Here is a 43993-nt window from a genome sequence, read left to right as displayed (position 1 = left end):
TTTAACCAAAAAATGGTCTATGCCTGTGAGATACTGGAGTGAAGCTATGCCTTATTTCGCTATCGAATTTGAAGATAGAATTCAGAGGTTTATGTAAATGAATTTACACAATTATTTGGAAAGGCTCATATTTTATTACATTAGTTAATAAATGGATTAAATTAAATATTACTAAATAAACTTAATGTCCTATTTTTACACGTATCCTGGCTTGACCCGAAAAGCCTTTAGTGTTTTAACATCACGAAACCCTATGCTCTTTAGCAATTCTAGTAATTTTCCCGTCTCATATATTTTAATCTTATATTCTTCAACTTCAGTCTGAATCACTTTATTTTTATCAATCAGCTCATACTTGGCTACAGAAGAGCAGATATCGCCATCAATCGAAACACAAGAAGATAGCAGGATCATTTTGCCATCTGGGCGCAGCCACTTAGAGCCATGCCATACACCTAATTCTGGTACTGCAAGTTTTGTCTCTACTTCAAAAACAAGAACACCACCATCATCTAAATGGTTATAAAATGATTTTAAAGTTTTTGATATTTCATCAGAATCAGTTATTAATCCAAAGGAGCCGCTTGGAATAAAGATAAGCGAATAAATTTTATTATCTGGTATTTCACTTGCTACAGATTTCCAAATGTTTACATTTAGAGACATTTTTTCTGCTTTACTCATAAGGACATCTAGCATGTGTTCACTTGCGTCTGAGCCTTCAATTTTATATCCATCTTTTGCTAGAGGCAGTAAGAAGCGACCAGTACCACACATTGGCTCTAAAATAGCTCCACTCGCTTCATCTGCATAACTTTTATAAAAAGCAAAAGCGTCTTCTGGCGCGGTCGGTTTGCTTATCTCGTAAACTTGAGTACATAAATCAAGGTAAGTTGCATTAATACTCATTACAGTTTTCCTCTCATATTATTAAAGCCTTTAGGATCTGGATTGTTTTTTATGAAAGCTATTATTTCTTTAGCAACATCAAATACCGAAGTATTGCTTGTATCGACTGTCAAATCATATTCTCGGGTACCAGTATGCACTCTATCAAATTGATCGTTGGATAAACCAAGCGCTCTTTCTCGCCGTAAATATTCACGCTCTTGCATAATAGCCAAATCGCATTTAACACCAATAAAGTACACAGTATGGTCAGCTAATTTATCTACATAGGACTTTAGCTGATTATCATTAAACAAAACTTCATCTATGATAATATTGTTGCCTCTAGAGCCAAGCATATGCGCAAAATCAGCCATTGCGCCAAACAATTTATCTCCAGTTGGTTTTGATTTAACTGACATGAGAGGCCCACGCTCATTCTCTCCAGGTACAAAATCAAAATATTCACTATCTTTACCAGGTGATGGATATGGCGTCATCTCGATAAATGTATCAACGCCAAAGGTGAGCCACTGTTCATTGCTTAAATACTGTATGCTTCTTGCGATCGAGGTCTTGCCGCTAGAACCAGCACCATTTAATAAAATTATTTTATTCATTTATTACCTCGACTCATAAATAACCTTGTGATATTCACCTTCACTCTTAAACATTAACGATAATTTTCCTGTATTTGCCGTGGATCAACTAGTCATCACCTAACGCTTCAATATCCAAACTGCAAATAGCCGGTAATTTAGCATTGATTTTTTCTATGTCCCAATCCCACCAAGCAATCTCCAAAAGGCGAGCAATTTTCTTTTCATCAAAACGCATTTTAACAATTTTGGCTGGATTGCCTGCAACTATAGCGTAATCAGGTACATCCTTTACAACAAAGCTGTTTGCGCCAATGATCGCACCATTCCCAATTGTCACGCCATTTCTCACCATACTATTGTACCCAAACCAGACATCATTTTTTACGATAATGTCACCCTTAATAGGTAATTGATTTACATCATATAAACTTTCCCAACCATTTTTAAAAATTGGAAAAGGATAGGTGCTAATAGCATCGAGTTTATGATCACCTGTCATAATAAATTTAGTTTCAGCAGCAATTGCACAAAACTTCCCAAAAACAAGTTTTACCCTGTCAGTTTGATAATTATACAATACATTATTTTCTTCAAAATTCTTAGCGCCATATCGCCTATCATCATAGTAAGTATAATCTCCTACATGTATATTAGGAGATGAAATAATGTTTTTTAAAAACACAAGATCTTCATAACCATCAAGTGGTGTTTTAGTATTAGGGTTGGGCCCTTTATTAGCCAAATTTTTTGAATTGTTTTTACTCATTTATTACCTCATCAATAATATTTTTCTGTAACAAAGCCTCTGGACTACTTTTATCTGTGATATTGCAAAGTTCAAATGTCGCTTTCCACAGCACCCAGGCACGTGCTCTAAGCCATGTGTCATCATCTAATCCCATTTCAGATACAAAAATATCGCGTGCTTTACCGCTTAAGTAAGTCCAAGCAATGACAAGATCGCAAGCGGGATCGCCCATGGCAGTGCCACCAAAATCAATCACACCTGATAATTTATTATCTTTGATGAGTATATTGCCAACAGCAAAATCACCAAATATATACTCAAGAGCAAAACCTACAAAGTCAGAAAATAAAAATCCACCTGTTACAAACGTAAATAATATCGCGGTGGCAAAACCTATTTTACCTTTAACTGATTCATATACAATAACATAAGCCCCAGGCAACTCCCCACCCAAAGCAATACCTTGCAAAATACGTAATAACACAAACACAAAGCTCGCATATAGTCCCCACTGAGCATATCCAGGCATCAATCCCATACACAATGAACAACTTCCCATTAATAATATTGTAAATAATAGTAGACGTCTTCGCCCTATCAAATCACCAACAATCCCTAATATCGTTCCTGCAAATGGTCTAACTAGGTATGCTATCGAAAATATTAATACTGTCAAAAATGCCTTGATAGTAGGATTTGTAATTTTAGCAAAAAAAGTTGCTGAGATTTCTTTAGAAAAAATCATATATAAAACAAAATCATAAAACTCAAGAATTGCACCAATTCCAGCTAATAAAATAACATTTCTACTGTCTTTATCGTACATTTACAATACTCACTTTAATAATCAAGTTTAGCAAATCATACATTTTTTTAGCTTTATTTAGAAGAATTTAAATCTATAAAAAATACAAATTACTGACATAGGTTACAATCAATGTCTTTGGACAAATCAAATTTATTTAGTTGCATTGATGTTGCGTTATATCTATATAAAGTAGAACTCTGATAGTCTTGTTTTTTTAATAAAAAATTGATTGCTAAGTTCGCCAGAGTTAAGCCTGCCTGACCAGCTACTATGCCAATAACTCCTAAAGTATTCTTGTGCTCTACTTTATCCAGATCAGGATATAAACAATTTAAACATGCCGAACTATGGCTAATATTAAATATTCCTGCTTGAAAGTCCAACCCTAAAACTCCTCCTGATAATAAGGGTATAGAATATTCTAATGAAATTTTATTACTTAGTATTTTAGTTAAATAATTATCACTTGTATCTATTATTAAATGATACTTTTCCATATCTAGTTTAGTATAGTTATGATTAGTTAACCTTTGTGTAATTGCAGTTATACTTATATACGGATTAAGCTTTTGCAACCTATTTTTAGCTATGACTGCTTTACTTTCCCTTAAGTGATCAATATCAAATAAAACCTGCCTGTGTAAATTTGATATTGAAACCGAGTCATCATCAACTATACTCAATTCCCCAATACCCAAACCAGTTAGGTAAGTGGCTACAGGTGAGCCCACTCCACCCACACCTATAAGCAACACTTTAAACTTTTTTAATTTTTTTTGAGCATCAATACCAAAACCATCAAGAATAATTTGTCGCTTATAATATTCAAGTTCAGATTCTGATATTTTATGATGATGAATCATCTACTTCTCCAATAACTTTATTATGTTTTGTATTTCATAATTAGATATCTCATCTATTAGTGTGACTACAGCTATACCATCGACTCCTATATTCGCTATAGACTGAATGTGCCTCTTCTTTATACCTCCAATTGTAACCAATCGCGTATTAGTGATATTTAACCACTCATGAATCTTATTGATACCTTGTGGTGCAAATTTCATTTTTTTAGTATTTGTCGTATATATAGGACCTAAAGCTATATAACTAGGATTAACTCCCAAAGCTATTGCTAACTCATAATAATCATGTGTACTTAGGCCTAATGCTATATCTGTATTTTTGATTTTTAATAAAGTTTGCCTATCTATACTTAATAAATCCTCATGCCCAAGATGTACACCAAAAGCTTTATGTTTAATTGCTAATTCATAGTAGTCATTTATAAATAATTGCAGACCATATTTGTTTTGATACTCTACAGCTTCTACAATATGCTTTTGTATATACTCACTATCATTTGATTTAATTCTAAGCTGTATAGTTTTAACCCCTAAGTTAGCTAAACTAGGTATCTTATCAGCACTGTCAACTATCGGGTAAAAGCCAGTTTTATTAATTGATCTAAATTTTATATTTAGATCTTTACCATGCACACTTACTTTAGGAAATAATCCTTGTTTATTTATATATTTAGAATCTACAATTAAGAATCCATGCGATGCTATTTTTTGGCTACTTTTAATAGCGTTAGAAATATATGACTTAGCTAGAATAATAGAATTATTGACATCAAACCCTAAAGTTAAAAAACTAGCAATAGCACTTGCAAAAGTGCAACCTGTTCCTCTTACTTTTTCATCTAACTTATATCTTTTTGATGTTAACGTATAGTTAACTTCAGGAGTATAATAGCAGTCCAAAGATATATTTTTATTAGAATCATGCCCCCCTTTCAAAAGTACACTTTTACAGTTGTATTTTTCTTGTATTGCTTTAGCTATTTCAGCAATTTCGACATTAGGAGAATCATACTCATCAAGAAGCATCTTAGCTTCATCAAGATTTGGTACTAAAATATTAGCTAATGGATAAAGCTTTTGCTTAGAATATTCTACAACCCTATAATCAACCAAGCTATAGCCTGTGGTACTCACCATCACTGGGTCACAAATGTAGAACACATCTTTTAAATCATTCAACAAGTCTACAACAATATCAATCTGCTCAGTAGATGATAGTACTGAAGTTTTGATGACTTTAATCTTAAACTCTTTACTTATTACTTGTATTTGTTCTTTGAAAATACCTTTAGAAACCTTTTCAATATTTAAGATATTGGTTGAGTTTTGTGCAGTAACACAGCTTATAATTGTACAAGCATGAACACCTATGTTATTAGCAGTTTTGATATCCGCTTGAATACCAGCTCCTGATGAACTATCTGAGCCACCTATGGTCAAAAATATATCACGCATAATACTATCTCTTAGTACTGGTGCCAAAATGGCGTATCTACTAAATTAGTTGATGGAACAGCAATTTCTCTTTCAATCATCCTTTTCGCTTTAAAAGCTTCTCTTCCTGCATATATTGCTAATTTAAAAGCATTAGCCATACTAGCGGGATTCCCAGCTAATGCTACAGCACTGTTCAGTAATACACCATCATAGCCCATCTGCATAATTTCACATGCTTGTGAAGGCACGCCAATACCTGCATCAACAATTAGTTTAATCTTATCAAATCGTTCTCTTAGAACTTTCAAAGCGTATGGATTTACCAATCCTTTACCACTACCAATTGGCGCTGCCCAAGGCATTAAGACCTCACAACCAACGTCAATTAATTTTTTAGCAATTACTAAGTCATCTGTAGTATAAGGTAAAACATTAAATCCTCTTTTTACTAACTTCTCACATGCGTCTATTAGCTCGACAGAATCAGGCTGTAAATTATAGTCATCTCCTATAACTTCAACTTTAATAAAATTAGTGGCAAATATTTCACGTGAAATTTCTGCTATTTCTATTGCCTCTTGAGAGTTTCTACAACCAGCAGTATTCGGTAAAAACTTACACCCTGTATTTTTTAACTCCTCCCAAAATTGATTTTTAACATTCACATTTTTTGCAGACCTTTTTAAGGATACGGTCAGAAGATCTGCTTCTGACTTATCTATAGCTTCAAGCATAATTTCAATACTAGGATACAAGGCTGTTCCTAATATAAATCTTGAGTTAAATTGCTCTCCATACAACTCAAGCATAACCTATCCTCCTTGCATTGGTTGAACAGTAACAACCACATCATTATTTTTAAGAAAAACTTCAGAATAACTTCTTTTTGCTATAAAGCTATTATTAAGCATTACAGCAAAACAAGGGTATTCAAATTTTTGGCTCTTTAATAAATCTGTAACTGTTATACTATTATCAAAATTTAGCTCTTTTTCATTAAACAAAATACGCATATTCAGCCTCCAAAATCATAATTATTCTTTATAACAGTTTGTGCAACCATTGGTGAAAACAAGTATCCATGTCGTGATAAACCATTTAGATATGTTATATTCCCTTTAGTACTTATAATTGGCTTATCATCGATACTCATCGGACGTACATTAGTTAAAGTTTTCAATATCCTTGCTTCTAAAAAACGCTTATCTAGCGTAACTAACATACTTAGCAACTCTAATGCACTCTGTACAGAAATCTTAGAATAATCACTACTATCAATACTTGTTGCACCAAGATAAAAAATACCATTCTCTCTAGGAATCAAATAAATAGCGTGTCTCGGGTGTAAAAGCCTAATAACAGAATCTAACTTAATACTTTTATTTTCTAAAATAATCGACTCCCCTCTTACACCATACAATTTGATATCATCAACACTTGAGATACCTGTACAATCAAATATATGCTCATACTCTTTATCAAAACACTCTCGATAGAATTGTTCTTTAGTAGTTTCAATAATTTTTATATTTTCGAGGTTAAGAAATAACTCTTGTGTTAATACAAAGAATTTTGGAACATCAATTAATGCTTCATCTGCTATTAGAGCTTTTTCACAAAGAGTGCTTGATAAAAACAGTCCTTTATTAAGGGTATGTACCTTTTCTGTAGAACATATATCTATAAGAGGCTTTGTATCTAAGTTTTTTAGTCTTAAATCTATATTTCTAATAGCTAAATCCAACTCATATTTATCTTGATTATGTGCAACAACACAGGTATTAATCTTTTTTACAAAGCTGTCATCCATACCTAGACTTTCATTAACAAACACATTTAATTCATACCAAAGATCGTAGCTATTAAATCCCAGATCATACACATGCTTTTGGCAACTTATTAGCTCAGTTACTGGAGCAAGCATACCTCCAGCACAATAGCCACAGCTTGTCTTATAATTCAGACTATCGGTATAGATATCGATTTTTAAATCAGGATATAGTTTAACTAGATAAAGTGCTAAAACTCTACCCATAAGCCCTGATCCAAGGATTGAGACTTTACTCATGTTTAGATTCTATTTTCTTAAGATCTTGAGAAAGCTTCATAGAACAAAAGCTAGGCCCACACATAGAACAAAAATGAGCAAATTTATGTCCCTCTTTGGGTAATGTTTGATCATGAAAATATCTTGCTTTATCAGGATCCAAACCTAAATTAAACTGATCTTCCCATCTAAATTCAAATCTTGCCTTTGATAGAGCGTTATCTCTTATTTGAGCGCCAGGAAAGCCTTTTGCTAAATCTGCAGCATGCGCTGCTAGCTTATAAGTAACAATTCCCTCTCTTACATCTTCTTTATTAGGAAGGCCAAGATGCTCTTTTGGAGTTACATAACATAACATAGCAGTACCATACCAAGCAATTTGGGCAGCCCCAATTGCTGATGTAATATGATCATATCCAGGAGCAATATCTGTAACTAATGGACCTAGTGTATAGAAAGGTGCTTCAAAACAGTCTTTTAACTCATAATCCATGTTTTCTTTAATTAATTGCATTGGAACATGGCCAGGTCCCTCTATCATAACCTGTACATCATGCTTCCACGCTATTTTAGTTAACTCCCCCAGAGTTCTTAATTCTGACAATTGTGCACTATCATTAGCATCGTTTATAGATCCTGGTCTTAACCCATCACCAAGTGAAAAACTAATATCATAAGCTTTCATAATTTCACAAACTTCCTCAAAATGAGTATAAAGAAAATTTTCCTGATTATGATGTAAACACCACTTAGCCATTATTGATCCACCGCGCGAAACAATCCCTGTAATTCTGTTTGCTGCTAATGTAACAAAGGCTTTTCTAACTCCAGCATGAATTGTAAAATAACTAACGCCTTGTTCAGCTTGTTCAATTAAGGTATCTTTATAGATCTCCCAAGTTAAATCCTCAGCTTTACCATTTACTTTTTCTAAAGCCTGATAAAGAGGAACTGTGCCTATAGGTACGGGACTATTTCTAATAATCCATTCTCTTGTCTGATGAATATGCTTACCTGTAGAAAGATCCATAACAGTATCTGCTCCCCACTTTACTGCTATAACCATTTTTTCAACTTCTTCTAGTGTAGAAGATGTAACTGCCGATGTCCCAATATTAGCATTAACTTTAACCAAGAAATTTCTACCGATTATCATCGGTTCCAATTCTGGATGATTAATATTAGCCGGAATAATAGCTCTACCCGCAGCAACTTCGTCTCTTACAAACTCAGGAGTAATTTCTCTTTGAATATTTGCTCCAAATGATACTCCCTGATGTTGATTTGTATACTCAGCACTTAAATGAAAATTAGCTCTTAGAATATTTTCTCTAATTGCAACATAATACATTTCTGGAGTTATAATACCTTTTCTTGCATAATGCATTTGCGAAACATTTTTACCATATTTTGCTTTGATAGGTACATGCCTATTTCTAAAATTCAATTTATCTTCTTTAAATTGAGCATTGGTATAGTCTGATGAGAAACATCCCAAACCTTGTATATCTTCATTTTTTTTGAGCCAACTTAATCTATGTCTAGACAAGCCCTTTTCTATATCAACCGCGTTACCTGAAGAATACTCTCCAGATGAATCATAGACAAAAACATCTGGATTTGTACTGATATTACCTTCGATATTTGTATTTGTTTGAGCAATTTTTCTAAAAGGAACTTTTAGTGCTGTACTAAGACATTCAACATAACATTTTTCCGAATTTGGATATTTAATCGTTATTGTTGAGTTTTCTGTATTAGTTTGAATATCTTGATTTCTAGAGTTAGTCATTTCATCTCCTATTTTCAATTCAAACTAGTATAGGCAGATGAAATTAAAGGTATAATTGATACAGTAATAGAATCACAACTATAGCAAATACAACCAAACTACACTTCCTACACTAGTGCTAACTAGATCAGGTTCAAAGGGTTGGAAAATCCTCTCAGCATGATTCGAAAAAAAATCATGCACCCCTGTGTTTTCGGTATAAAGTTAATAGTATATCTAAATCAAAGTCAAGTTAGTAACCAGCATTTTCTATTAGTAACTATCTAAACTAACTATTTCAAGATGTTGCATCTGTGTTTGTAAAAACATCTCGCCAACAGATCTAAACTTCAGAGGAATATCTGTAACATAAAATTTATACTCTGGATTAGAATTGTTTTTATTCAAAAGATTATTTTCAACAAGCAGTTGCTGAAGCATCTTACTAGCTTGTAATGATGGGTCTATAAGCTTTACATCAAGAGCTTTAGCGATACTATCTTTGATAATAGGATAATGTGTACAACCCAAAATTAGAGCTTGAATGTTTTTATCGTTAAAATACTCAAGATATTGTTTAGCTACTAATTCAACAACTTCTCCCTCTATAAATCCTTCTTCAATCATAGATACAAAAAGACCACATGAACTACTATAAACTTCTGTGCTAGGATTATTTTTGTGTATTTGTAGTGCGTATGCATTACTATTAATAGTAGCTGGTGTTGCTATGACACCAACTGTTTTAAGACTATCGACTAAGCTAACTCCAGCACTTATCACATCAATAACAGGAACTGTTTTAGCAATTTCTTGAACGATATCTTTTGCAATAGCTGATATAGTATTACAAGCAATAATTATTGCTTTAACTTCTTGATCAATCAAAAATTTAGCCGTTTGGGCCGCAAACTTTTGAATAGTCGCTCGTGATTTAGTCCCATAAGGTATTCTAGCAATATCACCAAAATATATAATATCCTCATTTGGCAATATATTCATCAAGTTTTTGACGACAGTTAAACCACCAATTCCTGAATCAAAAACACCTATAGGCCTATCGTCAAGCATTACTTTTTCTCTATTTTACGAATTATTTTTCTACGTGAACGCGTAGGCATCTTCTCTAAATATTCTTCTTTTGCTTTAATAAAAGGTATTAGATTTCCTAATGACAAAACTGCTTGATTAGCATCATCTGCAATGAAATTTTCACTTAACTGTGCATCATCGTTTGCAAAAATAACAACAGTCACAACAGGAATACCTTTTATATATATTTTTTGTTTATAAAGGTATGTTTGTAGTACTTTTTTCTGTGCAAATGTTTGCCTAATTGGATTTTTTATTGTTTTTGCATAGACTTTGTTGTTCTGAGAAGTCTTTGATACATTCCATCTCTCGGCCATGTTCTCTACTTCGATATAGCCACGATTATTCTTAACCTCAATTATGTATATACCTTTACGAGATACTGCAATAAAATCAATTTCTCTATTGCCAACTGTGGATTTCTCATCTGGTAAAACTACTCGATTAAATAGTACAAAATTATTGTCTAATTTTTTTAACTCATCTAAAACCGTAGTTTCGCCTTCTGCACCTGAAATGATTATATCTACAGGATTATCATCTTTTGTTATTAAAAAGAAAAATACAAATAGTATAAACGCTAATGTAAATCCAACCTCTAGCGATTGAGTAACAAACTCAACATCTCCTAAATATAGATCAACACCAACTATTAAACCACATAGAATAATAGATGCATATAGACTTTTTTTTGCTCTAATCAGGTAGTTCCTTAACCTAGCCCATGTAAAGCGCAAAAAGAGCCTGTCTTTTTTTAATTTACTTTCAATAGCCATAATACCAATATACTTTATTTAAAAAACGTAAAATTATAAATTAATAAACTTCTGCTTTATTTCCGTTATTTTATCTCTAACTGCCGTTGCCTGCTCGAATTCAAGCTCTTTTGCATAAGCTCTCATTCGTTTTTCTAGAGCTTTGATAACCTTCGAAGCTTCAGTCATACCTAGTATAGCCGAAACATCAACATCATCAACCTTTAAGCGCGAATTATTTTTATAAGCACGCTTTTGCATTTCTGGAGAACTATCTAACATATCATCTATGCTCTTGATGATTGTTTTAGGAGTTATATTATTTTTCTGATTATATTCGTTTTGAAGGTTGCGACGTCGTAAAGTTTCATCCATAGCTTTTTTCATGGATTTTGTGACAATATCTGCATACAAGATAGCTCTACCATTTTGATTCCTAGCTACACGTCCAATAGTTTGGATAAGAGATTTCTCAGAGCGCAAAAACCCTTCTTTATCAGCATCAAAAATTAATAAAACTCCAACCTCTGGCATATCAAGACCCTCTCTAAGAAGATTAATACCCACAAGCACATCAAATACACCATGACGTAAATCATGAATAATTTGGACTCTCTCAACAGTATCAATATCAGAGTGTAAATATCTGACATTAACACCATGCTCAGATAGATACTCTGTTAAATTTTCTGCCATTTTTTTTGTTAGAGTCGTTATTAAAATCCTTTCTTCTTTAGCTATAGCCTTATTTATCTCTGATAACGCATCTTCTACTTGTATAGCAACAGGTCTTACAGAAACTTCAGGATCTAATAAACCAGTTGGTCTGATCACTTGTTCTACAGTGTTTTGAGACTTTTCAAGTTCATAATTAGCTGGTGTCGCAGATACATAGATTGTCTGAGGCAACAAATTCTCAAACTCATTAAATTTCAAAGGTCTATTATCCAAAGCAGAAGGCAGTCTAAACCCATAATTAACAAGATTAGACTTACGAGACAAATCCCCTTTGTACATTCCACCAAACTGTGGTAGTGTGACGTGCGACTCATCAACTATGACTAAGGCATTTTCTGGTAAATAGTCAATCAATGTTGGTGGTGGATCGCCAGGAGCTCTACCTGATAACAATCTTGAATAGTTTTCAATACCCGTGCAATAGCCTAGCTCTTGAATCATTTCAATATCATACTTGGTGCGTTGTTCTATTCTTTGAGCTTCAAGTAATTTACCTTCTTCTTCAAAATATTTAACTCTTTCTTTAAGTTCTGCTTTGATCTCTTCTATAACTATATCTTTGCGCTCTTTTGATGCAACATAATGTGTACTTGGAAATATTGTTGCTCTATGTAATGTTTTAATTTTTTTGGAAGTTAATGAATCGATCATACTTATCGCTTCAATTTCATCATCAAAAAATTCTACTCGAATAGCATCTTTTTCAGAGTCTGCTGGGAATATATCCAATATTTCTCCCCTAACTCGAAAACTACCTCGACTGAAATCCATATCATTACGCGAATATTGCATCTCTACTAACTTAGTTTGAGCTTTTTTTAGCCCTAGCTCTTCTCCTACTTTTAGATGCAAAAGCATCTGCATATACTGCTCAGGATCACCTAGACCATAAATAGCCGATACGGTTGCAACTATAATTACATCATTACGCTCAAGTATTGCTTTGGTAGCTGAAAGACGCATTTGTTCAATATGCTCATTTACAGATGAATCTTTTTCTATATAGGTATCAGAAGCTGCAACATAAGCTTCAGGTTGATAATAATCGTAATATGATACAAAATACTCAACTGCATTATCTGGGAAATATTGCTTAAACTCTGAATATAATTGAGCTGCTAAAGTTTTGTTATGTGCAACAATTAAACACGGTTTTTGTGTTTGTTGAATCACATTTGCCATAGTATATGTTTTACCAGAGCCTGTAACTCCTAGCAAAACCTGATGCTGTAACCCACCATTAACACCGTCAACTAACGATTTGATTGCCTTGGGCTGATCGCCACCTGGGCTATATTTTGTTACTAATTTAAACTTATATTCTGACATTCTTCAAACTTAATTTTTTTATAAAAAAGCTGTGCTAAAGCCTTGAGAATTTATTATAACATAGCTTTATATCTGTATTAAAAACTATAGCTTAGTCCTGTTGTTATAAAGTTTGCTTCTCCCTTATCAAAAGACTTTACATATAGATATGTAATTAAGAAATCCATATTATCAATAAAACCTGTTGGAACTGATAAACTTACTGGAACTGCGAACAAACCCGAGGTTTTACTGGAACTTAGCCCTAAAAGCTTATTTTTTTGAAAGCTACTTCCAATACCAAGGCCCACACCAGCACCTGCTCTTATCCCATTAAACAACTCATAATTATACTTTACAAGCCCTAAGTATGAATTACCATCAAGCTCAGTGTCTTGTTTGCTCGCAAAATAACCAAGATATCTAAATTCGCCCGTAATATTTTTAGTGAAAAAATACCCTGCCGTGGTGGTAAAAACTCCTGTATTATGTGGAGACGAACTAAGATGTCCCCAACCTCCGGATGCTGTCACAAAAAATCTATTAAAGTCAGCACTGCCGGTTACAGTTTTTGGATCACTATAACTCTTAAAAAAAGTAGTGACTAAAACTAAAGTATAAAAAGTCTTTTTAAAAAAGATATTCTTCGAGCTCATATAGCAAAGCTTGCTGTTCTTCTGTTAGATCACGATTCATGCGTAAATCTTGCATTTCTTGATAGATATCTTCCAAAGTTTTGCGAGTTTTACCTTTATGATCAATCAAAAGCTCATCGTTATCTAGGCTAACAATCTTATTTAGATAATCTTGAAATTCCATCTGTGCTTTATCAGGTAGTTTTGAAAAGTCTAATCTACCAATTATCCTGACAGCTCTGTCATAATAAGGTTTTGGTAATTGATTAAGCATTTGTGCTTTTTGATAAATTTGTGAAGTATGAAATTTATCACAACCCCTTTCATCAGCGGCACCCATAAAGTCACTTTGATAAATCGCTGCATCTATATCAACATTTTCAATCTCTGGATACTTATATTCCAATACATAATTAACAAAATTAGCAAATATTTCTGGATTGCTTCTTATAAATTCTTTGTTCGTCTTTATCAAATCCAGTCTATCTTGAGGTAATTTCCCCACAAAACGAGTTTTAGCAGGTAATATTAGCGGAATATCACCCCATTTCTTATTTACAGTCAGTCGCCAATGTTCTGCTTCTAAACTGCCAAACTCTTCTATAAATTCACTAAATAAATAACTATCTAAGCGAAGAAATATCTCTTGATTTTTGTAATGCCTATGCTGACCAATATCTAATATGGCCGACATAAAATTATTTTTAAAGCCAAAAACTCCACTTACTGCAATTGCTTGTCTATACCCAATATCACCGACTTCTATACCGATATCTAGTTGAGCTAGAGTATTTTCATCATTTTGCTTATTAAACTTTGCCAATAAAAACTGCCACATTTTAGGATTAACTATTCTTAACTTTTTAGCTAACTCTACTGTGACAATTACATCTGTAATAGCATCATGAGCTCTACCACCACTATATAGATTATTTTCAGTATTCAAATTTTCTAACTTCAAAGATATTTTCTGCTGTCCTTCTTCATCGACAACTTTAGGCCACTTAAGAGCATCATTACAAAATAAATAATAGCAAGTAATTATTGGAAACAAATCAGCCCTTGAACAACCATTTTTAAATTGATGACTATATGGAGGTAGCATATTTTTATAAAAAGCAAATCTCAAAAACTCATCATCAAATCCAAGTGTATTGTAACCTATACTAATAGTCCCTGGTGTATTTATGATTTTATGAATTTTTCTAATTGCCTGATATTCTGACACACCAGTATTTGCTTGAGCAATAGAAATATGATGCGTTATCGTTGCAATTGGAGATGGAGTTGTATCAGGATTTAGCTTCACAAAAAAATTAAACCTTTCAATTTCATTAAAGTCTAAATCTGTGCGAATCGCAGCAAATTGTAATACTTGGTCAAAAGAATTGTTAATACCAGTAGTTTCTAAGTCATAAAATAAAAAAGTTTGATTTTGAAACATTAAAGAATAAGCTCATATTTAATTAAATTATTAGCTTAGAATTTTAACATACCTTTATAGTGATTAATAATTTTGAATATTAGAAATAAGCTTGATTTAAAGACTCAATAGAAACTCTAAAGAATAATTTTTGTGTTTATAAAGTAAGATTATGCAGGCTGTCTAGTTGCAGCAATTACAACTTCTCGTATATTTATATTTTGTGGTTGGCTAAACATAAACATAGCTGTACGAGCAATATCATCTGCTACTAAAACCCCACCCATAGACTCTTTCCAACTTTCATAATCTGATTTAATTTGATCAGATGTAGTATGACTTAAAAGCTCAGTTTCTACAGCACCTGGACAAATTGTCATTATTCTAACATTATCATCAGCAACTTCTTCACGTATATTTTCACTCATTGAAGATACTGCAAATTTTGTACCAACATATGCAGCGTGATTAGGGAAAGACTTCTTACCTGCAATTGAACTGATATTTATAATCGTTCCGCTTTTTCTTGCCTTCATATCACCCAATACAGATTGAATACCATTTAATAATGCCAATACATTCACTTCGTACATCTTTTGCCATTCAATAGGATCTTGTGTATCAATTTGACCAAGCAACATTAGACCTGCATTATTAACCAACAACTCAACTGGACCGTATTCAGCTTCAGCTTCTTTTATAGCATTTTTTAGAGCTTGAGCATCTGTTACATCTACCTTACGAATCATTGTGTTAGGTAAATTTAATTCCTCTATTTTTTCTATTCTTCTACCTATTAGCAAAAGTGAATGGCCTGCTTCAGAAAATCTTTTTGCAATTGCCGCACCAATTCCAGAACTTGCCCCAGTGATTACAACTAATGATTTAGACATACTATTTCTCCTTTATTTTTTGTTTTAGTATTTACACCATTTCATTGGTTGTAAATTTTATACAAACTTATTAAACTGATAAATACCAATAATCATAAAACATTGTTATTAAATAATGAACAATATTTATTGGCGAGGTATCCAATGTTTCATCCACGTCGCAGAACAGCAAAGCTTTACAAAGGCAGCAGATATATTAGGTATGGCCAAATCAAACCTAAGCCAAAATATTAAAGACCTAGAAAGCCACCTTAAAGCTCAACTACTATATAGAAGCACTAGACATGTTCGTCTTACCGAAATAGGACAAGATTATTATAAGAAATGTAAGCAAGCTCTCCAAGACCTTGATATAGCAACGCAACTAACTAGCCAAGAACACAACGAAATAAGTGGTAATATAAAAATCAACTGTGTTGGAGGAATAATTGGTGAAGATGTTATCGCCCCTGTAATTTTGAAGTTCCAGCGACTACATCCAAAAGTCAATCTTCATCTTGATTTCTCTAGCAATAGAATCAATCTCATAGATAGCGATTATGATCTAGTTATCCGTATGGGTAACTTACCTGACTCAAACTTGATAGTTTCACCGCTTAGAACTGTTACTACCAAGTATGTAACGAGTAAAGACTTTTTTGAGAGATATAGTGAGATATCCGACCCAAGACAGCTTGAAGATGTTCCTCTAATCTACGGTAGTATCAAACAATGGAATTTTAACTCTACAAATGATAAATACACCCTCCATATTCATAACAATGGTTTTCATGCAACTAATGGCAGAGTTATGAAACAAGCAGCTCTTCTAGGATTAGGAGTCACCAGATTGGTAGATATTTATGTTGATGCGGATATCAAAAATGGTAGATTAGTCGAAATACTACCTCAATATAGAGAAGAAACAAAGCTTTCTATCATTTCACTACCCGTAAAATATCAACTTAAAAGAATCAGCTCTTTAATAAATTATCTCAAAACTAACTTTAATACAGAATACGAAAACAAAAGTGAGATAAACTAAACTACTTTTGAGCTAATAATCTATCATACCTAATTGTTATTTTCTTAAAATTACTTTGTATTTGCTCTTTAGTAAAATACACAAATTCTTTGTATAGACCATCATCATGTTTTTTTTGTTGCATAAATAAAGTTCTATATGTCCTTAGATTAATCAACAATTCATCTATAAGTATCAATACTTTCTTATATTCATAATATTTTTTTGTATCAGAAAACTCATATTTAGCATTTACTAAAGTTTCATTAAGCTTAATACTTTTTTCTATCAATGAAATAATCTTCCTATTCTCAACACTACAGTCAACTTTATTAACAAGATCCTTAAGCTCAGAATAGATCCTATACATATCTCTGTTAAAAAGCACTCTATTCTTTCGCCCCCTAGTAAGGAAAGTTATCAAAACTATACTTAATGTTCCTATTGCTACACATGTAACCCTAACAAAAAATAATTCTTTGTCCCAACCAATAAATAATCCAAAGTACATTACTAAATATACATGTATAAAAAAAACACTAGTTGCATAGTTTAAAAACATCGTATATACATACAATGCTAAAGCAAAACAGCACAGTGCAGCAACCAATGTAAAATTATGAGGTATATTTTTTTGGATTAGTAATAATACTATAGATCCTATTGAAGTACCCAGTAATGAGAAAATAACAATCGCTTTAGCTCTAGTGTAAACAACACTTGTACTGGTACTAGCTGCAACACTAACTACTGCTATGACCACCCAATATATCCTATCTCTAAAGTCATCATCACCACTTAAACTAAATATCAAATAGCAAATTATTAATCCAACTATCGATGCTATAAAAACCCTTATGGCTAATAATGTAGTATCAGAAAGCTTATCTACATATCTATCCTTAAATAAGATCATAATACGCCTCTCTGATATTTTCTAAACCAATAAACATATCATCCAAAAATAATAAACTACTAAATAAAAGTTTTCTTTTTTGCTTATCTCTTTGATATTTATGAATATAGTTCATTTCAAACTTATATTTCAAATGAGATATATCCTCAGATTTTTTTTCAAAAACTTCAGCAGATTTTTGTATATATAACATCAAAAACATTGTGTTTTTATAAATTTTTTCTAAATCTTGTGATAATTTTTTTGCTTCACTTTCTTCAAAACCTAAACGAACATAATCAATAGTAAGTTTTTTATAAACCAGTAAAAATTTTGATGTTAAGCGATTAAAAACCACTAAGTTATGACTTAAATATCGCCATTGCTCTTGATGGCTTTTACGTAAGAACATTAAGCCATGATTTTTAAACGAGTTTATATTTTGGTACTTTAAATTACTTACTTCAACAACATCTGATTGTGTAAACCTTCTATATTTTGCCTTTTCAAATGTATCAATATAGTTACGCACAAAATTTTTTAAAAACTCATTAAATACTTTACTAACATCATTAGCCTTCATTAGTTTGTAGTTTCTAATAATCACCAGATAAACAATCAAACCAATCAAAATAGCTGTAAGAGTAAAATGTAAATGATTGTCCTTCTCCAATGGATAGCGCACAAAACAAATACAAGTAATGACTACAATCATCATCGGAAATATAGTAAAAGCCTCTCCAAACCTTCTAAACCAAAATGCTATAAAAGCGACAAACACTATTAGCATAAAATTAGTTTCAAACAAAGGGTGAACATATGGAGATATATTAACGATAATTATGGCTATAATCATATATAATGCAAAAGCCAAACGTTTAGCCTGTATACTCCCCAGCAGAATACTTCCAGCCAAATTAGCCATAAATAATATAATTATAATAGTAAGATTTTTATCAATATTTAAAAATGCTGCGAGACCTAAAAATGAAAAAAGTATAATTGCAGATTTGATAGCTCCATCTTGAAATACTTTCATAGGGTCTTGATCAACATATTTATGATATATCTCACTAATACTAAGCATTTACAAATCTACTTTTAGTAGTAAAAACATTTTAGGAATTATATTGCAAAAGTTACTTAATTAATATCACTAGAATAGTTATTTTTGTTTTAAAATATAGTAAAATTTAATAGCATTAAAATAAAATACACATTTATCTTTATGATTTATAACAATACTTATGATGTTATTGTTGTTGGGGGCGGTCATGCAGGCGTTGAAGCTGCTGCTGCTTCAGCACGTATAGGCGCAAAAACTCTACTACTTACTCACAATATTGACACCATCGGACAAATGTCCTGTAACCCAGCCATTGGTGGAATTGGCAAGGGTCACTTGGTTAAAGAAATAGATGCCATGGGCGGTATTATGGCAAAAGCCATTGATATGGCAGGTATTCAATTTAGAATCCTTAATTCTCGAAAAGGCCCAGCTGTTAGAGCAACAAGAGCTCAAGCAGATAGAGTTTTATATAAAAAAGCAATTAATTCTTTACTTAATGGTCAAGAAAATTTAGATATTTTCCAAGATTCTGTAGATGATTTAGTAGTCGAAAATGGAATTGTATATGGAGCTATCACAAAAACAGGAATAACTTTCAAGTCAAAAAAAGTTGTTCTTACAGTTGGGACATTTTTAGGAGGTAAAATACATATAGGCAAAGTTTCTAAAGCTGGAGGTCGAGCGGGAGATCAGCCATCAAATGCATTAGCTGCTCGCTTAAGAGCATTACCATTTAGAGTAGATAGACTCAAAACAGGCACTCCTCCACGTATAGATTGTCGAAGTGTCGATTTTAGTGTTATGGATGTACAACACGGTGACACTCCAACACCACACTTTTCATTTTTCTCAAAAGGAAAAATTGAACATCCAAGACAAATACCTTGCCATATAACTTACACTAACACAAAAACTCATGAGATTATCACAAACAATCTTGACAAATCAGCAATGTACAGTGGACTTATAGAAGGTATAGGACCACGTTACTGCCCTTCTATTGAAGATAAGATTGTAAGATTTGCAGAGAAAGACAGACATCAAATCTTTGTTGAACCTGAGGGTTTAAACAGTATTGAGCTGTACCCTAATGGTCTATCAACTAGCTTACCATTTGAAGTACAGTGTGAGTATATACGCTCAATTAAGGGTTTTGAAAATGCTTTTATTATGCGTCCAGGCTATGCAATTGAATACGACTTCTTTGATCCTAGAGACCTTAAACCAACCCTTGAAACTAAGCATATTAAAAATTTATTCTTTGCTGGACAAATTAATGGAACCACAGGGTATGAAGAAGCTGGAGCTCAAGGTTTAGTTGCTGGTATAAATGCTGCCATTAGTCTAGACAGTGATAAATCATGGTATCCAACTCGTTCTAATAGCTATATGGGTGTATTGATAGATGACTTGATAACCAAAGGTACTAAAGAGCCTTACCGCATGTTTACATCCCGTGCAGAGTATAGACTAATTTTACGTGAAGATAATGCAGATTTAAGACTATCCGATAAAGCCTGTGAATTAGGATTGCTAAACAAACAAGATCAAGAGTTTTTTATCAATAAAAAAACTGCTATAGATGAAAATATAGCTATGATGAAAAATACTTGGATTGGTCCTCAAACCCAAAAAGCTCGTGACTTAGAAAAGTATTTAGATAAAAAAATGACTCGTGAAAGCACTCTTTTTGACTTACTAAAACGTCCAGAGTTAGACTATAAAAAATTACAACAAATTCCAGATGTTAACTTAAAAGTGAATGATGAGGCTGTGATTGAACAGATAGAGATCTCTGCTAAATATTCTGGTTACATAGAGCGTCAAAATAAAGATATCGAAAAAATATCGACTCTTGAACTAAAAGCAATACCTGAGAACTTTGACTATTCTCAAGTCAAAGGCCTTTCAAATGAAGTTCTTCAGAAACTAACTGAACAAAAGCCCACAACATTAGGAGAAGCATCTCGTATACCTGGCATAACCCCTGCTGCAGTATCATTACTTGCTATATACATGAAAAAAACTGGCTTTATAAAATAGGAAGAAAATATATGAAAAAAAACTCTTTTAGAATAATAGCTTTAATAGTACTAGTATTAGCACTTTTTTCATGTGCTACTAAACAAAAGTATATAGAACAACAAAAAGCATGGATTGGCAAAAACATCTATTCTTATACTAAAGAGTTCGGTATGCCCAACGATGTTATACAAGTATCTCCAGATCCTAATATTGAAACTTATGTATATGTCAGAAAAGCAGTAAATCCAAATACTCCTGCTTTTGCTGGTAATCCAATGAATAGCTTAATTATGGCAAATAGAAATCCTCACTTTGTACAATTTGGTGCTTTAATGTGTACAACTTGGGTTTCATACAACAAAAGCACTAAGCTAATTGTAAACATAACATTCCGCGGTAATTACTGCGCTATTAATTAGTACATGACAGGGAAATTTAATGAATATTAAACAAACTTCGACACCTTTGATTACAGGGCTAGTGTCTGCATCTATATGCTTTAGCTTCGGATTTTTTTCAAATGTTTTCAAATATAACGGACTAGAATTTTTCTACGCTTATATCGCTTTTCTGGTTTTATTATGCTATCCAATGAACCTCATAGCAATATATTTCCAAAAAGCTTTCCCTGACTTAAATTCTCATAATAAATTAGTCTATAAAATCACAGGCAGCAATAAATTTAAACCTGCTAGTATATTATTAACTGGAATGATGATTATCTTTGTTGCTCTTATTATGTTTAACATGTCAACTTATGTTTTAGATTTTTTTGATAATATTCCAGCTATTGATAGACTGAGTAATCAAAGCTTAAAATTTAGTAACAACTTCCCAATATACACATCTCTATTGGCAATATTCATTGCTATCCTTTTAATGTTTATACTTGCGGATAAGAAAAAAATAAACTTAAATGAGACGCTTAAGACTACTGCTCACATATCTCTATATTTAGTGACTGTATTAATGTTAATAGTCATATATACCCCACAGGGGATAATTGGAATAAAAGATTTCCTTTTTGGCATAAACTATCAAAAGGTTGAACAACTTCGTTGTATGTTTGGATTGGCTTTAGTTTACGCAATATTAAGCAATTTTATATCAATAGCATTTTATAAAAACATTATAAATATTGGTGATAATAACTTTAATAAGCTTAAGACGAGTGCATTTAAAAGTATATTTTATAATATAATTTTTTCGTTTATGATTTGTATAACTATATATGCTATATTAGGTGACTACAGAAGCTACCTACAACCAACAGAAAGTATACAAATTACAACTATTTTTAAAATAGTAAAAACAAATTATCCAATGTATTACTTATTACTTGAGGTGATATTCACAACACTTAACCTAGTAGTTTTTGTTACATCATTGAAGTATATTTTTCAAATTGGAACGAAATTATATACTAAACTGCTAGTTCTATTAATTCCCTTTATTATAACTATATTTTTTATCAAATCTGGTATCGCTTACGTTGATTTCTCTAATATGAGTGCTCTTCATATAGTCATCATATTTATCTTCTTATTTGACGTATTCATTATAGGTTGGATTTATGATGCTCAAAAGCTTAGTTATGAAATACTTAAAAGCACAAATACTAAACTATCACCAATATTCAATATAGCCCTAAGAATAATTATACCGTTTATATGCATTATTATTACTATTGGCTATATATTCATACATATGTCTATTATGTGGCAATTTATAGCAACAATAGTATTGATTACCATATATATAATCAAAGGAAGTATTTTCAGTAAAATATTTAACAAGAGAAAGTTTTAAAATGTTTTTTAATAAAAAAAGTAAACAAGATGAGCTAAAAAAATTAGCCGCTAGCGAGGCTGCTAAACATATTACATCAGAAATAACCTTAGGTGTTGGCACTGGTAGCACAGTAGCCTTTTTAATCGAAGAGCTAGCTAACTATAGAGATAAAATAAAAGCTGTAGTGTCAAGCTCAGAAGACTCCACAAAAAAACTTAAAGCACTAGGGTTTGAAGTAGTAGATTTAAATTATGCTGGAAATATAGACTTGTATATTGATGGTGCTGATGAGTGTAATAGCCATAAAGAACTTATCAAAGGTGGTGGTGCAGCACTTACACGTGAGAAAATATGTGTCGCAGCAGCAAAAAAATTTATTTGTATTATTGATGAATCTAAAAAAGTGAATACTCTAGGAGAGTTTCCTCTTCCTGTAGAAGTTATCCCAATGGCAAGAAGTTACGTAGCTAGAGAAATAATTAAATTAGGTGGTCAACCTGTATATAGAGAGCAGACTACAACTGATAATGGCAATGTCATTCTAGATATCTATAACCTAAAAATAGATAATCCACTAAAGCTTGAAACAGAGCTAAACCAAATCACTGGAGTTGTAACAAATGGAATTTTTGCATTAAAACCTGCTGATCAAGTAATTATGGCAAAGAATGATGGGAGTATTGTAACTTTATAATAATTTTTGACAATTTCATCTTTTACAAAATAAGGACTCGCTCCTAATGATCTTTCTAGAAAAACAAAATGATAATTCTGAAACTCTATCATATATAGGCCATGTTGATAATGTCATCCAAGGCATAGTTCCTGAAGAGTTAAAATATAAACGTTTCCTTGCAAGTAATTTTGATTATGGTTTTGAATTAGGCTCACCTCAAAGTATTTATAACCTTGGTGAATGCATTTTGCTTAATGATATGATTTATTCTTCAAGAACAGATGTTAGCAGAACAGAAAGAGATCCCCTGATGTGGGGACCAGAATTCGTAACAACTGGGATATTTCTTATTCCTAAAAACACTCCTGTAAACTATATAGCTAAATATTTTTCTTTTGATAAAGAAAGTACATTAGCTGATATATATCGACAGATTTACAATCAAATCAAATCTCCTTTTGCCATTGTTGGATGTGTACAGTTTTCAGCAGTAAATGCTGAAGCTATAACTAAAGCCCCCATAAATAGAGAAAATATTTTCACAAATAGTCAAAACTACTATGATGAAAAAAAATATGAAGATACCGATGTAAACTTTGCTATTATGGGTGTTGTAAGTAATCCAAACGATAAAAAGTTAGAGAAAATCAATCAAGAACTATCATCCGTGTTATATCACAATCCTTTTGCAAATAAAAATAAACTTTTAACCCATACACACGGACTAATGCTCAATAAGTCAATTATTGATATCGAAAAGGTTCATCCACGTAATGCTAAAGAGGTTCTGCATATACAGGACCGATCACTTGTTCGCTATATTAAGCTTAAAGTCTATAAAATAAAAGGCCTAAAGAAACATGCTTAAATCTATAGAAATATAATCTTATCTAAGCACTCTTCTTCCATCGCAAAATCAATTTGAAAATAAAAGGAAGTAGTGTCAACAATAGCAGAATTACAACAGCTAATAGAAACTTATAATCGAACAATTTAGTATAATCTAATTGAGAGTTTTTAAAATGAACACCAAACCATACATATATAAATGTTATAGGAATAATACCAATCAAAGTAGTCAAAAAGAAGATACTGTTTTTAACTTTTAAAATTCCTGCCAAAATATTTGGAACAAAAAAAGGAATTGGTAAAATTCTAGAAATCAACAATATAGACACAGGATAATTTTCTACCAACAATTTAAATCTTGAAATGATCTTAAATCTTGGATTTGCTTGCACCTCTCCCCAATTATATTTAATAATCAAAAAAGCTAACATCGCTCCCAACGTGGCTGAGAATAAACAAATAAAAAAACCCAACATGAGCCCAAATAAAAGTCCGGCAAGTATTTTTAAGAATGGTTTGATTGGAACAGAAAAGAATACTGTCAAAATGTATATGCAAGCATAACTAAAAGAGGCTAGTATTGTATGATTATCTATGTAAGAATTAGCTCTCTCGTAAGCAAAGTTGATCTTATCTAAATCTAAATATTTATAGCCATTGAGAATTAAAAACACAAAAATACCTATACTTAAAAAAAAGACTAAAATAAGCCTTTTAACAAGTAAGGGATTTATGAATTTCACAAGATTTTATAAAGAAAAAATTTGATTAGAATACTCAATTAAGCTAAAGCAGCTTTTGCTTTTTCAACAACAGCAGCGAAAGCATCTTTGTTGTATACAGCTAATTCAGCTAATGCTTTTCTATCTAGCTCAACACCAGCTTTGTTTAAGCCGTTGATCAATTGGCTATAGCTAATATCATGTTGTCTAGCAGCAGCATTAATACGAACAATCCAAAGAGATCTGAATGTTCTTTTTTTAACTTTGCGATCTCTATAAGCGTATTGACCAGCTTTAATTACAGCTTGCTTAGCTACTCTATATACTCTTGAACGAGCACCATAGTAACCTTTAGCTTGATTTAAAATCTTCTTATGACGTGCGCGTGCTGTTACGCCTCTTTTTACTCTTGACATTATTTAGTCTCCACTTTAAAAATTGATAAACAAACTTATGCGTATGGCATCTGTTGAACTAGGCTAGCTTGATCAACTTTAGCTACTTGATTCATACCTCTTAAATGACGCTTTCTTTTAGTAGTCATCTTAGTATTGATATGAGCACGATTTGCACAACGGTGTTTGAAACCACCCTTACCAGTCTTTTTAAAGCGCTTAGCAGCACCACTCTTAGTTTTTAACTTAGGCATTTTAAATACTCCGCATTGTATTAATTGTTATTATTATTGATTTACTACTTTTTCTTAGGTCCTAAAACCATAATCATTTGGCGACCTTCCATTTTAGGTTGGTGTTCCACCGCACCATATTCAGCAGCATCGTTTGCCATACGCTTAAGCATTTCCATGCCTAGCTCTTTATGTGACATTTCTCTACCTCTGAATCTAAGTGTGACTTTTACTTTATCGCCCTTTTCTAGAAACTTTATCAGGTTGCGTAGTTTTACCTGATAGTCCCCTACATCAGTCACAGGTCTAAGCTTTACTTCTTTTACCTGTGTCTGCTTTTGGTTCTTTTTAGCTTGTGCTTTTTTCTTACCCTGTTCGAATAAGTACTTACCATAGTCCATCAAACGACAAACTGGTGGATTAGCATTAGCTACCATTTCAACCAAATCAACATTAGCTTCTTCAGCTAATGCTAAAGCCTCATTGATAGATACAATTCCTATTTGCTCTCCATCAACACCAACTAAACGCACCTCTTTTGCTCTGATTTGCTCATTTATAGGTGCTTTTTTATCCGTTTTAATAACTTTTTTCCTCCACAGAAATTATTATTTTTTTGCTTTAATTTGCTCACTTAAGAAAGTGCAAAAATCTCCTGTAGACATCTGCCCAAGATCTTCACCGTTATGCTTTCTTATAGTAACAATCTTTTGCTCTTGCTCGTTTTTACCCAATATAACAAGGTATGGAACACGCAAAAGAGTATGCTCACGTATTTTAAACCCTATTTTTTCATTTCTCAAGTCTAATTTCGCTCGAACACCATTTTTTTCTAAGGTTTCAAAGACTTCTTGACAATATTCATCTTGATGATTACTGATACCCATGACAGCTACTTGCACAGGTGTTAACCATAAAGGCATATTCCCTGCATAATGCTCTATCAACATCCCAATAAATCTTTCTAAAGATCCCACAATAGCTCTATGTAACATTACAGGAACTTGCTTATTACCATTTTTGTCAATATATGTAGCTCCAAGCCTATCAGGCATAGAGAAATCCAACTGTATTGTTCCGCACTGCCAACTTCTACCAATAGCATCTTTTAAATGAAACTCAATCTTAGGGCCATAAAATGCACCTTCACCTGGCAATAGCTCATAATTCACATTATGAGCATCAAGAGCATTTTTTAGCATTTGCTCAGACTTATCCCAGATCTCATCATCACCTATTCTCTTATCTGGTCTAAGTGCGATCTTGACTGTAAAATCATTGAACCCAAAATCTTGATAAACCTCAAAACATTGTTTAACCATTAAGATCACTTCTTCTTCAACTTGTTCTGGAGCACAAAAGACATGGCCATCATCTTGAGTAAAACTGCGTACCCTTAATAATCCATGCAAAGACCCCGATGGTTCATTCCTATGCACTATTCCGAACTCAGCCATTCTAATAGGCAGATCCCTATAACTGTGAAGCTTTGTATTATAAACTTGTACACAAGTTGGACAGTTCATCGGTCTAATTGCAAAATCTCTATTTTCAGATTTTGTTGCAAACATATTCTCAGCATATTTTGAAGCATGTCCTGACTTTTCCCACAGACTAAAATCTGCTATCAAAGGAGTCCTTATTTCACTACACCCATATTTTTTATTTGAAGCACGCATGTAATCCTCTACTTCACGCCAAATTCTAACACCATTATCATGCCAAAAAGCAATGCCTGGTGAATCTTCTTGAAAGTGAAATAAATCCAAAGCTTTACCAATTTTTCTATGATCGCGCTTTTCTGCTTCTTCTAACATATTTAAGTACTGATCTAAATCTTCTTTAGTCGCCCAACACGTTCCATAGATACGAGTCAACATTTCATTATTAGAATCACCTCTCCAATATGCTCCTGCTAACTTAGTAAGCTTAAAAGCTTTGATAACAGATGTGCTTGGTATATGTGGACCACGACAAAGATCACTAAACTCCCCTTGAGTGTAAATCTTAATTTGTTGATCTGCTGGAATACTATCTATTATATCAACTTTATAATTCTCACCTTGAGCTTTAAAAAACTCTATAGCCGCGTCTTTAGAAACAACTTTATAACTTACAGGGGTCCCTTTCTTAGCAAGCTCTTTCATTTTCTTTTCGATCTTCGGCAAATCTGCCTCACCAATAGCTTCTTTGAAAGAAAAATCATAATAAAATCCATTGTCAACAACAGGTCCAATCGTAACTTCTGTATTTGGATACAACTCTTTGACTGCATGAGCTAAAAGATGCGCACATGAATGGCGTAAAATTTCTAAGCCTTCAGAATCTTTTGTTGTGATAAGCCTTAATTCACAATCATTCTCAATAATATCTTTAGCATCTGTTAACTGACCATTTATGTATACTCCCACAGTTACTTTAGCCAAACCTGGAGAAATAGATTTTGCAACTTGTAATGAATTAACGCCTTTTTCAAACTCTCTTATCGAGCCATCAGGAAATTTAATATTTATCATATCTACTAAGTCTTATCTGTTTAATAAAGTTATCGAAAATTTTATAGCGTTTATTATATGTTATAGGCTTTGCTATGTAAATTAATAATCAATTCATGGAATATAATTTGACACAAGTCTACTCTAACAATTTCAACATATAATAATATTATCAACATACCTAAAACCATAATATAAATTTATGCAAAGTTTAAATTTATAACCTCAAGTCAATTGATACTTTATAAAATCCCTCTTTATTAAATAAAAATTAAAGGTATAAGTTAACTAATCACAATATTCATTAATTTTTAATTTAAAAGCCCTTTTTATTAATTTTCTGTAACCCAAAAGTACCAATACACAGGCATTTCAATTTACTTTTAGTAATTGATAATATAGAAATACAGGTATTTTATTGATATCTGTGTTATTAGATAATGTAGATAAGGAGTCTTATTATGAAACTTAACAAAATCACTTTGACTACCGGGCTAATTTTATTAGCAAGCACACAAGCTTACTCACACGGATATGTTGAAAGTCCGGCTTCTCGTGCGCTGTTATGCAAAGAAGGGAAAAATAAAAATTGTGGAGCTCGTGCTCAGTACGAACCTCAGTCAATTGAACAAGCAGATGGATTATTCAACTTAGGTGCTTTAGATAATAATATAGGTAGTGCTGATGTGGCAGGTTTTGAACCATTAGATGAGCAAGAGCAAAGTCGCTGGGCAAAAACTGTAGTGCGTCCAGGACAACCACTACAAATAAAATGGTTCTTTACAGCTAATCACAAATCTAAGCATTTCAAATTCTATATAACTAAGCCTAATTGGGATCCAGACAAATTACTTACACGTGACAGTTTTGAAGAGCAACCTCTAAATTGCTACAACCCACAACCAACATGGATAGCTCCTAACCAGCCACCTCAGGAGGGTCTAACATTTACTTGTACACTACCTAGTAGATCAGGTTATCAAATTATAATGGCTGAATGGGATGTAGATGACACGAGAATGAGTTTTTACAATTTATTAGACTTAGACTTTACAAACGACAAGCCTGCTGGATCTGTTATCTTACCAAATGGTGATACTACCAACCCTGATGATAATTCAGGTGAATCTAGTATTCCTATATACGATCCTGCTAAATCTTATCCAACACCAGGAACAGAGGTCATCTTTGAAAATAAAATATATCAAAACAAATGGTATGTAAATCCTGGGCAAAAGCCTGGTGCTGGACAGTGGGGACCATGGGAATACGTTAGAGAGCATGAACAACAAAATGATCCTACAGATAAGTTTCCAATAGAGGCAACTAAATTCACCATCAACCCTTTAAATATTAAAGAAGGCGATAAGATCACTTTACAACTGTTCAAAGATGGTACTATGTATGAATATCCTTTGCTAACGGTACCAAAAGCTATGAGCACAAGTGATTTATTTACACAGCTAACAAATAAGATAAATACTCTTAGCGCTACTGACTTAGATAATCATGTTATCGCAGGTGTTAAAAATGAAAACAATGATGTTGTTCCAAACAATAACGCTGTTTATGTTTATCAAACTGCTAACAAGCCATATAGTCAAATTAGTTTCTACTATCAGCGAGCAGATCAAAATGTTAAAAATGAACTGCATTTGATGGACTTCAATAGTGAATATAGCGTTGGATCTGACAATAAACTATATATAAATGCCAAAATAATGTCTCACAGTTCAACTAATGCAAATGTATCTGTTGTATTGCAAGATCAAAATGGTAATCAAGTTTATAGGAAATCAGATATTGAAATATCTCCAATGGATACATATAACTTAGCACTACAAATAGACAATATCAAAGCTGGAAATTATAAAATTGTTATTTCTAGTGAAATTCCTGGGGCCGAAGCTTGGCAGAAAGATCTCGATATTAAAGTAACAAATTCAGAAGACTCAGGAGATACACCTCCTGTAGTCGACAAAGAAATAAATGTCACTATCAACGCGAATACTCCTTTCTATCAAGTTAATTCAGATGATACTGTAACTGCACGAGCATGGTCTAGCAGCCTAGGAAATATAAATCTAGCTAATAATCAGATAACCATTACCCCTTGGAATAAAACTACTGCATCTAAAGGTAATGACAGCTCTGCATACATAAAATGTCCATTACCTACAAACAACCAAACAAGTGTTACATATCTGGTCAGTGGTGACTTAAACAACATATCTTGTGTAATAAAATAATTCTTAGATCTATTTGTAACCACATATAAAATTATTCATATTTACATAGCTCTTATTAGCTATTATGATTATCTAGATTATCACGATATATAAGATGCATTGTTGCCAGTGCATTATTCGTATTATATAGACCCTGATAACCATTCATTTTTGCATTGCACTTATTATTATATTTCTTGTTACACTTATCTAAATAGTAAAGACAAAAGTCTAAAGATATTTTGGTATGAGTTTCATACTCTATACCTTTTTTAGGATTATATATTTTGCAATAATTAAGGTATTCATCACTAGCTTGACCAGATGATATAAGTAAAAATATAGAAATAAATAAAAAGAGTTTATTCAACATGACTCCTGTAATCTTCAGGGAGTAATAATTCTTCAGCTTCTCCAGGTTGAGACATCTCAATTTCAAACAACCATCCCTTTATATAGCACGATTGGTTAATCAACTTTGGATTATCTATCAACTCTTTATTTATACTTATAATCTTCCCTGATATAGGTGTATAAATATCTGATGCCGTTTTAACAGATTCTATTACACAAATTTCATCATCTTTTGAATATTGATTACCTAATTTAGGCAAATCAACATAAACGATTTCTCCAAACTCATTTTGAGAATAATCATCTATTCCTACTCTTGCAGTATTACCCCTGATTTCAACCCATAAGTTAGAGTCTGTGTATAAGTAGTTTTGATTTATTTCAGCCATAATTCCTCTTTAACAAAACATCTTTATATTTTAGCTAATAGATGATAATAACATAAAAATCCTTTAAAATTAATTTGAAAATCAAAAGTTAATTTGTAGGTATTTATGAGCTTGAAAAACAAAAACATAATTATTACCGCTGGCGGTACCGGTGGACATATATATCCAGCTCTTGCAGTAGCTGAACTATTAAGAAAATACGAAGCTAATGTGATATGGGTTGGAACTCCTAATAGTATGGAGGCAGAAATTGTACCTACACACTTTAACATGCAACATATTAAATCTTCTGGAGTGAGAGGCAAAGGGATTATAAGAAAAATAACTTTTCCATTTAAACTTATATCAAGCACTCTAAAAGCACGTAAGATACTCAAAAAACTAAAAATAGACTTAGTTATAGGTTTTGGAGGTTATGTATCTGGGCCTATATGCCTAGCTGCTGCACAAAAAAATATTCCTATAATAATACATGAACAAAATGCAAAAATTGGCTTAACCAACAGAATACTAGCTAAACTTGCAACAAAAATATGCTTAGCCTTCGAGATACAGGATATACATCAACGACTTAATTCTAAACAGATGGCAAAAACAAAGATTGTTGGTAACCCTGTTAGAGACGATATTGTTAAGCTTAATAGTAAAGTAAAAAATATAACTAAAAACAGTGAATTAAATCTTCTTATTTTAGGAGGCAGTCAAGGAGCTAAAAGTATAAATGAGATTATACCAGAGCTAATTATCAATGCTGCTAAACAAAAGATAAACATAAATGTATGGCACCAAACAGGTAAGCTATCTTTTGAAGCCACTAAAAAGAGCTATGACAAAGTACCTCAAGGTCATATTAAGGATATATCTGCATATATAACAAATATGACCGAAGCTTATGAGTGGGCTGACATACTAATTTGTCGAGCAGGAGCTCTAACTGTTTCAGAATCTGCTATAGCTGGCGTCCCCGCAATATTTATACCATTACCATCAGCTGTAGATGATCACCAGTTTTTTAATGCTCAAACTATGGTAAAGAATCACGCAGGATTCTGTCTCAGACAAGATCAAATGACTTTAGAGAATTTAATAGATATAATAAAGCCACTTTATGATGATAAAAATAAACTCCAAGAATTATCAGAAAAAGCAAAAAAAACATTGATAAAAGACTCTAGTGAACAGATATTAAGATCTGTAGAAGAAATTTTGAATAAAAAATAAGGATTAAAAATGAACTTTGATATGTCAAAGCTAATGCAGCAAGCTCAAAAAATGCAAGAACAAATGAAAAAAGCTCAAGAAGAGCGTGAAAATATGGAAGTAACTGGTGAATCTGGAGCTGGACTTGTTAGCATAATAATGACTGGTAAGTATGATGTTAAAAAAGTCACTATAGATGACTCGCTACTGTCGGAAGATAAAGAAATGCTAGAAGACCTAATCGCAGCAGCGATAAATAGTGCAGTGAAAAAAGTAGAAAGTGATTCATCTTCTGCAGATATTGGTAAAATGGCAAAGGATGCCGGTATAGATTTACCTAATGGATTTAACTTCCCTTTTAAATAATGGACAGTAAGATATTCTCTCCTAAAATCACTGCTGTAATGGAGTCTTTACGTAAATTACCAACTATTGGTAAAAAATCATCACAAAGACTCACTTTACACCTGCTTGATAAGTCTCCAGAAACGGCTGTTGCAATTGCTAACTCACTCTTAGATGCGGCTGAAAACATCAAAAAATGTAAATATTGCCAATCTCTTACAGAAGAAGACATTTGTCAGATTTGTAGTAGCCAAAGTAGAGATGAATCTAAATTATGTATTATTGAGAGTATGCTAGATCTGATTGCTATCGAAGAAGCTGGTTTTTTCAAAGGGAAGTACTTTGTACTAAATGGTAGAATATCTCCTCTTGATGGTATCGGACCAAACGAGCTCAAACTTGATATCTTAGAGCAAATTATTACCGATAGAGATATCAGTGAAATCATCTTGGCAATTAGTCCTACCATAGAGGGAGAGACAACAGCTCACTTTATTTCCCAAATGATTGATAAAAGTATAAAAATCTCTAGAATTGGGTTTGGTGTCCCTTTTGGTGGTGAGTTAGAATACTTAGACCAACAAACATTAATCCATGCTTTTAATGCTAGGACTAACATTTAAATAAAATTTATTTATTTAAGATTCTCTCAATATCCGCACAAACATCTATTTTTCTTACTAAACGGATTAGTAAATATAACTCTCTTCTATTCCTGACAACTACTACACAAGCAAGTTTCGCATGCTTTTTGTCAACAAACATCATATCAAAGCTTCTAATATTCACTCCTTCTCTTGCAAAAGTAGCCGTTATCTTAGCTATAGCTCCTGGAATGTTTTTGAGAGTAATAGAAAGTCTAGCTCTAAAACTAGGATCATCATCAGCATTTGTAAACCAGTCAGCATTGATTTGTTTTACTTGCCCATCTTTAGTTTTAGAGTAAAGTTCATTACAACTTTTTCTATGCACCTCAACATTGCCGTCATCGTTAACAATACCGATTATTTCATCATTTGGTAATGGTAAGCAACAATCTGCTATACGTGAATCATCTCCATAGCGAATTTGTATTTTAGACATAGATGATTTCTTATAAGCACTACGCATATCATTGAAATTTTTAACAATAAAATCGATAAAATTATTAGGATCAATTAAACCAAGCCCAGTATCTAAATAAAAACGATTTATAGTATCTATTCCTTCATAATTAAATAAAGCTCCATCTACAATTTCATTAGGAACCTCTCTCAAGTCTACACCAAGTAATCTAAGCTCCCCTTCTACAATATCTTTTCCTCGAATATAATCTATATTTTTATATTGTTGCTTCAAGAAATCTTTTATAGCTGATTTCGCCCTACTAGTTTCTGCAAACTCCAACCAAGCAGGGTTAGGATCAGCAACAGCTGAGGTTACAATTTCAATATTGTCACCCTGTTTTAAGCGATAATTTAGAGGTACTGGCTTTCTATTTACTCTAGCAGATATAGATTTATTACCAATATCCGTATGAATAAAGTAAGCGAAATCTATACATGTAGAATTAATAGGTAACTCAACGATATCTCCTTGAGGAGTAAATACAAACACATCATTACTAAATATATCTGATTTGACATTTTCTAAGAATTCAACTGAGCTAGCTGTATAAACATTTATATCTGATATCTTTTTAAGCCATCTTTGCAGTGCTTTGTCAGTTTTCTCGCCTATTTTATAGCTCCAATGAGCTGCGATACCGTACTCCGCTTGACGATCCATATTATTTGTTTTTATCTGTATCTCTAAAGGTATGTTATATGGTCCTAAAACAACTGTATGTATCGAACGATAACCATTAGCTTTTGGTGTAGCAATATAATCTTTAAACCTTTGAGGAATAGGCTTATAAAGCTCATGAACTTTACCAAGAGCAACATAACAATCAATTCTATTAGGAACAATAACTTTATAAGCATACATATCCATAATCTCATCAAATGAGATACCTTTTTTACGCATTTTATTATAAATACTATATAAGGTTTTTTTACGTGCTTTGATACCATCATCGATAACAATACCACTTAGCTTATCAACCAATGCATCCTTAACTTGCTGAAAAACTTTTTCCTTATTTTTTTCTACTTTTTTTACTTTTTCTTCTAATATATGGTAACGGTATGGATTCATCCCTTCGAATGCAAGAGTTTCTAACTGCTCTTTAAGAGTGTTGATACCTAGCCTATGAGCTAGAGGAGCGAATACATCTAAAGTCTCTTTAGATATCCTACGCTTTTTCTCTGGCTTTAGTGGAGCCAGTGTTCTCATATTATGCAATCTATCAGCAAGTTTAATAAAAATGACTCTTACATCTTTAGTGACCGAAAGCAGCATTTTACGAAAATTTTCTGCTTGCTGCTCTATTTTGTTTTTATGCCTAATTTGTGTAAGCTTAGTTACTCCTTCAACCAGTTCTGCTACTTTATCTCCAAATAAGTTAGCAATATCCTCTGCTGTATGATCAGTATCTTCAACTACATCGTGTAGCAATGCGGCTATAATAGTGTCAACATCCATATGAAGTTCAGCAAGTATACAAGCTACAGCTACAGGGTGAGTAAAATAAGGCTCTCCTGAACTTCTTACTTGAGTTTCATGAGCATCAGCACCGAATATATATGCTCTAGCTATCTTAACTCTTTCTTCAATAGGAAGATATTTAGAAATTAAATGGTTTAGGCTATAAAAACAAAACATATTTAACCAATATTTTTTAATAATATCTAATTAAATGATAAATTGAATTAAAGGCCAAAGCAATTTATAACTACTTTGATTTGAAAGAAATTAAATATTTTCTTGAAATAAATGCCATAAAGGCTATCAATGCAATATCAATAATAAGTAATGCTGCTGCTAATGTAGTATTATATTTTTTCTGCGAGAACACAGCCCCCTGTCCAGGTGGAACTACAGTAGTTGGATTATAAGTCATACCATATGTTTTAATGATACTAGAGTTTATATCTCTAACATTTACTACAGGTATATCATCTTTCAAGAAATTAACAGCTACAGAGTTCACTGTACTATATTCAGGAGGGAGCTTAGTAGTTACTCCTGTAGGGAAACTATGTAGTTTAAGAATTTGCTCATCAGAACTTTTAGCAGTTGCTTTTTTATCTTTCTTTGACTTCTTATCAGAGTCTTCAACTTTTACTTTTGGCTGCTTCAAACCAATAGAAGCCATATTACCACCTACATTTACGTAAGCTTTTATACTATCCTCGCCCGCAGCTTCTTTGTACATTTCAAGACGCTTTGCAACAGAAGTGTTTGTAGAATCTTTATATGGAATATTAATTACCTTAAAGTCATTTCTTTTTATCGCATCATTTAATTTAAGTATAGCGCCAGGAGTCATTCCATAACCATTATCATGAGAACCTCCCAAAGTAATACCTATAACATCATAATCAAAAACTCCTTTTTCAACTAAGTTCTTGTATATGTCAGGCCATGTAAATCCTGGTCTATTTGCACCAAACTGCGATGCTCCAGCTGAAAATATAATTAAAGGCTTAAGCTTCAATGTCTTAATAGCTGATAACATAGCTATATCTAATGCAGGGTACGACCCTGTTTCTTGTAATGCAACTGTATCGCCTTCTTTTAGATTGAGCTGGCTTAACCAACTAACAAATATAGCAGCCATATTAGGGTTGACAGAAGATCTTTTTGCATACAAATCACCAGAATCTGTAGTAATCTCGGTCATAGATAAACCTATAAGCCCTGTACAAGAGACATCACCCATCTTTCTACATAGATACCCTTTTGACATAAAGTATCTTTGAGTCAAATTGAATGCTTTTTCTGTCAATTCTGCTGCTTGCAATTTTTGAGTGTAACCCTTAGTTTCAACAACTAGGTTTTTCTCAACTATGTATAAAGATATAATCATAAAAATACTTAAAAATAAGATGATATACCTAGATAAAAATTTACGGTGCCAATACATCGTTTTCATATTATATTCCTACTATTTGAGGTCCAATTAAAACTATTAATAACAAACGTATAATAATAGAAGCGATCAATAAAGATCCTACTGTTTCGATAAGACCCTGTCTATCTATTGATAAAGTTATAAGTCCTGGAATAATATATCCTATAACCTGAATCTGATTTGAATAAAAACTCGTTGTCAGATATTGTGAGAACAATATATTAAAAATTGTGCCCAGTATAAATGATAAAAGGACTGTTATAGCAATTCTTCTTCTACCATAAATAATCATGAATTTTGACATAAATCTAACTATACCAAAGATTATGATTGATATAATAATAGTTACTATAACTCTGTCAGGAGCACCCATCTCTAGTGCAAAGTAACCTGGTACAACCATACCACCTGTAGATAAACCTAAAAGCGATACAAAAACTAAACCAACAATAAGACCAATACCTATCGAGAGCGTTAATGGATCCATATTTTCTCCTGTTTATTTTAAAAAATTATAAATTATGCTTTTGCTTATGACTCTGATCACAATAATCAACTAAGCTCATACCAATATCTTTAATATTACCAACTCCCACAAGCATATATGAGCCCGCTGGTTGTGTGGCATTAATCTTTTCCAAAATCTCTAGAGGCTGCATATCTTCACACACAGTAACTTGAGCAGGCTTAATACCCAAAGATTTAGAGTATTTTTTATAAAAGGAAACAAATACATCTGTACCAGTACCTATAAGAGTAACTAAGTCTGGTTTTTCCCAATTTAGTATAGCTTCTGCAATTTGCTTAGATCTATCTTCTCTATCAGCTCTACAGTTTACAACTAAAACTTTTTTATCACAGTCTCTATACTTTTCATAAAGTTTATCCCAAAGCATTTTAGTTGAGACAGGATCATTCGCAGCAAAAGCATTAGCAAAATTCATTTCAGAATCTTTAATATCAAAATTATACTCCGTCATAGCACCAGGATCTGGAGTAGCTTCCCACATACCTTTAAGTGCGACATCTCTAGGAATCCCTAGATCATCAGTTATTTTTAAAGCCAAAGCAACATTAATTTTAAATTCAGAATAAACAAACTTATTGATTTCTTCTTCTGAAATTAACTCAGCATCATCTGCTGTAGCTACAACAAGCTCTGTATCTCTATCTTTACAAGCATACTCAAAAAAATCAATATGCACGTCTTCTGCTGTAAAGTACTTAGACTTTACCGGAACTGTTCCAGCTAAAGCTTTCGCTACATCTCTTTCAGTTGGACCCATAACATCTAAATGATCTGGGCGAGCATTAGTCAAAACACCATGAGTTGCTTTAATCAATTTCAATTCACACAACGATTGAAGTAATGGTTGAAGAGCCATACATTCAATTATTATAGCATCTGCTTTCGCACGTCTTGCTTTAAACATAATTTTAACCTGTTCAGCAATATTACTGAAACCAATCCTAAAAACTGGCGTCTCAGATCCATCAACATCTATATATCTAGCCAATGTACCGGTAGTTTTTGCTACAGTTCTATATCCTCCAGCCCTAACTCCAGCAGCAATTAACCTTGCAACACTTGATTTACCTCTGGTTCCATTCACATGAATTCTAATTGGAATGCTTTTGATACTAGCATTATGTACAATATTCTCTATTATCAGATACAAACATAAAATTATGAATACTATTATAATTAACCAAAAATCCAAAGCATTTACTCCGTATATAACAAAATTCAAAAATAATTATAACACTATGATTAATAAATATACAGCACGAGAAAACTAAATTTATTTTTCACTAAACTTCCACATGTCTTGTTTCAGGCATGAGATATACTACAGGTATCATACATATTGAAGCCACAATCAAAAGCCATGCCGGAGCTAATAAACTTCCTGTAGACACAACTAGCGACGTTGCAATAAATGGGATTGTACCTCCAAAAAATGAATTACCAATATTGTAACTTAGACCATTACCACTATAACGATACTTCGTACTAAATAACTCTGGCGCCGCTGCACCATAAGCTCCCCATACAGCCATTAACGGTACACTCAAAACAATCATTGAAAGTACAAGTGCTGCAGTTCCTGTACCCATAATCATGAAACTAGGATATGAAAAAAATAAATAAACTATAATAGAAAATTTGACCAATGGCTTCCTGCCTAAACGATCACTCAAGTATCCCCATAAAGGTGCAGAAAAAGAGAATATCAAACTAAATATAGTTACTATAGCTAGAGAGAAGAATTCAGAATAATTTAATTCAACAAAGTAATTACTTAAATAAGATAGAACCAAGTAATACATTATGTTCGCATACGCAGACAAAGCAATTGCAAAAAAGAGAGGTTTCTTTTGAATACTAAACATTTCCCTAACAGGCTTTACTGAAATATCACCTTGAGCCTCTAACTCTTCAAAAGAATTACTCTCGGGTATAAGCAATCTCATTACTAAAGCAAGTAATGCTAGAACAAGCCCAATAACATAACCCACTCTCCAGCCCCACAGTTCAAGAACCTCATGACTAAATACCCCAAATAAAATCATTGCGACTAATGATGCTAAAAACACTCCAGTACCTGATGACATCGTAGCAAAACTTGCAATAAACCCTCTTCGATCTGGTTTCGTAGACTCAATCATAAAAACCATAACACCACCATAAGATCCTCCAATAGAAAACCCTTGTAGTAGCCTCATCACAACCAAAATAATTGGAGCCAATACTCCAATACTTTGATATGTAGGAAATATAGCGATTACAAATATTGGTAATATCATCATAACCACAGAAATAATTAAGGCTTTTTTGCGACCAAAGCGGTCACCAAAACTCCCCATAACCATACTGCCAATAGGACCCATAAAGAAGCCCGCAGCAAAAACACCAAAAGTCATCAATATAGCAGTATATTTGCTAAAATCTGGAAAAAACACGCTTGCAATGATAGGTGTTAAGTAAGCAAAAAGCATAAAATCATACCATTCAACAATAGTACTTGCTGAAGCAAAAAAAACGTGTCTTTTTGAAAAACGATTCATTTATTATAAAAAAATTTATATATTTGAGAATTATACTTTATATTTAAATATATGACTTTTCAATCACAAAATAAATATGATAAAAACTTTTTAAATATTGAAAAATGAATAAAATTTCTTTGTGGTGCGGACGGGGAGACTCGAACTCCCACGGTTGCCCGCTGGAACCTAAATCCAGTGCGTCTACCAATTTCGCCACGTCCGCAATATTCTGGGGTGATTGATGGGACTTGAACCCACGACAACCGGAATCACAATCCGGGGCTCTACCAACTGAGCTACAACCACCATTACAAATTGCTAATTTACATTGTAATGGCACGTCTGGCAGGATTCGAACCTGCTACCCTCGGCTTAGAAGGCCGATGCTCTATCCAGATGAGCTACAGACGCATCAAAAAATGGTCGGAGCAGAGGGATTTGAACCCCCGACCCTCTGGTCCCAAACCAGATGCGCTACCAAGCTGCGCTATGCTCCGACAATCTTAACTTAATGGTGGCCTGAGGCGGAATCGAACCACCGACACGAGGATTTTCAATCCTCTGCTCTACCGACTGAGCTATCAGGCCAATGACGAGTATTATACATACACCTACATGTTTAAGTCAACACTTTTATAAGTATTTTATTACATTTTTTCTTCATAAAAAGTTTTTAGATCATTTCCATCTGCATAAGCATATAAGGTCTGTGCTACAGATGTCGATCCTGAACAGATATTTCCTTTTTTATCAATAGCTATAAGACCAACATAATCTCCATAAACATCACTCTCAGCAATAGATTTATCTACCGCTTGCGATAATGACATCCCATCTTTGACTCTTGTCGCTATTTTTGCAGCTACTGCTTGATTGATAATATGCTCGCCAATACCAGTACATGATATGCCCATACATTCGTTCGCAAAATTACCTGCTACAGTTGGACTATCTCCTACTCTTCCAGGATATTCAAAGCCTGCTCCTCCAGTTGAAGTAACTGCACAGATTTTGCCTTTAGAATCTAAAGCTACAACTCCTATTGTACCTGTGTAACCTTTTTTAAGTTCTAAATATTCTTGATATCTTTTTTTAGTCATTGGATCATATTCTACTAAACCCATGACATCATGCGCAAATGTAGTAGCTTGATTCCCACCCAAAACACTATGATGTTGTTGCATTAATCTATTTGCAACATCTATGGGATTCTTTATATTTTGAATATTTATTACACCCGCAAACTTTTGTTTTTCGCTATCGATTATAGATGCAGACATTCTAATTTGTCCGTCTTGCTGAACTCTTGAACCTGTACCAGCATTAAATATCTCATCGTCTTCGAGAAGTTTAGCTGCAAACACTGCAGCCTCGTTTGCATCGTCGATATCTCTTAGGTAATTATATGCTTTTTGAACAATTGGTAATAAATGTTGGTGATAGTCACCAAATGATGTGTTTTTATCTTCTCTAGCTCCACACCCACCATGAATTATAATTTTTTGCATAATAGCTCCAGTTTCAAATTATCACTCCATATTAAATAACGATTATATCTAAGATACTTAAAATGTCATACAACAAATATAAATGAAACTGGCTAAAAGATTAGAAGATAAATAAATTAGGCATAAATAAAGTATTAGAACTCTACAAGACAAGTATTAAGATCAAACTTTTGACCTTCTAAAAGCATATGCATACGAATATCAACTAAACTAATAGGAGCATTGTTGCGAGCATTATGTAGTGATGAATGCTTAAGGTGAGAGAAGTCTATAATAGTTACCATACCAGAACCAACAACCTCAATCACATTTTCAGAATTTAGTAATGCTGATGTATCTTCATCAATACCAACACCAACCATGTAAGGATTGTATGATAATGCAGCTAGAAGCCTCCCTAATCTATCTCTTTGAGAAAAGTGCTGATCTACTAATAACTTATTAGTTAAACCTAATCCAGGAGCAAGGTTAACCATATTGCACCTAGGCATAAGACCTGCCTGACCACCAGCAATCATAAAGCCAGATATAAAGGCCGCACCAGCAGAAGTACCTGCAACATTTACACCTTTTGCATTTAATCTACGAATAAGCTGTGCTATTGGGGTACCACCAAGAGTAGTAGAAAGTAAAAGTTGATTCCCACCTGTCATAAAGATACCTGTGCTTTGAGCAAGCTGATCTTGATAATCTTTATTAGTAGTCGCATCTAAACGAGTTTCAATCTTTAGGTTATAAACATCTTTGACTCCCATCTTAGAGAAAATATCAACATATATATCTCCTGTATCTGGCAGTTTTGATGCTGTAGGAATAACAGCTATCTTTGCGTCGCTTCCACCTGAAAGCTCAACAAATTTCTCTAGTACCGTTGGGCTTGCAAACTTATCTTCTCCACCACCAATTGGCATAATATACCCACGGTGATCCTTTTTTACTGGCTTAGACGGCATCTTGGAAATCTCCTTTTATAAAATTTATAAAAACTATGCATAATAATATTTTGTTAAAATAATACTAACTTATTAGACATTTTTCTATAAAAAAGGTTTATTTTTAGCATATAAATTGATACGCAGTTAATATTATTTACCCTTATTGTAATTGATGGTATGCTATGCGGTAAATATTACTATTAATTTTCAAGTATCTGTGAAATGAAAAAGATCAAAGCTCTAACAATCGGTGGCGCAACTCTTGACACCATTATAGAATATGAAGAAATGTTCACTATGAATATGCAAAAGAAGGATACAACTCAATCTTTTATGCTTCTCGAAGAAGGAGCTAAAATTGAAGTTACTGAGCAAAAATCTTTTTCAGGTGGTGGAGCAACTAATGCGGCAGTCTCTTTTAAGAAACAAAATATAGACGTTAGTTTCTTTGGAAAGATTGGCAAAGATATTGCAGGTGAACAAATAACTAACGAACTTAAAGAACACGGTATAGACATTTCTAACATTCGTTATTCAAACAGTTATGGTACAGCAACATCTTACGTTGTACCCACTCTAAGTGGAGATAGAACAATTTTTGCCTATAGGGGTGCTAACAAAGATATTTTGCAAGATGACCTACCATCCAAAGCAATTATAGAGAGCGACTTTATCTATATCACATCGCTGAGCAAATCATCTGCTGCTAGACTACCAGAGATAGTCAAATTAGCAGCGGATAACAATACAAAAGTAGCCATCAACCCAGGTTCTAGTCAGCTGAGTGTTGGTGAAAGTTTTATCAAAGATTCAATGTTTGGTATAGATATTCTCGTTTTAAATTTCCAAGAAGCTCAAAAACTGATGTTGTCACTTTTATCATCTGATGACAAAGATATTATAGAATCAAAAGATAGGCTGGAAACTCCTCTTGACAGTAATAAGAGTGACTTTTTGAACTCTACCTTTAGACTTAAAGATTTCTTTAGAATCTGTTTAGATTTAGGTGTAAGAATAATTGTAGTTACAGATGGTGCTAATGGTGTATATGCTGCTTCTAAAGACAAGATATACCATAGTGAATCTTTGAGAATTAATAACGTTGTTAACACTCTTGGTGCAGGTGACTCATTTAGCTCAACATTCTGTGCAAATATTTATAAAGATAAGCCTATAAAAGAAGCTATCAAATATGCTCTAATTAATTCTAGTCATGTAATACAGCACTCTGATGCAAAATCAGGTTTACAAACATCCGAGAATCTTGAAAAGATAAAATCAAAAATGAACAATGGTTTAGATAAAAAAATTACAATTACCTCTTGGTAATTTAATTTTAGGACTATTCACCTCGTCTCTCCCTCTATTTCACTCCATCATTCTCTTGTAGATGAGAATCTCATAAATCATAAGTACTAGCCTACGCGGGTATGACAAATTATTTTTATTTACAAATATATTCATATAATCCTACCCAATTGGGATTTAACTCTTTAATGATCCGTTCTTTCCAAGACCTGTTCCATTTCTTTAATTGTTTTCCCTCAATATAGCTTCTTTTATACCTTCGTGTATTTTCGTAATAAACTAATTTTTATACTCAAAAACTCTTCTTATAAGATTTGATGTAATACCTATAGTTAATCCGAAAGAAATATGTCATTCTACAACTTGATCGTAGAATCCAAGTTTAACGCTCATAATAAGTGGATCCTATGGTCAAGCCATAGGATTGTAAGTTAAATCCCTAGTATAATTTTACCTAAGGAGTCAAATTAAAGTGAAAAGCTTTAGTTATAAGCTAAGCGACCGTCGTAGGATA

The 43993-nt window shown here is 32.8% G+C and carries 43 protein-coding genes, 5 tRNA genes and 1 riboswitch; of the genes, 11 read left to right on the top strand and 37 right to left on the bottom strand.

Going from position 1 to position 43993, the window contains the following annotated elements; all coding sequences use genetic code 11:
- Positions 1-195: 195 nt before the first annotated feature.
- The 16 genes from F3D57_RS06325 to F3D57_RS06250 all read right to left on the bottom strand — a co-directional run bounded on the left by F3D57_RS06325 (position 196) and on the right by F3D57_RS06250 (position 16011).
- Positions 196-909, bottom strand: a complete 714-nt coding sequence (locus tag F3D57_RS06325) for a class I SAM-dependent methyltransferase (protein ID WP_150465606.1) — start codon at positions 907-909, stop codon at positions 196-198.
- On the bottom strand, positions 909-1508 hold the full coding sequence (locus tag F3D57_RS06320; RefSeq protein ID WP_150465605.1) for a chloramphenicol phosphotransferase CPT family protein: 600 nt from the start codon (positions 1506-1508) through the stop codon (positions 909-911). The genes F3D57_RS06325 and F3D57_RS06320 overlap by 1 nt, the downstream gene beginning before the upstream one ends.
- A gap of 88 nt (positions 1509-1596) precedes the next feature.
- Positions 1597-2256: a CatB-related O-acetyltransferase gene (locus F3D57_RS06315; RefSeq protein ID WP_150464735.1), complete on the bottom strand. Its 660-nt coding sequence runs from the start codon at positions 2254-2256 to the stop codon at positions 1597-1599.
- Positions 2249-3064, bottom strand: coding sequence for an MFS transporter (locus F3D57_RS06310; RefSeq protein WP_150465604.1), 816 nt, complete (start codon positions 3062-3064; stop codon positions 2249-2251). Before F3D57_RS06310 ends, F3D57_RS06315 begins: the two co-directional genes overlap by 8 nt.
- Positions 3065-3153: 89 nt before the next feature.
- Positions 3154-3909, bottom strand: coding sequence for a HesA/MoeB/ThiF family protein (locus F3D57_RS06305; protein ID WP_150465603.1), 756 nt, complete (start codon positions 3907-3909; stop codon positions 3154-3156).
- A complete protein-coding gene (gene thiD, locus F3D57_RS06300) occupies positions 3910-5367 on the bottom strand; it encodes a bifunctional hydroxymethylpyrimidine kinase/phosphomethylpyrimidine kinase (protein ID WP_150465602.1) in 1458 nt (485 codons plus the stop codon).
- A gap of 11 nt (positions 5368-5378) precedes the next feature.
- On the bottom strand, positions 5379-6158 hold the full coding sequence (locus F3D57_RS06295) for a thiazole synthase (RefSeq protein ID WP_149368442.1): 780 nt from the start codon (positions 6156-6158) through the stop codon (positions 5379-5381).
- Positions 6159-6161: 3 nt separating this feature from the next.
- Entirely contained in the window at positions 6162-6362 is a 201-nt protein-coding gene (gene thiS, locus F3D57_RS06290) for a sulfur carrier protein ThiS (RefSeq protein ID WP_013922918.1), read from the bottom strand.
- A gap of 2 nt (positions 6363-6364) precedes the next feature.
- A complete protein-coding gene (locus F3D57_RS06285) occupies positions 6365-7417 on the bottom strand; it encodes an FAD-dependent oxidoreductase (protein WP_150465601.1) in 1053 nt (350 codons plus the stop codon).
- Positions 7410-9188 (bottom strand): phosphomethylpyrimidine synthase ThiC, encoded by a 1779-nt coding sequence (gene thiC / locus F3D57_RS06280; protein ID WP_150465600.1) that lies wholly within the window; start codon positions 9186-9188, stop codon positions 7410-7412. Before thiC ends, F3D57_RS06285 begins: the two co-directional genes overlap by 8 nt.
- Positions 9189-9275: 87 nt before the next feature.
- Positions 9276-9385, bottom strand: a riboswitch (TPP riboswitch).
- Positions 9386-9440: 55 nt separating this feature from the next.
- Positions 9441-10238, bottom strand: a complete 798-nt coding sequence (gene murI, locus F3D57_RS06275) for a glutamate racemase (RefSeq protein WP_013922915.1) — start codon at positions 10236-10238, stop codon at positions 9441-9443.
- On the bottom strand, positions 10238-11035 hold the full coding sequence (locus tag F3D57_RS06270) for a nuclease-related domain-containing protein (protein WP_013922914.1): 798 nt from the start codon (positions 11033-11035) through the stop codon (positions 10238-10240). Before F3D57_RS06270 ends, murI begins: the two co-directional genes overlap by 1 nt.
- Positions 11036-11068: 33 nt before the next feature.
- Positions 11069-13081 carry an excinuclease ABC subunit UvrB gene (gene uvrB / locus F3D57_RS06265; RefSeq protein WP_013922913.1) on the bottom strand — a complete coding sequence of 671 codons (2013 nt, stop codon included), beginning with the start codon at positions 13079-13081 and terminating at the stop codon, positions 11069-11071.
- 77 nt (positions 13082-13158) lie between these two features.
- Positions 13159-13716, bottom strand: coding sequence for a porin family protein (locus F3D57_RS06260; RefSeq protein ID WP_150465599.1), 558 nt, complete (start codon positions 13714-13716; stop codon positions 13159-13161).
- A complete protein-coding gene (locus F3D57_RS06255; protein WP_150465598.1) occupies positions 13691-15139 on the bottom strand; it encodes an exodeoxyribonuclease I in 1449 nt (482 codons plus the stop codon). The genes F3D57_RS06260 and F3D57_RS06255 overlap by 26 nt, the downstream gene beginning before the upstream one ends.
- 149 nt (positions 15140-15288) lie before the next feature.
- Positions 15289-16011: an SDR family oxidoreductase gene (locus F3D57_RS06250; protein WP_150465597.1), complete on the bottom strand. Its 723-nt coding sequence runs from the start codon at positions 16009-16011 to the stop codon at positions 15289-15291.
- A gap of 115 nt (positions 16012-16126) precedes the next feature.
- On the opposite strand from F3D57_RS06250, the gene F3D57_RS06245 reads away from it, so the two are divergent.
- Positions 16127-17035, top strand: a complete 909-nt coding sequence (locus tag F3D57_RS06245) for a LysR family transcriptional regulator (protein ID WP_150465596.1) — start codon at positions 16127-16129, stop codon at positions 17033-17035.
- Position 17036: 1 nt separating this feature from the next.
- Here the strand turns inward: F3D57_RS06245 and F3D57_RS06240 are convergent, their stop codons facing one another.
- Both F3D57_RS06240 and F3D57_RS06235 read right to left on the bottom strand, forming a co-directional pair.
- On the bottom strand, positions 17037-17930 hold the full coding sequence (locus tag F3D57_RS06240) for an FUSC family protein (RefSeq protein ID WP_146421997.1): 894 nt from the start codon (positions 17928-17930) through the stop codon (positions 17037-17039).
- On the bottom strand, positions 17917-18996 hold the full coding sequence (locus F3D57_RS06235; RefSeq protein ID WP_150465595.1) for a hypothetical protein: 1080 nt from the start codon (positions 18994-18996) through the stop codon (positions 17917-17919). The genes F3D57_RS06240 and F3D57_RS06235 overlap by 14 nt, the downstream gene beginning before the upstream one ends.
- A gap of 141 nt (positions 18997-19137) precedes the next feature.
- On the opposite strand from F3D57_RS06235, the gene mnmG reads away from it, so the two are divergent.
- The 5 genes from mnmG to F3D57_RS06210 are packed head-to-tail and all read left to right on the top strand — an operon-like array spanning position 19138 to position 24338.
- Positions 19138-21021, top strand: a complete 1884-nt coding sequence (gene mnmG / locus F3D57_RS06230; RefSeq protein WP_150465594.1) for a tRNA uridine-5-carboxymethylaminomethyl(34) synthesis enzyme MnmG — start codon at positions 19138-19140, stop codon at positions 21019-21021.
- 11 nt (positions 21022-21032) lie between these two features.
- Positions 21033-21422 (top strand): hypothetical protein, encoded by a 390-nt coding sequence (locus F3D57_RS06225; RefSeq protein WP_150465593.1) that lies wholly within the window; start codon positions 21033-21035, stop codon positions 21420-21422.
- A gap of 19 nt (positions 21423-21441) precedes the next feature.
- Positions 21442-22812, top strand: a complete 1371-nt coding sequence (locus F3D57_RS06220) for a hypothetical protein (protein ID WP_149368452.1) — start codon at positions 21442-21444, stop codon at positions 22810-22812.
- 1 nt (position 22813) lies between these two features.
- Complete coding sequence (gene rpiA, locus F3D57_RS06215) at positions 22814-23488, top strand: ribose-5-phosphate isomerase RpiA (protein ID WP_149368453.1); 675 nt, start codon at positions 22814-22816, stop codon at positions 23486-23488.
- A gap of 46 nt (positions 23489-23534) precedes the next feature.
- Entirely contained in the window at positions 23535-24338 is an 804-nt protein-coding gene (locus F3D57_RS06210) for a hypothetical protein (RefSeq protein WP_013922901.1), read from the top strand.
- A 22-nt stretch (positions 24339-24360) separates the two neighbouring features.
- Here the strand turns inward: F3D57_RS06210 and F3D57_RS06205 are convergent, their stop codons facing one another.
- The 5 genes from F3D57_RS06205 to thrS are packed head-to-tail and all read right to left on the bottom strand — an operon-like array spanning position 24361 to position 28185.
- A complete protein-coding gene (locus F3D57_RS06205) occupies positions 24361-25062 on the bottom strand; it encodes a TVP38/TMEM64 family protein (RefSeq protein WP_191092362.1) in 702 nt (233 codons plus the stop codon).
- A 38-nt stretch (positions 25063-25100) separates the two neighbouring features.
- Positions 25101-25457: a 50S ribosomal protein L20 gene (gene rplT / locus F3D57_RS06200; protein ID WP_013922899.1), complete on the bottom strand. Its 357-nt coding sequence runs from the start codon at positions 25455-25457 to the stop codon at positions 25101-25103.
- A gap of 35 nt (positions 25458-25492) precedes the next feature.
- On the bottom strand, positions 25493-25690 hold the full coding sequence (gene rpmI / locus F3D57_RS06195) for a 50S ribosomal protein L35 (protein ID WP_013922898.1): 198 nt from the start codon (positions 25688-25690) through the stop codon (positions 25493-25495).
- A gap of 44 nt (positions 25691-25734) precedes the next feature.
- Entirely contained in the window at positions 25735-26271 is a 537-nt protein-coding gene (infC, locus tag F3D57_RS06190) for a translation initiation factor IF-3 (RefSeq protein WP_146421990.1), read from the bottom strand.
- Between the two features lie 6 nt (positions 26272-26277).
- Positions 26278-28185 carry a threonine--tRNA ligase gene (gene thrS, locus F3D57_RS06185; RefSeq protein WP_150465591.1) on the bottom strand — a complete coding sequence of 636 codons (1908 nt, stop codon included), beginning with the start codon at positions 28183-28185 and terminating at the stop codon, positions 26278-26280.
- 440 nt (positions 28186-28625) lie between these two features.
- On the opposite strand from thrS, the gene F3D57_RS06180 reads away from it, so the two are divergent.
- Positions 28626-30413: a lytic polysaccharide monooxygenase gene (locus F3D57_RS06180; protein WP_150465590.1), complete on the top strand. Its 1788-nt coding sequence runs from the start codon at positions 28626-28628 to the stop codon at positions 30411-30413.
- Between the two features lie 55 nt (positions 30414-30468).
- Here the strand turns inward: F3D57_RS06180 and F3D57_RS06175 are convergent, their stop codons facing one another.
- Entirely contained in the window at positions 30469-30765 is a 297-nt protein-coding gene (locus tag F3D57_RS06175; protein ID WP_041263714.1) for a hypothetical protein, read from the bottom strand.
- A complete protein-coding gene (gcvH, locus tag F3D57_RS06170; protein ID WP_150465589.1) occupies positions 30755-31135 on the bottom strand; it encodes a glycine cleavage system protein GcvH in 381 nt (126 codons plus the stop codon). Before gcvH ends, F3D57_RS06175 begins: the two co-directional genes overlap by 11 nt.
- Before the next feature lie 105 nt (positions 31136-31240).
- Between gcvH and murG the strand changes: the two genes are divergently transcribed.
- Genes murG through recR form a run of 3 tightly spaced genes read left to right on the top strand, consistent with a single transcriptional unit; the run spans position 31241 to position 33303 of the window.
- Positions 31241-32356: an undecaprenyldiphospho-muramoylpentapeptide beta-N-acetylglucosaminyltransferase gene (murG, locus tag F3D57_RS06165; protein WP_150465588.1), complete on the top strand. Its 1116-nt coding sequence runs from the start codon at positions 31241-31243 to the stop codon at positions 32354-32356.
- Between the two features lie 9 nt (positions 32357-32365).
- Entirely contained in the window at positions 32366-32701 is a 336-nt protein-coding gene (locus F3D57_RS06160) for a YbaB/EbfC family nucleoid-associated protein (protein ID WP_146421985.1), read from the top strand.
- Complete coding sequence (gene recR, locus F3D57_RS06155; protein WP_150465587.1) at positions 32701-33303, top strand: recombination mediator RecR; 603 nt, start codon at positions 32701-32703, stop codon at positions 33301-33303. Before F3D57_RS06160 ends, recR begins: the two co-directional genes overlap by 1 nt.
- A 7-nt stretch (positions 33304-33310) precedes the next feature.
- On the opposite strand, the gene F3D57_RS06150 is transcribed toward recR, so the two are convergent.
- From F3D57_RS06150 to F3D57_RS06095, 12 genes are all read right to left on the bottom strand, one after another.
- Complete coding sequence (locus tag F3D57_RS06150; protein ID WP_149368461.1) at positions 33311-35425, bottom strand: RelA/SpoT family protein; 2115 nt, start codon at positions 35423-35425, stop codon at positions 33311-33313.
- A gap of 70 nt (positions 35426-35495) precedes the next feature.
- Entirely contained in the window at positions 35496-36698 is a 1203-nt protein-coding gene (gene pgsW, locus F3D57_RS06145; protein ID WP_150465586.1) for a poly-gamma-glutamate system protein, read from the bottom strand.
- Between the two features lies 1 nt (position 36699).
- Positions 36700-37164, bottom strand: coding sequence for a poly-gamma-glutamate biosynthesis protein PgsC (gene pgsC / locus F3D57_RS06140; RefSeq protein ID WP_149368463.1), 465 nt, complete (start codon positions 37162-37164; stop codon positions 36700-36702).
- Positions 37165-37189: 25 nt separating this feature from the next.
- On the bottom strand, positions 37190-38398 hold the full coding sequence (gene pgsB, locus F3D57_RS06135; RefSeq protein ID WP_150465585.1) for a poly-gamma-glutamate synthase PgsB: 1209 nt from the start codon (positions 38396-38398) through the stop codon (positions 37190-37192).
- Positions 38399-38489: 91 nt separating this feature from the next.
- Entirely contained in the window at positions 38490-39746 is a 1257-nt protein-coding gene (locus F3D57_RS06130) for an MFS transporter (protein ID WP_150465584.1), read from the bottom strand.
- A 122-nt stretch (positions 39747-39868) separates the two neighbouring features.
- Positions 39869-39951, bottom strand: a tRNA-Leu gene (locus F3D57_RS06125).
- Between the two features lie 7 nt (positions 39952-39958).
- Positions 39959-40034: transfer RNA gene (locus tag F3D57_RS06120), tRNA-His, on the bottom strand.
- 28 nt (positions 40035-40062) lie between these two features.
- A tRNA-Arg gene (locus F3D57_RS06115) sits at positions 40063-40139 on the bottom strand.
- Between the two features lie 9 nt (positions 40140-40148).
- Positions 40149-40225, bottom strand: a tRNA-Pro gene (locus F3D57_RS06110).
- 15 nt (positions 40226-40240) lie between these two features.
- Positions 40241-40316: transfer RNA gene (locus F3D57_RS06105), tRNA-Phe, on the bottom strand.
- Positions 40317-40375: 59 nt separating this feature from the next.
- Positions 40376-41236, bottom strand: coding sequence for an isoaspartyl peptidase/L-asparaginase (locus F3D57_RS06100; RefSeq protein WP_150465583.1), 861 nt, complete (start codon positions 41234-41236; stop codon positions 40376-40378).
- Positions 41237-41370: 134 nt separating this feature from the next.
- Complete coding sequence (locus F3D57_RS06095; protein WP_146421981.1) at positions 41371-42189, bottom strand: cyanophycinase; 819 nt, start codon at positions 42187-42189, stop codon at positions 41371-41373.
- Positions 42190-42393: 204 nt separating this feature from the next.
- Here F3D57_RS06095 and F3D57_RS06090 point away from each other — a divergent pair, with 204 nt between their 5' ends.
- Positions 42394-43500 (top strand): carbohydrate kinase family protein, encoded by a 1107-nt coding sequence (locus F3D57_RS06090; protein ID WP_150465582.1) that lies wholly within the window; start codon positions 42394-42396, stop codon positions 43498-43500.
- The last annotated feature ends 493 nt before the right edge of the window (positions 43501-43993 follow it).

This window comes from Francisella sp. SYW-2 (genome assembly GCF_008711475.1).
In the GTDB taxonomy this organism is placed as follows: domain Bacteria; phylum Pseudomonadota; class Gammaproteobacteria; order Francisellales; family Francisellaceae; genus Francisella; species Francisella salimarina.
This window is presented reverse-complemented; position numbering and strand designations above follow the sequence as displayed.

Excerpts from the sequence above, each read along its gene's own strand:
- F3D57_RS06325 (WP_150465606.1), bottom strand. The coding sequence starts at position 909 with ATGAGTATTAATGCAACTTACCTTGATTTATGTACTCAAGTTTACGAG.
- F3D57_RS06320 (WP_150465605.1), bottom strand. The coding sequence starts at position 1,508 with ATGAATAAAATAATTTTATTAAATGGTGCTGGTTCTAGCGGCAAGACC.
- F3D57_RS06315 (WP_150464735.1), bottom strand. The coding sequence starts at position 2,256 with ATGAGTAAAAACAATTCAAAAAATTTGGCTAATAAAGGGCCCAACCCT.
- F3D57_RS06310 (WP_150465604.1), bottom strand. The coding sequence starts at position 3,064 with ATGTACGATAAAGACAGTAGAAATGTTATTTTATTAGCTGGAATTGGT.
- F3D57_RS06305 (WP_150465603.1), bottom strand. The coding sequence starts at position 3,909 with ATGATTCATCATCATAAAATATCAGAATCTGAACTTGAATATTATAAG.
- thiD (WP_150465602.1), bottom strand. The coding sequence starts at position 5,367 with ATGCGTGATATATTTTTGACCATAGGTGGCTCAGATAGTTCATCAGGA.
- F3D57_RS06295 (WP_149368442.1), bottom strand. The coding sequence starts at position 6,158 with ATGCTTGAGTTGTATGGAGAGCAATTTAACTCAAGATTTATATTAGGA.
- thiS (WP_013922918.1), bottom strand. The coding sequence starts at position 6,362 with ATGCGTATTTTGTTTAATGAAAAAGAGCTAAATTTTGATAATAGTATA.
- F3D57_RS06285 (WP_150465601.1), bottom strand. The coding sequence starts at position 7,417 with ATGAGTAAAGTCTCAATCCTTGGATCAGGGCTTATGGGTAGAGTTTTA.
- thiC (WP_150465600.1), bottom strand. The coding sequence starts at position 9,188 with ATGACTAACTCTAGAAATCAAGATATTCAAACTAATACAGAAAACTCA.
- murI (WP_013922915.1), bottom strand. The coding sequence starts at position 10,238 with ATGCTTGACGATAGGCCTATAGGTGTTTTTGATTCAGGAATTGGTGGT.
- F3D57_RS06270 (WP_013922914.1), bottom strand. The coding sequence starts at position 11,035 with ATGGCTATTGAAAGTAAATTAAAAAAAGACAGGCTCTTTTTGCGCTTT.
- uvrB (WP_013922913.1), bottom strand. The coding sequence starts at position 13,081 with ATGTCAGAATATAAGTTTAAATTAGTAACAAAATATAGCCCAGGTGGC.
- F3D57_RS06260 (WP_150465599.1), bottom strand. The coding sequence starts at position 13,716 with ATGAGCTCGAAGAATATCTTTTTTAAAAAGACTTTTTATACTTTAGTT.
- F3D57_RS06255 (WP_150465598.1), bottom strand. The coding sequence starts at position 15,139 with ATGTTTCAAAATCAAACTTTTTTATTTTATGACTTAGAAACTACTGGT.
- F3D57_RS06250 (WP_150465597.1), bottom strand. The coding sequence starts at position 16,011 with ATGTCTAAATCATTAGTTGTAATCACTGGGGCAAGTTCTGGAATTGGT.
- F3D57_RS06245 (WP_150465596.1), top strand. The coding sequence starts at position 16,127 with ATGAACAATATTTATTGGCGAGGTATCCAATGTTTCATCCACGTCGCA.
- F3D57_RS06240 (WP_146421997.1), bottom strand. The coding sequence starts at position 17,930 with ATGATCTTATTTAAGGATAGATATGTAGATAAGCTTTCTGATACTACA.
- F3D57_RS06235 (WP_150465595.1), bottom strand. The coding sequence starts at position 18,996 with ATGCTTAGTATTAGTGAGATATATCATAAATATGTTGATCAAGACCCT.
- mnmG (WP_150465594.1), top strand. The coding sequence starts at position 19,138 with ATGATTTATAACAATACTTATGATGTTATTGTTGTTGGGGGCGGTCAT.
- F3D57_RS06225 (WP_150465593.1), top strand. The coding sequence starts at position 21,033 with ATGAAAAAAAACTCTTTTAGAATAATAGCTTTAATAGTACTAGTATTA.
- F3D57_RS06220 (WP_149368452.1), top strand. The coding sequence starts at position 21,442 with ATGAATATTAAACAAACTTCGACACCTTTGATTACAGGGCTAGTGTCT.
- rpiA (WP_149368453.1), top strand. The coding sequence starts at position 22,814 with ATGTTTTTTAATAAAAAAAGTAAACAAGATGAGCTAAAAAAATTAGCC.
- F3D57_RS06210 (WP_013922901.1), top strand. The coding sequence starts at position 23,535 with ATGATCTTTCTAGAAAAACAAAATGATAATTCTGAAACTCTATCATAT.
- rplT (WP_013922899.1), bottom strand. The coding sequence starts at position 25,457 with ATGTCAAGAGTAAAAAGAGGCGTAACAGCACGCGCACGTCATAAGAAG.
- rpmI (WP_013922898.1), bottom strand. The coding sequence starts at position 25,690 with ATGCCTAAGTTAAAAACTAAGAGTGGTGCTGCTAAGCGCTTTAAAAAG.
- thrS (WP_150465591.1), bottom strand. The coding sequence starts at position 28,185 with ATGATAAATATTAAATTTCCTGATGGCTCGATAAGAGAGTTTGAAAAA.
- F3D57_RS06180 (WP_150465590.1), top strand. The coding sequence starts at position 28,626 with ATGAAACTTAACAAAATCACTTTGACTACCGGGCTAATTTTATTAGCA.
- F3D57_RS06175 (WP_041263714.1), bottom strand. The coding sequence starts at position 30,765 with ATGTTGAATAAACTCTTTTTATTTATTTCTATATTTTTACTTATATCA.
- gcvH (WP_150465589.1), bottom strand. The coding sequence starts at position 31,135 with ATGGCTGAAATAAATCAAAACTACTTATACACAGACTCTAACTTATGG.
- murG (WP_150465588.1), top strand. The coding sequence starts at position 31,241 with ATGAGCTTGAAAAACAAAAACATAATTATTACCGCTGGCGGTACCGGT.
- F3D57_RS06160 (WP_146421985.1), top strand. The coding sequence starts at position 32,366 with ATGAACTTTGATATGTCAAAGCTAATGCAGCAAGCTCAAAAAATGCAA.
- recR (WP_150465587.1), top strand. The coding sequence starts at position 32,701 with ATGGACAGTAAGATATTCTCTCCTAAAATCACTGCTGTAATGGAGTCT.
- F3D57_RS06150 (WP_149368461.1), bottom strand. The coding sequence starts at position 35,425 with ATGTTTTGTTTTTATAGCCTAAACCATTTAATTTCTAAATATCTTCCT.
- pgsW (WP_150465586.1), bottom strand. The coding sequence starts at position 36,698 with ATGAAAACGATGTATTGGCACCGTAAATTTTTATCTAGGTATATCATC.
- pgsC (WP_149368463.1), bottom strand. The coding sequence starts at position 37,164 with ATGGATCCATTAACGCTCTCGATAGGTATTGGTCTTATTGTTGGTTTA.
- F3D57_RS06130 (WP_150465584.1), bottom strand. The coding sequence starts at position 39,746 with ATGAATCGTTTTTCAAAAAGACACGTTTTTTTTGCTTCAGCAAGTACT.
- F3D57_RS06100 (WP_150465583.1), bottom strand. The coding sequence starts at position 41,236 with ATGCAAAAAATTATAATTCATGGTGGGTGTGGAGCTAGAGAAGATAAA.
- F3D57_RS06095 (WP_146421981.1), bottom strand. The coding sequence starts at position 42,189 with ATGCCGTCTAAGCCAGTAAAAAAGGATCACCGTGGGTATATTATGCCA.
- F3D57_RS06090 (WP_150465582.1), top strand. The coding sequence starts at position 42,394 with ATGAAAAAGATCAAAGCTCTAACAATCGGTGGCGCAACTCTTGACACC.